Annotated in this window: 54 protein-coding genes, 1 rRNA gene and 1 riboswitch; of the genes, 49 read left to right on the top strand and 6 right to left on the bottom strand. The window is 63.8% G+C overall.

Going from position 1 to position 56,760, the window contains the following annotated elements; translation table 11 throughout:
* Window positions 1-72 precede the first annotated feature (72 nt).
* Window positions 73-189: ribosomal RNA gene (gene rrf, locus H582_RS0108970) — 5S ribosomal RNA — on the top strand.
* A 110-nt stretch (window positions 190-299) separates the two neighbouring features.
* On the opposite strand, the gene H582_RS0108965 is transcribed toward rrf, so the two are convergent.
* Window positions 300-842, bottom strand: coding sequence for a hypothetical protein (locus tag H582_RS0108965; RefSeq protein ID WP_028598284.1), 543 nt, complete (start codon window positions 840-842; stop codon window positions 300-302).
* Between the two features lie 162 nt (window positions 843-1,004).
* Here H582_RS0108965 and H582_RS0108960 point away from each other — a divergent pair, with 162 nt between their 5' ends.
* From H582_RS0108960 to rsmI, 10 genes are all read left to right on the top strand, one after another.
* Window positions 1,005-1,247: a sigma factor G inhibitor Gin gene (locus H582_RS0108960; RefSeq protein ID WP_307719987.1), complete on the top strand. Its 243-nt coding sequence runs from the start codon at window positions 1,005-1,007 to the stop codon at window positions 1,245-1,247.
* 102 nt (window positions 1,248-1,349) lie between these two features.
* Window positions 1,350-2,921, top strand: coding sequence for an aminotransferase class I/II-fold pyridoxal phosphate-dependent enzyme (locus tag H582_RS0108955; protein ID WP_043111127.1), 1,572 nt, complete (start codon window positions 1,350-1,352; stop codon window positions 2,919-2,921).
* Between the two features lie 77 nt (window positions 2,922-2,998).
* Window positions 2,999-3,637 carry a dTMP kinase gene (gene tmk / locus H582_RS0108950; RefSeq protein WP_028598281.1) on the top strand — a complete coding sequence of 213 codons (639 nt, stop codon included), beginning with the start codon at window positions 2,999-3,001 and terminating at the stop codon, window positions 3,635-3,637.
* Window positions 3,638-3,679: 42 nt separating this feature from the next.
* Window positions 3,680-4,009, top strand: coding sequence for a cyclic-di-AMP receptor (locus H582_RS0108945; protein ID WP_028598280.1), 330 nt, complete (start codon window positions 3,680-3,682; stop codon window positions 4,007-4,009).
* A gap of 15 nt (window positions 4,010-4,024) precedes the next feature.
* On the top strand, window positions 4,025-4,468 hold the full coding sequence (locus tag H582_RS0108940; protein WP_028598279.1) for a YaaR family protein: 444 nt from the start codon (window positions 4,025-4,027) through the stop codon (window positions 4,466-4,468).
* Between the two features lie 18 nt (window positions 4,469-4,486).
* The gene (holB, locus tag H582_RS0108935) at window positions 4,487-5,467 is read left to right on the top strand and encodes a DNA polymerase III subunit delta' (RefSeq protein ID WP_028598278.1); all 981 of its coding nucleotides are present in this window, start codon (window positions 4,487-4,489) and stop codon (window positions 5,465-5,467) included.
* A 3-nt stretch (window positions 5,468-5,470) separates the two neighbouring features.
* On the top strand, window positions 5,471-6,274 hold the full coding sequence (locus H582_RS0108930; protein ID WP_028598277.1) for a PSP1 domain-containing protein: 804 nt from the start codon (window positions 5,471-5,473) through the stop codon (window positions 6,272-6,274).
* A 55-nt stretch (window positions 6,275-6,329) separates the two neighbouring features.
* Entirely contained in the window at window positions 6,330-6,731 is a 402-nt protein-coding gene (locus tag H582_RS0108925; protein ID WP_028598276.1) for an initiation-control protein YabA, read from the top strand.
* 81 nt (window positions 6,732-6,812) lie between these two features.
* Window positions 6,813-7,598 carry a tRNA1(Val) (adenine(37)-N6)-methyltransferase gene (locus H582_RS0108920; protein ID WP_028598275.1) on the top strand — a complete coding sequence of 262 codons (786 nt, stop codon included), beginning with the start codon at window positions 6,813-6,815 and terminating at the stop codon, window positions 7,596-7,598.
* The gene (gene rsmI / locus H582_RS0108915; RefSeq protein ID WP_043111126.1) at window positions 7,564-8,433 is read left to right on the top strand and encodes a 16S rRNA (cytidine(1402)-2'-O)-methyltransferase; all 870 of its coding nucleotides are present in this window, start codon (window positions 7,564-7,566) and stop codon (window positions 8,431-8,433) included. Before H582_RS0108920 ends, rsmI begins: the two co-directional genes overlap by 35 nt.
* Window positions 8,434-8,541: 108 nt before the next feature.
* Here rsmI and H582_RS0108910 read toward each other — a convergent pair whose 3' ends face one another.
* The gene (locus tag H582_RS0108910) at window positions 8,542-8,796 is read right to left on the bottom strand and encodes an AbrB/MazE/SpoVT family DNA-binding domain-containing protein (protein ID WP_028598273.1); all 255 of its coding nucleotides are present in this window, start codon (window positions 8,794-8,796) and stop codon (window positions 8,542-8,544) included.
* A 274-nt stretch (window positions 8,797-9,070) separates the two neighbouring features.
* Between H582_RS0108910 and H582_RS0108905 the strand changes: the two genes are divergently transcribed.
* The 13 genes from H582_RS0108905 (at window position 9,071) to glmU (ending at window position 20,511) form a co-directional block, all read left to right on the top strand.
* Entirely contained in the window at window positions 9,071-10,387 is a 1,317-nt protein-coding gene (locus tag H582_RS0108905; protein ID WP_043111125.1) for an HD domain-containing protein, read from the top strand.
* 13 nt (window positions 10,388-10,400) lie between these two features.
* Window positions 10,401-11,174: a TatD family hydrolase gene (locus tag H582_RS0108900; RefSeq protein WP_028598271.1), complete on the top strand. Its 774-nt coding sequence runs from the start codon at window positions 10,401-10,403 to the stop codon at window positions 11,172-11,174.
* Window positions 11,175-11,354: 180 nt separating this feature from the next.
* Window positions 11,355-11,578, top strand: a riboswitch (cyclic di-AMP (ydaO/yuaA leader).
* Window positions 11,579-11,814: 236 nt separating this feature from the next.
* Window positions 11,815-12,969 carry a 3D domain-containing protein gene (locus H582_RS0108895; RefSeq protein ID WP_028598270.1) on the top strand — a complete coding sequence of 385 codons (1,155 nt, stop codon included), beginning with the start codon at window positions 11,815-11,817 and terminating at the stop codon, window positions 12,967-12,969.
* A 147-nt stretch (window positions 12,970-13,116) separates the two neighbouring features.
* Complete coding sequence (rnmV, locus tag H582_RS0108890; RefSeq protein ID WP_028598269.1) at window positions 13,117-13,665, top strand: ribonuclease M5; 549 nt, start codon at window positions 13,117-13,119, stop codon at window positions 13,663-13,665.
* Window positions 13,662-14,540, top strand: coding sequence for a 16S rRNA (adenine(1518)-N(6)/adenine(1519)-N(6))-dimethyltransferase RsmA (gene rsmA, locus H582_RS0108885; protein WP_028598268.1), 879 nt, complete (start codon window positions 13,662-13,664; stop codon window positions 14,538-14,540). Before rnmV ends, rsmA begins: the two co-directional genes overlap by 4 nt.
* 87 nt (window positions 14,541-14,627) lie before the next feature.
* Complete coding sequence (gene yabG, locus H582_RS0108880; protein ID WP_028598267.1) at window positions 14,628-15,518, top strand: sporulation peptidase YabG; 891 nt, start codon at window positions 14,628-14,630, stop codon at window positions 15,516-15,518.
* A gap of 136 nt (window positions 15,519-15,654) precedes the next feature.
* Entirely contained in the window at window positions 15,655-15,927 is a 273-nt protein-coding gene (veg, locus tag H582_RS0108875; RefSeq protein WP_028598266.1) for a biofilm formation stimulator Veg, read from the top strand.
* Window positions 15,928-16,096: 169 nt separating this feature from the next.
* Window positions 16,097-16,279: a small, acid-soluble spore protein, alpha/beta type gene (locus H582_RS0108870; RefSeq protein WP_028598265.1), complete on the top strand. Its 183-nt coding sequence runs from the start codon at window positions 16,097-16,099 to the stop codon at window positions 16,277-16,279.
* A 112-nt stretch (window positions 16,280-16,391) separates the two neighbouring features.
* Window positions 16,392-17,264: a 4-(cytidine 5'-diphospho)-2-C-methyl-D-erythritol kinase gene (ispE, locus tag H582_RS0108865; protein ID WP_028598264.1), complete on the top strand. Its 873-nt coding sequence runs from the start codon at window positions 16,392-16,394 to the stop codon at window positions 17,262-17,264.
* A gap of 65 nt (window positions 17,265-17,329) precedes the next feature.
* The gene (gene purR, locus H582_RS0108860) at window positions 17,330-18,160 is read left to right on the top strand and encodes a pur operon repressor (RefSeq protein ID WP_028598263.1); all 831 of its coding nucleotides are present in this window, start codon (window positions 17,330-17,332) and stop codon (window positions 18,158-18,160) included.
* Between the two features lie 13 nt (window positions 18,161-18,173).
* A complete protein-coding gene (locus tag H582_RS0108855) occupies window positions 18,174-18,563 on the top strand; it encodes a RidA family protein (RefSeq protein WP_028598262.1) in 390 nt (129 codons plus the stop codon).
* A gap of 129 nt (window positions 18,564-18,692) precedes the next feature.
* A complete protein-coding gene (gene spoVG, locus H582_RS0108850; RefSeq protein WP_020620824.1) occupies window positions 18,693-18,980 on the top strand; it encodes a septation regulator SpoVG in 288 nt (95 codons plus the stop codon).
* A 133-nt stretch (window positions 18,981-19,113) separates the two neighbouring features.
* Complete coding sequence (gene glmU / locus H582_RS0108845; protein WP_028598261.1) at window positions 19,114-20,511, top strand: bifunctional UDP-N-acetylglucosamine diphosphorylase/glucosamine-1-phosphate N-acetyltransferase GlmU; 1,398 nt, start codon at window positions 19,114-19,116, stop codon at window positions 20,509-20,511.
* Window positions 20,512-20,642: 131 nt separating this feature from the next.
* On the opposite strand, the gene H582_RS0108840 is transcribed toward glmU, so the two are convergent.
* Window positions 20,643-21,545 carry a helix-turn-helix domain-containing protein gene (locus tag H582_RS0108840; protein WP_028598260.1) on the bottom strand — a complete coding sequence of 301 codons (903 nt, stop codon included), beginning with the start codon at window positions 21,543-21,545 and terminating at the stop codon, window positions 20,643-20,645.
* A 219-nt stretch (window positions 21,546-21,764) separates the two neighbouring features.
* Here H582_RS0108840 and H582_RS0108835 point away from each other — a divergent pair, with 219 nt between their 5' ends.
* The 11 genes from H582_RS0108835 to spoVT all read left to right on the top strand — a co-directional run bounded on the left by H582_RS0108835 (window position 21,765) and on the right by spoVT (window position 34,851).
* Window positions 21,765-22,409 (top strand): 50S ribosomal protein L25, encoded by a 645-nt coding sequence (locus H582_RS0108835; RefSeq protein WP_028598259.1) that lies wholly within the window; start codon window positions 21,765-21,767, stop codon window positions 22,407-22,409.
* A gap of 179 nt (window positions 22,410-22,588) precedes the next feature.
* A complete protein-coding gene (pth, locus tag H582_RS0108830) occupies window positions 22,589-23,149 on the top strand; it encodes an aminoacyl-tRNA hydrolase (protein WP_028598258.1) in 561 nt (186 codons plus the stop codon).
* Between the two features lie 68 nt (window positions 23,150-23,217).
* On the top strand, window positions 23,218-23,451 hold the full coding sequence (locus tag H582_RS0108825; RefSeq protein WP_028598257.1) for an anti-sigma-F factor Fin family protein: 234 nt from the start codon (window positions 23,218-23,220) through the stop codon (window positions 23,449-23,451).
* A gap of 224 nt (window positions 23,452-23,675) precedes the next feature.
* Window positions 23,676-27,212, top strand: coding sequence for a transcription-repair coupling factor (mfd, locus tag H582_RS0108820; RefSeq protein ID WP_028598256.1), 3,537 nt, complete (start codon window positions 23,676-23,678; stop codon window positions 27,210-27,212).
* A gap of 142 nt (window positions 27,213-27,354) precedes the next feature.
* The gene (locus H582_RS0108815) at window positions 27,355-28,431 is read left to right on the top strand and encodes a peptidylprolyl isomerase (protein WP_028598255.1); all 1,077 of its coding nucleotides are present in this window, start codon (window positions 27,355-27,357) and stop codon (window positions 28,429-28,431) included.
* Between the two features lie 511 nt (window positions 28,432-28,942).
* On the top strand, window positions 28,943-30,232 hold the full coding sequence (gene urtA / locus H582_RS0108810) for an urea ABC transporter substrate-binding protein (RefSeq protein WP_240478977.1): 1,290 nt from the start codon (window positions 28,943-28,945) through the stop codon (window positions 30,230-30,232).
* 209 nt (window positions 30,233-30,441) lie between these two features.
* On the top strand, window positions 30,442-31,347 hold the full coding sequence (urtB, locus tag H582_RS0108805) for an urea ABC transporter permease subunit UrtB (protein WP_028598253.1): 906 nt from the start codon (window positions 30,442-30,444) through the stop codon (window positions 31,345-31,347).
* A 25-nt stretch (window positions 31,348-31,372) separates the two neighbouring features.
* The gene (gene urtC, locus H582_RS26695) at window positions 31,373-32,467 is read left to right on the top strand and encodes an urea ABC transporter permease subunit UrtC (protein WP_127464519.1); all 1,095 of its coding nucleotides are present in this window, start codon (window positions 31,373-31,375) and stop codon (window positions 32,465-32,467) included.
* Window positions 32,439-33,200, top strand: coding sequence for an urea ABC transporter ATP-binding protein UrtD (gene urtD / locus H582_RS0108795; RefSeq protein WP_028598252.1), 762 nt, complete (start codon window positions 32,439-32,441; stop codon window positions 33,198-33,200). The genes urtC and urtD overlap by 29 nt, the downstream gene beginning before the upstream one ends.
* Complete coding sequence (gene urtE / locus H582_RS0108790) at window positions 33,194-33,895, top strand: urea ABC transporter ATP-binding subunit UrtE (RefSeq protein ID WP_028598251.1); 702 nt, start codon at window positions 33,194-33,196, stop codon at window positions 33,893-33,895. Before urtD ends, urtE begins: the two co-directional genes overlap by 7 nt.
* A 413-nt stretch (window positions 33,896-34,308) precedes the next feature.
* Window positions 34,309-34,851 (top strand): stage V sporulation protein T, encoded by a 543-nt coding sequence (gene spoVT / locus H582_RS0108785; protein ID WP_028598250.1) that lies wholly within the window; start codon window positions 34,309-34,311, stop codon window positions 34,849-34,851.
* A 105-nt stretch (window positions 34,852-34,956) separates the two neighbouring features.
* Here spoVT and H582_RS0108780 read toward each other — a convergent pair whose 3' ends face one another.
* A complete protein-coding gene (locus H582_RS0108780) occupies window positions 34,957-36,378 on the bottom strand; it encodes a DUF4397 domain-containing protein (protein ID WP_028598249.1) in 1,422 nt (473 codons plus the stop codon).
* 127 nt (window positions 36,379-36,505) lie between these two features.
* Here H582_RS0108780 and H582_RS0108775 point away from each other — a divergent pair, with 127 nt between their 5' ends.
* The 11 genes from H582_RS0108775 to H582_RS0108725 all read left to right on the top strand — a co-directional run bounded on the left by H582_RS0108775 (window position 36,506) and on the right by H582_RS0108725 (window position 47,422).
* Window positions 36,506-38,308: an oligosaccharide flippase family protein gene (locus H582_RS0108775; RefSeq protein ID WP_028598248.1), complete on the top strand. Its 1,803-nt coding sequence runs from the start codon at window positions 36,506-36,508 to the stop codon at window positions 38,306-38,308.
* Between the two features lie 880 nt (window positions 38,309-39,188).
* A complete protein-coding gene (gene yabN / locus H582_RS26690; protein WP_084136935.1) occupies window positions 39,189-41,024 on the top strand; it encodes a bifunctional methyltransferase/pyrophosphohydrolase YabN in 1,836 nt (611 codons plus the stop codon).
* A 267-nt stretch (window positions 41,025-41,291) separates the two neighbouring features.
* Window positions 41,292-41,564 carry an HU family DNA-binding protein gene (locus tag H582_RS0108765; protein WP_028598247.1) on the top strand — a complete coding sequence of 91 codons (273 nt, stop codon included), beginning with the start codon at window positions 41,292-41,294 and terminating at the stop codon, window positions 41,562-41,564.
* The gene (locus H582_RS0108760; RefSeq protein ID WP_028598246.1) at window positions 41,565-41,846 is read left to right on the top strand and encodes an RNA-binding S4 domain-containing protein; all 282 of its coding nucleotides are present in this window, start codon (window positions 41,565-41,567) and stop codon (window positions 41,844-41,846) included.
* A 237-nt stretch (window positions 41,847-42,083) separates the two neighbouring features.
* A complete protein-coding gene (yabP, locus tag H582_RS0108755) occupies window positions 42,084-42,368 on the top strand; it encodes a sporulation protein YabP (RefSeq protein ID WP_028598245.1) in 285 nt (94 codons plus the stop codon).
* A complete protein-coding gene (gene yabQ / locus H582_RS0108750; protein WP_028598244.1) occupies window positions 42,365-42,973 on the top strand; it encodes a spore cortex biosynthesis protein YabQ in 609 nt (202 codons plus the stop codon). The genes yabP and yabQ overlap by 4 nt, the downstream gene beginning before the upstream one ends.
* Window positions 42,974-43,031: 58 nt before the next feature.
* On the top strand, window positions 43,032-43,325 hold the full coding sequence (locus H582_RS0108745; RefSeq protein WP_043111124.1) for an FtsB family cell division protein: 294 nt from the start codon (window positions 43,032-43,034) through the stop codon (window positions 43,323-43,325).
* Between the two features lie 158 nt (window positions 43,326-43,483).
* A complete protein-coding gene (locus H582_RS0108740) occupies window positions 43,484-44,035 on the top strand; it encodes a S1 domain-containing RNA-binding protein (protein ID WP_028598242.1) in 552 nt (183 codons plus the stop codon).
* A gap of 194 nt (window positions 44,036-44,229) precedes the next feature.
* Entirely contained in the window at window positions 44,230-44,802 is a 573-nt protein-coding gene (locus H582_RS29935; RefSeq protein WP_028598241.1) for a type IV pilus modification PilV family protein, read from the top strand.
* Window positions 44,786-45,331 carry a prepilin-type N-terminal cleavage/methylation domain-containing protein gene (locus H582_RS29930; protein WP_028598240.1) on the top strand — a complete coding sequence of 182 codons (546 nt, stop codon included), beginning with the start codon at window positions 44,786-44,788 and terminating at the stop codon, window positions 45,329-45,331. Before H582_RS29935 ends, H582_RS29930 begins: the two co-directional genes overlap by 17 nt.
* Before the next feature lie 12 nt (window positions 45,332-45,343).
* Entirely contained in the window at window positions 45,344-47,422 is a 2,079-nt protein-coding gene (locus tag H582_RS0108725; protein ID WP_028598239.1) for a hypothetical protein, read from the top strand.
* A gap of 102 nt (window positions 47,423-47,524) precedes the next feature.
* On the opposite strand, the gene H582_RS0108720 is transcribed toward H582_RS0108725, so the two are convergent.
* Window positions 47,525-51,772 carry an Ig-like domain-containing protein gene (locus tag H582_RS0108720; protein WP_028598238.1) on the bottom strand — a complete coding sequence of 1,416 codons (4,248 nt, stop codon included), beginning with the start codon at window positions 51,770-51,772 and terminating at the stop codon, window positions 47,525-47,527.
* Window positions 51,773-52,090: 318 nt separating this feature from the next.
* Here H582_RS0108720 and H582_RS0108715 point away from each other — a divergent pair, with 318 nt between their 5' ends.
* From H582_RS0108715 to H582_RS0108705, 3 genes are all read left to right on the top strand, one after another.
* Entirely contained in the window at window positions 52,091-53,755 is a 1,665-nt protein-coding gene (locus H582_RS0108715; RefSeq protein WP_028598237.1) for a GspE/PulE family protein, read from the top strand.
* Window positions 53,756-53,874: 119 nt separating this feature from the next.
* Window positions 53,875-54,924, top strand: coding sequence for a type IV pilus twitching motility protein PilT (locus tag H582_RS0108710; protein ID WP_028598236.1), 1,050 nt, complete (start codon window positions 53,875-53,877; stop codon window positions 54,922-54,924).
* 3 nt (window positions 54,925-54,927) lie between these two features.
* Window positions 54,928-56,136 (top strand): type II secretion system F family protein, encoded by a 1,209-nt coding sequence (locus H582_RS0108705; RefSeq protein ID WP_028598235.1) that lies wholly within the window; start codon window positions 54,928-54,930, stop codon window positions 56,134-56,136.
* Between the two features lie 326 nt (window positions 56,137-56,462).
* Here H582_RS0108705 and H582_RS0108700 read toward each other — a convergent pair.
* Window positions 56,463-56,760 (bottom strand): transposase (locus H582_RS0108700; protein WP_028598234.1); only part of this gene is annotated, 298 nt, incomplete at its 5' end.

Here is a 56,760-nt window from a genome sequence, read left to right as displayed (position 1 = left end):
CAGCCGGTCAGCACGGCATTTCGTTCGATCCAGTTTTCAGGGCGCAAGCCTACGCCTTGAGCAAGCAGGACGTTTGGTGGCGATGGCGGAAGGGAACCACGCGTACCCATCCCGAACACGACCGTTAAGCCTTCCAGCGCCGATGGTACTTGGACCGCAGGGTCCTGGGAGAGTAGGACGTCGCCAAGCACTTGCAACCACGAGCCGCCGCATCCGAAGATGCGGCGGCTTTTTGCATGGATCGAGCTTCATTCGATCTTCTTCAGGTTATAAAAAAGAAGACCAGGCATCGGCCTGATCTAACGATGATAGTAAGAGAAGAACGGCTCCTCGAAGGGGAGCTTGATGACGCCGTCCCTGTTCTCCTTATGGAGGCGGACGATGGCATAGACGAGCGGAGCCAGCAGCCATAGATGAAGCAGCAGATAAGCGGAGAGCAGCCATGGAGACAGCCACGGGTAGAAAGCTCCGATGGCGCAGGCTCCGATCCAAAGCTTGTGGAGCTGAAGCCGCTGGAAGACGGACAGTTCCATAGGCAGCACCGGCATATAGCCGGGAAAGGGAAGCTTCCATCTCCATTGCCAGCGGCGGGAAGTGGACTCCAGCGAATGCCTGCGCAGGAGAGCCATGCGGATAATGGCCGCATGCAAGGCGGGAATCAACATAAAGCCCGTCATCAGGCCGAGCAGCGACGGCCAAGGATCGGCGATAAGAAGCGCGAGCGCAAGGGTCGCGCCGGAGATGTAGTAGAACCGCTGAAAGCCTTGCTCGAAGGCTAGCTTGCGGACAAGCTTATATTGATAGATGGTCGCTTCCTTCTGCTCGGATAGAGGCTGGAACATGGAATCCTCCTTGGAATGAAGCCCGTCTGCTCGGAACGGCGCCAGCCGTGGACCGGATGCGCCAATCACCCTTGGCGAGGAGCGGCATATCTTATAGAAGCGCGGATGGGCCGATGTCATCTTCTTGCTTATTATAGCGAAGCGCAGGTATGAATTGCTAGAATGAAGGACATAATGCTACTATCATTGCAAGGAAAGAAAGGCGGATGGGTGATGCATGAGGAAGCCATGTGCAACTGCATCGTATGCGGCGAGCTGAAACCCCATGACCAAGGATTGCGAATCGTGACTGAATTCATATGCGGGAGCTGCGAGAGGGAAATGGTGCAAACCGATGTGCTGGATGAGAAATATCCTTTCTACGTTCATCAGATGAGACAGATCTGGATCCATAAAAATGCTTGAGCTTCCGCCATGAATGGCGGGAGCTTTTTTTTGGACGGGCGGACCGCTACAATGGAGGAAAAGATCCGTTGAGCGGGAAAGGAAGCCGTTTCATTGAAGAGAATGATGCCGATCGTAGACATGCTGCAGCGGCACGCCGCTGCCCGGCCCTTGTCTTTTCATGTCCCTGGCCACAAAGGAATCGCGAGATCGCTGGCGGCATCGGAACGCTGGAACGACGAGAGCGACGACGGAGCGCCATCGTTCCTAGCCGCCCTAGGCGGACTGCTGCCTATGGATGTGACGGAGCTGAGCGATACGGACGACCTGCATGATCCGTCCGGAGCCATCGAGCAGGGGCAGCAGCTTGCTGCCCGCCGCTTCGGAGCCGAGGAGACGGCGTTCCTCGTCGGAGGAAGCACGGCCGGCAATCTCGCTCTTCTGCTCGGCTGCACGGGGCCAGGGGACATCGTGCTGGTCCAGCGCAATGTCCATAAATCTGTCTTGAACGGCATCCGGCTGAGCGGCGCGGAAGCCGTCTTTCTGGAGCCGCGCATCGAGACGGCAAGCGGCCTGACGGAGCTGCCCGAGCTGGCAGCGGTCGAACAAGCGCTTCGCAGCTGGCCTCAGGCCAAGGCGCTTTTTCTCAGCACCCCGAGCTATTACGGCTGGTCGCGCGACCTGCATCCTTATGCGGAGCTCGTCCATCGGACCGGATGCTTGCTGCTCGTAGACGAGGCCCATGGCGCGCATTATGGCCTTCACCCGAGCTTGCCGTCAGGAGCGCTGCAGGCCGGAGCGGATGCCGTCGTCCAGTCGACGCACAAGACGCTTCACGCGATGACGATGGGGGCGATGCTGCACATGCAGGGAGAGAGGCTGGATCGACGGAAGGTGAAGGCGATGCTCGCCGCGCTGCAGAGCTCCTCTCCATCGTACCCGATTATGGCTTCGCTCGATCTCGCGCGCGGACTGCTCGATGAGCACGGGGAAGAGTGGTTCGCTCCCGGCCTGGAGGCTGCGGCGGCGATCCGCAGCGGCATTCGCCGAAGCGCGCGATGGGGGCTTGCGGAGGATCTTCTTGAGGACGGGGAGATTCGCACGGACCCGCTGCGACTGGTCGTTCATGACCGGCTGGGCGGAATCCAAGGCTTCGAGCTGCTGCGGCAGCTGGAGGAACGGGGCATCTGGGCGGAGATGGCCGACGAGTCCTATGTCGTGCTGCTCGTCGGCGCGCGTACCGGCATCGAGGAAGCGGAGCGGCTCCTGGCCGCTCTTGCGGAGCTGGAAGCGCTCGTAGACGAGGGATTGTCCGCGGTGGAAAGAGCCTTCGGCCGCGCAGAGGCGCGGGATGACGAATCGGATACGGATAGCGAACAGGCGCATGGCGCAGAAGCTGCCTCCGGAGATGATGCCGAGGCCGGCTCGAACGAGGCTGCCTTTCTTTTCTCCAAGCCGACCAGGCTGGAACGCTTCCCGCCGGAGGAAAGGGAAACCGAGCTGGTGCCGCTGCTGGAGGCAGCTGGCCGCATCAGCGCCGAGACGATCATTCCCTACCCGCCGGGAATACCGCTCGTGCTGGAGGGAGAGCCGCTTACGGATCGGGCAATCGCAAGCATGCAGCGGCTGAAAGAAGCGAGGTTTCAGGGTAAAAATGCGTCTGAACGAGGCTGGATCCGGGTAAGGCGACAATAAGCCTTTCGGCGGAGCCGCGCGGTTTCGCGCCCGATCTATGGTATGATAAAGGGAAACCAGATGCAGGGAGCATGAACGTGTCTAAAGGAATCTTCATTACAATAGAAGGCGGAGAAGGAGCGGGCAAGACGACGCTGATCCGCTCTCTCGCGGCGGAGCTGGAAGCAAGAGGACAGTCCGTGCTGACGACCCGCGAGCCCGGTGGAATTCCGATCGCCGAGAAGATCCGCGCGGTCATCCTCGACAAGTCCCATACGAGCATGGATGCCCGGACGGAAGCGCTGCTGTATGCGGCTGCCCGCAGGCAGCATCTCGTCGAAAAGGTCGTGCCCGCGCTCGAAGCGGGGCAATGGGTCATCTGCGACCGCTTCATCGACAGCAGCCTCGCGTACCAGGGCTACGCCCGAGGACTCGGCATCGAGGAAGTGCGCGGCATCAACCGCTATGCGATCGGCGAATGGATGCCCGACGTGACGCTGTGGCTCGACGTGCCGCCCGAGCTCGGGCTGGCGCGGATCGCCGCTTCGAGCGAGCGGGAGGTCAACCGGCTCGATCTGGAGGCGGAGTCGTTCCATCGCCGCGTCAGAGAAGGATATCGGCTGCTGCACGAGCAAGAGCCCCGGCGGATGTTCCGGCTGGACGCCTCGGCGGCGCCCGATGCCATTCGGGAAGAAGCGATGAGGGTCCTTTGGCCCCGGCAGCAGGATTCCATCTGAAGCATGTCGAATTTTAACGGAAACGTTACAGGAGGGATGAGGATGAAGCTCGTCATCGCCGTTGTACAGGACAAAGACAGCAACCGCCTTTCCAACGCCTTGGTAAGCGCAGGCTTCCGGGCGACCAAGCTCGCCAGCACAGGGGGCTTCCTCAAGGCCGGCAACACGACGTTCATGATCGGAATCGAGGATGAACGGGTGCACGAGGTGCTTCATTGCATCCGCTCCAACTGCAAGGTGCGCGATCAGCTCGTCACTCCGGTGTCGCCGATGGGCGGCACGACGGATTCGTATATTCCTTTTCCCGTCGAGGTCCAGGTGGGAGGCGCGGCGGTGTTCGTGCTTCCGGTCGAGCGCTTCGAACATTTCTGACAGGAGAGGGTTGGCATGAAAATCGATCCAGGGTACCGTCCTCTCGGCCAGGACCGCGTCTCGGGCAGCGGAGCCGGGCGCGCGGTGCAGCCGAAATCGTTCGCCGACGTCATGCACCAGCAGAACGGCAGCCGGACGCGGGAGGAGCTGCAGCAGAAGCTGCAGGACATCCAGGCGCAGGGAGACCGGCTCGCCCGCTCCATGACGGTGCGCGAGCTGCAGACGTACAAGGCGATGGTCAAGCAGTTCCTCGAGCTGACGGTGCGCCGCGGCGTCGGCATCAAGGACGTGCGCAGCATGGACCGCAGAGGCCGAATCAAGCGGCATAAGCTGCTCGACGAGGTCGACGAGAGCCTCCTCGCGATGGCGGAGGAGCTGCTGCAGACGGAGCAGGGGCGGATGCAGCTGCTGCAGAGCGTGGGCGATATCCGCGGCTTGCTCATCAACCTGCTTTTTTAAATAGAAAGGATTCGATCCGTGAAACTTTCCGATATCCCCGGCCAGGGCAAGGCCAAGCAGATTCTTCAGCATGCGCTGCGCACCGGCAAGGTGTCCCATGCCTATTTGTTCGCCGGGCCGAACGGCACCGGAAAGCTGCAGACGGCGCTTGCGTTCGCGCAGGCGCTTTTTTGCACTTCCCGCGGAGATGACGCCTGCGGAGAGTGCCTCGAATGCCGCAAGTTCGAGCACGGGAACCAGCCGGATCTGCATCGCATCGCGCCGGACGGCCAGTCGGTCAAGCTCGGCCAGATCCAGGAGCTGCAGCGGGAGATGGCCTATCGGACGGCCGATGCAGGCAGCCGCAAGGTATACCTCATCGAAAAGGCCGATGCCATGACGCCGCAGGCCGCCAACAGCCTGCTGAAGTTTTTGGAAGAGCCGGTCTCGCCGACGGTGGCGATCCTGCTGGCGACGCATCCCGGATCGGTGCTCCCGACGATCGCTTCCCGCAGCCAGCCCGTGCCTTTCCTTCCTTACTCCACGGAGGAGATGCTGGAGCAGCTCGTCGCCGAAGGAGAGCCTCCGCTGCTCGCGCGGGCGGCCGTCCATCTGGCCTCCGGCAAGGATGCCTCAAGGGCTTTGACGGCGCAAGTTGGGTTTGCAGAAATCCGAAATGTAGTGATACAATTAGGCAAGGAGAGCTTGTCTCGATTCACTGCGGCTCTGGTCACCGTCCAGCAGCGCCTGTCCAAGACGGACCTGGGTGCCGATCCGCAGCTGCTTTTGTCCTTATTGGTGTTATGGTACAGAGACATGATTCATTTTCAGGCCGGAAGGTCTGACAAGATGGTTTTCATAGATCAGGTGGATTGGATAAGCGCCCATGCCTTTACGAAGCCGGCGGCTTACTGGGTTTCGTGCATGGAGCATACGATGGGGGCAGCGGGGATGATCAAGGCGAACGTCGCTCCCCAGCTTGCCCTCGAGCAATTAATGGTACGTCTACAGGAGGGTTAATCCTTGTATAATGTCGTCGGTGTCCGCTTCAAAAAAGCGGGCAAGATCTATTACTTTGATCCCGTCGATCACCCCGTAGGCACGGACCATCATGTCATCGTGGAAACGGCCCGGGGTGTGGAATACGGCAAAGTCGTAGTCGGACAGAAACAAGTAGACGAATCAGACGTAGTTCTCCCGCTTAAAAAAGTCATTCGCATCGCCAGCGAGCAGGACGCCAAAGTCGTGGAAGAGAACCGTGGCGCCGCCCAGAACGCCTTCGCGACTTGCTTGGACAAGATCCGCGCGCACGGCCTCAAGATGAAGCTGGTCGATGTCGAATTTACGTTCGATCGCAACAAGATCATTTTTTACTTCACGGCCGAAGGCCGGATCGATTTCCGCGAGCTGGTCAAGGATCTGGCCAGCGTATTCCGGACCCGGATCGAGCTGAGGCAGATCGGAGTCCGCGACGAAGCCAAGATGCTGGGCGGCATCGGACCTTGCGGACGCGTGCTCTGCTGCTCGTCCTGGCTCGGCGACTTCGATCCGGTGTCCATCAAGATGGCCAAGGATCAGAGTCTCTCGCTCAATCCGACCAAGATTTCCGGATTATGCGGCAGGCTGATGTGCTGCTTGAAATTTGAGCATGATAACTACGAGAGCATCCGGGAAGAAATGCCTTCCGTCGGCAAGACGGTCGTCACCTCGCATGGAGAGGGACGCGTCACCGGCATCAATGCCTCGTCCAAGAAGGTGTTCGTCCAGCTCTTCGATCAAGGCGGACGGCCGAAGGAAATGCCGATCGACGAGGTTGTAGTCAAGTAAGGCCGGCGCCAGCCGGGCTTGAATGATTTGCAGCAAAGCTCTGGGGTGTGAGTTCTTGGACAAAAAAGATCTTTTCCTGCATTTGGAGGAGCTTGAAGCGACGGTTGGCGCCTTCCATCGAGAGCTGGGAGAGCTGAAGCTCAGCGTCAAGCAGCTGCTCGAAGCGAACCAGCAGCTGACGATCGAGAACCGCCAGCTGCGCAAGGTGCTCAAAAAAGAAACGAATCCGCACGGAGAACGGCGCAAGGCCGATCCGGCCGGAGCGGCGCAAGCCGTTACTGCGGCGGCGGCCGTCCTGACGGACGAAGCGGATAGGGAGGATGCGCCTGCAGTCGGAGAAGGGCATGACAATCTGGCCCGCCTTTATTACGAAGGATTCCACATCTGCAACGTGAACTACGGTCATCTCCGCACCGAGGGAGACTGCCTGTTCTGCCTCTCCTTCCTGAACAAATAACCCTTCCAGGACCCGCTTGCGGGTCCTGTTTGTCGTCATGGACCATTTATGATTTTATCCTGGAAGGAGAAGCTATGCATCATGGAGCTTGATTTGCTGCCCAGCGAAAGGCTGGATGATCTATTGACCCATCGGCTCCGCATCATCCAAAGCCGGGAGGTGTTCAGCTTCTCGATGGATGCGGTGCTGCTGGCCCGCTTCGCCGGCGTGCCGAAGCGCGGCCGAATCGTCGATCTGTGCACCGGCAACGGCGTCGTGCCGCTGCTGCTCTCGACCCGCTGCGAAGCCGGCATCGACGCGGTGGAGATCCAGCCGCGCCTGGCGGACATGGCCCGGCGAAGCGTCGCCCTCAACGGGCTCGAGGAGCGGATCCGGATCGTCGAAGGCGATCTGCGGCTGCTCGCCAAGCAGCTCGGCTACGGCAGCTATGACGCGGTGACGGTGAACCCGCCTTATCTGCCTCCAGCGAGCGGCGACCGCAATGAAAATCCGCATGTGGCGGCGGCCCGCCATGAGATGAACGGCACGCTCGAAGAGATCGTCGAGCAATGCGCGCGCCTGCTCCGCACCGGGGGGCGAGTCTCCATGGTCCATCGTCCGGGTCGCCTGATCGAGATCGTCTCGGCCATGACCCGTCACAAGCTGGAGCCGAAACGGATCCGTTTCGTCCATCCCCATGCCGGTTCGGAGGCCAACATGGTGCTGATCGAGGCTGTCCGCGGCGGACGCCCGTCCGTGCGCCTGCTTCCGCCGTTGATCGTGTATCAGGACGACGGGCAGTACAGCGACGAGATCATGGACATTTATTTTCATCAAGGAAGGGGGAAGCCGGATGCAGCTGCAGAAGAGCTTCGAACCGACGGATAAAGGAACGCTGTACCTGGTGGCGACGCCGATCGGCAATCTGGAGGACATGACGATGCGGGCGATCCGCATCCTGAAGGAAGCCGCGCTGATCGCGGCGGAGGATACGAGGCAGACGCGCAAGCTGCTCAGCCGCTTCGAGATCGACAACCGCATGGTCAGCTATCACGAGCACAACAAGGCGAGCAGCGGACCGGAGCTGCTGCGGCTGCTCGAGGAAGGGAGCTCGATTGCCCTTGTGAGCGATGCCGGCATGCCGGCGATTTCCGATCCGGGAGCGGATCTCGCGCGCGAGGCGGCCGCTCGGGGCATCCCGGTCGTGCCGGTGCCTGGAGCGAACGCCGCTTTGTCGGCGCTGATCATGTCGGGGCTGTCGACGGAGCGCTTCACCTTTGCGGGATTCCCGCCGCGGGACAAGAAGTCGCTGGAGAAATGGCTGGAGCCGCTGAAGGCGCTGCCGGGAACGCTGCTGCTGTACGAGTCGCCGCATCGCATCCGCAAGACGCTGCCTGCGCTGCTCGAGCGGCTCGGCGACCGGGAGGCGGCGATGATCCGCGAGCTGACCAAGCGCCATGAGGAAGCGGCGCGGGGAAGGCTGTCCGAGCTGATCGCCCATCTGGAGGAGCAGGAGCCGCTGGGCGAATACTGCCTCGTCATCGCCGAGGGGGAGGCGGAGAAAGTCGAGGCCGGCACGGAATGGTGGCATGCGCTGGAGCTCGAGCAGCATGTCGAGCATTATGAGCGTCTTGGCCAGGACCGCAAGGAGGCGATCAAGCAGGCGGCCGCCGACCGGGGCCTCTCCAAGCGCGACGTCTATAATGAAGTCATGCGTAAATAAAAAAAGACCTTCCTGAGCCGCGAGCGGTTCAGGAAGGCAAGTAAGGAGTATAAAAAGGTTAGAAATACCTTGGGTTAAGTTGCTAAAACCTAGTATACCTGATTTATTCTATTTTGTCACAGGGGAAGGCATTTCGGAAAGGCAAGAATTGCAGACGATCTTTCCTTTGAAGTAAGCGACGTTCTCCGCGTTTCCGCAGAAGATGCAGGCAGGCTCGTATTTCTTGAGCATGATGCGCTCTCCGTCCACGTAGATCTCCAGGGCGTCCTTCTCCCCGATTCCGAGGGTGCGGCGCAGTTCGATCGGGATGACGACGCGTCCGAGCTCATCGACTTTACGTACAATTCCGGTAGACTTCATCATAGGGCAACTTAACCCCTTTCGTAGGTTCATGTATCGTCATGTTTCGACAAAAAGCTACTTTTTATGATCCCTATCATACCAACCATTCCCAAAACAGTCAACCTGCCTTTTTGGCCGCGATTCGCGAAGAAATAAGGCATTGCAGGCGGTACAAGGGGTTCCAACTTAGGCTATCTTACTATAGACAAGTTTCAATTGGAAATATATTTGCGACATCATTCGACAAAAACCTGGGGTTTTTGTCGAAACTATGAACAGAAAGCAAGGTGGGGCAATGGCGAGGCTGGAAGAAGAAAAGGTGTTCAAGGATCCTGTCCATAAGTATATCTACGTGCAAGATCAGCTGATCTGGGATCTGATCGATACGCCGGAATTTCAGCGGCTGCGGAGGATCCGCCAGCTCGGCACGACCTACCTGACCTTTCACGGGGCGGAGCATAGCCGCTTCAGCCATTCGCTGGGCGTATATGAGATTACCCGCCGGATCATCTCGCAATTCGAGCGGAGCGAGTACCCGGATTGGCCGAGGGAAGAGAAGCTGCTCTGTCTGTGCGCGGCCCTGCTTCACGATCTGGGGCATGGACCGTTCTCCCACTCGATCGAGGAAGTGATGGAGTTCGACCATGAGGAATGGAGCTGCCATATAATAGAGGGAAAGACGGAAGTGAACCGGCTCCTGCGCACGGTGGAGGCCGATTTTCCGAGCAAGGTGGCCTCGGTCATCCGCAAGAACTACGAGAAGCCGATCGTCGTCAATCTCGTCTCGAGCCAGATGGACGCGGACCGGATGGATTACCTGCTCCGGGACGCCTATTTTACCGGAGCCAACTACGGCACGTTCGATCTGGACCGGATCCTGCGCGTGCTGAGGCCCCATCAGGGGCGGATCGTCGTCAAGGGGAGCGGGATGCACGCGGTGGAGGATTATCTCATGAGCCGGTATCAGATGTACTGGCAGGTGTACTTCCATCCGGTGACCCGCAGCTCGGAGATCATCCTCCGGAAAATCTTGCTTCGCGCCCAGGAGCTGTGCCGCTCGGGCTATCCGTTCGGGTGGATTCCGGATCCGATCGTCAAGCTGTTCCAAGGCCAGCTCGATGTTCCTTCCTACCTGAAGCTCGACGAGGCGCTCGTGCAGACGGCGTTCGTGGCATGGACGGAAGAGGAGGACAAGCTGCTGTCGCAGCTGTGCTCGCGGTTCCTTCATCGCAAATTGTACAAGTATATAACCTTCGAGAAAGAGCATGAATCAGAAGCGCAGCTGTGCTTCGAGGAAATGGCGGCGGCGGGAATGGATCCGGGCTATGAGCTTGAAATTGATTTCCCGTACGATCTTCCTTATCATGTGTATCGATCCGCGACCGAGGGCCTGACCGATGGAGGAAGGGGCAAGCCACCCATCCTGCTGCTCGAGCCGAGCGGAGCCGTAACGGAAATCTCGCTGCGCTCCGATGTCGTTCCCTCGATCACGGGCATGCACCGAGGCCATTACCGCCTGTATTATGATGAAGAAGCCGCCGGACGGATCCGGCATAAGCTGAAGCCGCGTACGGCGGCCCGTCTGGGCTTGGAGCAGAGCGGCGAAGCATGAAAGGAGTCGAACCATGAAAGGAATCATCGACACGCACACCCATATGGACTCACCGAAATTCGACAACGACCGCGCCGAAGCGATTCAGCGCGCGCGGGAAGCCGGCGTGGAGCTGCTGTTCAATGTCGGCTTCAACCGGGAAACGATCCCGACGACGCTGGAGCTTGCCGAATCTTATCCCTTCGTCTACGCCATCGTCGGCTGGCATCCGACCGACACGGCCGATCTGCGCGAGGGCGATCTGGCCTGGATCGAGTCGCTGATGAGCAATCCGAAGGTCGCCGCGCTCGGAGAAATCGGGCTCGATTATTACTGGGACACCTCGCCGAAGGAGGTCCAGCAGCAGGCGTTCCGCGACCAGATCGCGATCGCCAAGCGATGCCGCAAGCCGATCGTCATCCATAACCGCGACGCCCATGAGGATGTCGTCCGCATCCTCCGCGAGGAGAAAGCGGAGGAGGTCGGAGGCATCATGCACTGCTTCTCCGGCAGCTGGGAAACGGCGAAGCAGTGCCTCGACATGAACTTCTACATCTCCTTCGGCGGACCGGTCACGTTCAAAAATGCAAGGGTTCCCAAAGAGGTGCTCGCGCAAGTGCCGATGGACCGATTGCTGCTCGAAACGGACTCTCCTTACCTCGCTCCGCACCCCCATCGCGGCAAGCGGAACGAAACCTCTTTCGTCACGCTCGTGGCCGAAACGGCTGCGGAAATAAAAGGTAAATCTGTAGAAGAAATCGTTTCCATCACATCGGCAAATGCAAGAAAATGTTTCCAAATTTCTTAAAATGGCGTGATATCGGATGAAAAAAGACTTGTGGAGGAGAAAGATTGACCTTTCCTTGAATAAAACGTCCGTCATCGCCCGAAAACCCTCGATTTTGAATCTCAGAGGATTTTATCGTGTCTTTACAATCGCTTGAAGGAAACGGTATGATTCAACACAGAGCTTTGAGTGATGCAGGATTTTCATCATTCGCTTAATCTCCCCGAACGGGGGGAGCGGGGGAACCATCGCAGCAGAAGGGGACGCAAGCCGTACATACCGAAGGGATGACGCTTGACCGCCAGACAAGCTGTACTTTTCCAGGGGTAAATTCGCCGGGACCACGAGCAGGGTCCTTGAGCCGATAGGGCAGCTCTCTTGCCCGAACCCGTCAGCTAACCTCGTAAGCGCATATAAGAGAGATCAACCTCGTGCTCCACTTCCACCTGATCGTGACCACCCGGGAAGCCACGAAACAGATCCTCTGTCGACGGCTTCTTTTTGTTTGAATAATGAATTATACGTCGACATAGGGTTAACGGTGGAGGTGAGGCGAGGCTGCCAGCGGCGTGCTGCTCGGCACGTACAAAACCTAATAGTCGCGTCTTGAATTATCATGCGTAACACGAGGCGGCGGGGCTATGTAAGGAGGACCGAAGAAGTGGGCGCTATCCCTTTAAAGGAAACCCATGTACAACGATCATCCAGCAAGTCTTTCCAATGGCGATGGAAGCATGACAACCTGCGTTTGATTATCCTTAGCATAACGATCTCACTCGCAATGACTTTCATGTTTTTGGTGTTGCTGAAAGGGACGTCGGAAAAAAGCGTCTCTCTGGTGCTGAACGGGCAGGAGAAAATCGTAAGCACGAGCCATTCCTCGCTCCAGCAGCTGCTGGAGGAGCAGGCGATCGCGGTCGGACCGCATGACGAGCTGTCGATTCCGCTCGGCGCCGCGCTTCAGGAGGGCGACCGCATCGTGATCGACCAGGCGGTGCCGGTGACGATTCTTGCCGACGGCAAGGCCCTGCAGGTGAAGACCACCAAAAAGACCGTGGAAGCGGCGATCGGAGAATCCAATATTGCCGTACGGGAGCAGGATAAAGTATTCCCGAGCTCCGAAAGCAAGCTGAAAGCCAACATGACGATCCGCGTCATGAGAATCGACAAGCATCAGATTACGACCAAGCACGACATCCCGTTCACCGTCGTCCGCAAGCAGGACGCTACCCTGGAAAAGGGGCAGCTCAAGATGGTGAAGGCCGGCCAGAACGGCCAACTCGTCAAAACCTTCGAAAAGGTGTACCAGGACGGCAAACTGGTCACGAAGACTCTGCTCGCCAAATCCATGGAGAAACAAGCCGTCAGCAAGGTCGTGGCGGTGGGAACCAAGGAAAAGCCCAAACCGAAGCCAGCGGTCCTGACCGCGGCATCCTCATCTCCAGCCCTAGCTCAGACCAAATCCGGTCTCGATCTCAAAGCCAAGAAAGTTCTCACCAACGTTACCCTGACCGCGTATACCGCCGGATTCGCCTCCACGGGCAAATCCAAAGGCGACCCCGGTTACGGCGTCACCGCCTCCGGAGCGAAAGTGTCCGAAGGGCGCACCATTGCAGTCGACCCGGACGTCATCCCGCTGGGATGGTGGGTGTATATAGAAGGCATCGGCTTCCGCCGCGCCGAAGATACGGGCGGAGCGATCAACGGCAAGAAAATCGACGTGTTCTACGAAAGTGAATCCTACGTGAAAAAATTCGGCAAGAAGCGAGGCTATACGGTCTATGTCCTTGGACCGACCAAGCCGAAGCTGAGCTGATCTTTTGCGAGCGGGCCCGCTGTTTTTCAGCGGCCCGTTTTGGGCGTTTATAAGGAAATAGCGGGGAGTAAGGGACGGCGAAAGGGTCAAAGCTAGTTGTGATCTTTTACCCTGTCGCAAGCAAGCGGAACCAAAGGAGACAAGCCAGTGATCAAGGAAATCATCGTGGTCGAGGGCAAGGACGACACGACGGCGGTCAAGCGGGCCGTCGAGGCCGATACGATCGAGACGAACGGCTCGGCTGTCGGCGAGGAGGTGCTCCGCCGGATCGAGCTGGCGATGGAGCGGCGCGGCGTCATCATCTTCACCGACCCCGACCACGCCGGGGAACGCATCCGCAAGATCGTCTCTCAGCGCATTCCCGGCTGCAAGCATGCGTTCCTGCCTCAGGAGGACGCCCTTTACCGCGGAGACATCGGCGTCGAGAACGCTTCGCCGGAGGCGGTGCGGCGCGCGCTCGCATCCGTGCGTACGGAAGGCGCGGCCGGCGAGCCGGAAATCACCCATGCCGATCTGATGGAGGCGGGGCTGCTCGTCCATCCGGATGCCGCGCGGCGCCGGCTGCTCATGGGCAATCGGCTCGGCATCGGCTATTGCAACGGCAAGCAGTTCATGAAGCGCTGCGCAAGCTTCCGGATCAGCCGGAAGGAGTTCCGCGAGGCGCTGGAGCAGATGAAGGAGGAAATCGGATCATGACCGATGTAGCGACACCGAGAAGGACGAAGGAAATCATCGAGCGGCACGGATTCTCCTTCAAGAAGAGCCTGGGCCAGAACTTCCTGATCGACCCGAACATCCTGAACAAGATCGTGTCGGCCGCAGGGCTCGACAAGACGAAAGGCGCGCTCGAGATCGGTCCCGGCATCGGCGCCCTGACCGAGCAGCTCGCCCGCCAGGCGAAAGCGGTCGCCGCGGTCGAGATCGACCAGCGCCTCATCCCGATCCTGCAGGAGGTGCTCGGAGCGGAGGAGCATGTCTCGGTCGTGCATGCCGACGTGCTGGAGCTCGACCTGCAGCAGCTGTTCCGCGACAAGTTCGCGGAGACGAGCGCGGTCAGCGTCGTCGCCAACCTGCCCTATTACGTGACGACGCCGATTCTGATGAAGCTGCTCGAGCAGCGGCTGCCGCTGGAGAACATCGTCGTCATGATCCAGAAGGAGGTCGCCGAGCGGATGGCGGCGAAGCCGGGCACCAAAGCCTACGGCAGCCTCAGCGTGGCGGTGCAGTACTACGCGGTGCCGGAGCTGGTCTGCATCGTGCCGCATACGGTGTTCATCCCGCAGCCGAACGTCGACTCGGCGGTCATCAAGCTGGCGATGCGGGACAAGCCTGCGGTCGAGGTGGCCGACGAGGACTTCTTCTTCCGCACGGTGCAGGCGTGCTTCGCGCAGCGGCGCAAGACGATCCACAACAACCTGTCGTCCTGGCTCGGCAAAAACCGGCGCGAGGAGCTGACCCGCGTCCTGCAGGAGACGGGCATCGACCCGGTGCGCCGCGGCGAGACGCTCTCGCTGCCGGAGTATGCCGCGCTCGCGGCGGCCCTCGAGCGGGAAGGCCTGAAGCAAGCCTGACCTGATGATTTGAACCCCCCGGTTTCCGATCCGGCTGTCACCATTCGCCCTCATTGCCCATAGGCTGAGGCTAGAGGTGATGGCACAGTGGAAACTGGGGATTTTGTCGTTCGGCGATCCTATGGAGGAGACGTGCTTTTCCGGGTGGAGGCGGTTTATGGGGATACGGCCATACTTAAAGGATCGGATTACCGTCTGCTCGCGGACGCGCCGCTCGCCGACCTGGAGAAGGTAGCGAACCCGGAGGAGCTGGGCGTCACGAAATCGCTGAGAAGCAAGGTGAAGGCTTCGAACCGGCGCATGAGCGCGGAACTCATCGACCATGCCTTCGCCAGCGAGCTCGACTACCGACCGGAAGAGAAGCATGCGTATTTCGACCTGCCGGGCAAGGTGCTGCATCTCGATGGAGATGCGAACTACATGCGCAAGAGCATGCAGTTGTACAACCAGATGAACGTGCCTGCTCAAGGGCTGCACGTGGCGGAGAACCAGATGGCGGACCTGCTCTATCGTCTGCTCCCGCAGGTCAAGCCGGACATCGTCGTCATCACGGGCCATGACGGGCTGCTCAAGACGCCGGGCCGCAGCGAGCTGTACAGCATCGGCAGCTACAAGAACTCGCAGAACTTCGTCAACGCGGTGCACGTCGCCCGCGAATATGACAAGAACCGCGACAACCTCGTCGTCGTGGCCGGCGCCTGCCAGTCCTATTACGAGGCGCTGCTGCAGTCCGGAGCGAACTTCGCCAGCTCGCCCGGCCGCATCCTGATCCATGCGCTCGATCCGGTCTACATCGCGATCAAGGCGAGCTACACGTCGATCCGCGAATGCGTGAACCTGCCGGATGTCATCCACGGCACGATTTCGGGCATCGATGGCGTCGGCGGCATCGAGACGATGGGACGCTATCGGGTCGGCTTGCCGAAGCCGATCGAGGTCAAGCAGGTCAAGCCGAATCCTTATTATATGGGAGGGTGAAAGCCCGCTCTTGCGCCTTGAGAAAGTCGAAAAATATTCATTGACACTAAAGTTGGTACGATGATATAATTTTCGTTTATTTGACATTGCCATCCTTCTTGGGCTATAATGGACAAGGAAAGAGGTGGTAGTGCCAATGGCTAGAAATGCTTTGTCGGAAATCAAGCGCAGCATGGAAGCTCATATTGGAGCCAAGATCATGTTGCGGGCCAATGGAGGCCGGCGCAAGACGGTTGAACGTTCTGGTGTTTTGGAAGAAACCTACCCATCTGTTTTCATCGTGAAGCTTGACCAGGATCAGCACGCATTCAAGCGGGTATCCTACAGCTATGCGGATATTTTGACGGACTCGGTCGAGGTTACCGTCTGCAATGACGAAGGTCAGGTGCGGATCAACCCGCTGCATTGACGAATAGATCAGGTTTCACGGGGAAACCTTCGCGCGCGGCCGCTGCCAGCGCGTTTTTTTTTGGCTGTTTTTCCTCCGCATACTCGGCTGGGCGTTCCCTCATACTACGGAGGGCGATAGCGGCAAGAGCTTGCCGTCCGCACCTGAGAGCGAAAAGGAGGCATGCAGCATGAGCCGCAGAAGGCGCAGCACGATGTCGGAGCAGCTGAAGGTGGAGCTGGCCAAGGATCTGGGCTTCTACGATACGGTCCAGCAGGAAGGCTGGGGCGGCATCAAGGCGAAGGATGCCGGCAACATGGTGAAGCGGGCCATCCAAATGGCGGAGCAGGCCGCTTCGCGCCAGCAGCGATAGCAGGAACGAGGCGGATCCGGACGCGTCCAGCGGCGGGCCGCCTTTTCGCTTTTCTCCCGGTCGGATGCTATAATAGATGCAGTTTATCTAACGAACGGGTGGATCGGACGACATGAAAATCTACGAGAAGGCGCCGGCCAAGATCAATCTGCTGCTGGACGTCCTGCGCAAGCGCGAGGACGGCTTCCACGAGGTGGAGATGATCATGACGATGGTGGACCTTTCCGACCGGCTCGAGATGGAAGAGCTGCAGCGGGATGCCATCATCATTTCCAGCCAAGCCGGGTACATACCGCTGGACGAAAAGAACCTCGCCTTCCAGGCGGCCAGGCTGATCAAGGAGCGCTATGACGTCAAGAAGGGCGTCTACATCCATCTGGACAAGAAGATTCCCGTCGCGGCCGGCCTGGCCGGCGGGAGCAGCGATGCGGCGGCGGCGCTGCGCGGCCTGAACCGGCTGTGGCGGCTCGGCATTCCGGACGAGGAGCTCGCGGTCCTCGGGTCGGAGCTCGGCTCGGACGTGCCCTTTTGCGTGACGGGCGGGACGGCGCTGGCGACGGGCCGGGGAGAGAAGCTGGAGCCGATCGAGAATCCGCCGTCCTGCTGGGTCGTGCTGGCCAAGCCGCCGATCAACGTCTCGACAGCGGACGTATACGGCCGCTTCCGGGTGAGCGCGATCGACCGCCATCCGTCGGTGCCGCGCATGCTGGACGCGATCCGCGGAGGATCGTTCACCGGCGTCTGCGAGGAGCTCGGCAACGTGCTGGAGGACGTGACGCTGCGCCTGTACCCGGAGGTGCGGATGCTCAAGGAAAGCATGCTGCGGCTCGGCGCGGACGGCGTGCTCATGTCGGGCAGCGGGCCGACCGTATTCGGCCTCGTCTCCAAGGAGGCCAAGCTGGCGCGCATCTACAACGGGCTGCGCGGCTTCTGCAAGGAAGTGTACGTGGTAAGAATGCTCACATCTCCCGGAGTCCAATCTTGATTAAATCCGTATAAAGATGGTATATTGTCTTTACAATATTCGGATTTAGCCAGGGGGACCCCAAGGTGAAGAAGCTTAAGCGCAGCGCGCGATTGGTCGAGATGACCCAGTATTTGCTCAATCGTCCCCATACGTTGATTTCTCTGACCGCATTCGCGGATCGTTACCAGTCGGCCAAGTCCTCGATCAGCGAGGATCTGGCCATCATCAAGGAAGTATTCGAGGAAGAAGGCATCGGCCAGCTGCAGACGCTCGCCGGCGCGGCGGGCGGCGTCAAGTTCATCCCGCGGATGGCCGCCGAGGCGTCGCTGGACATCGTCCGGCGGGTATGCCGGGAGCTGGAGCAGCCGGAGCGGGTGCTTCCGGGCGGCTACCTGTACATGACGGACATGCTCGGCCAGCCGAATCTGCTGAACGACGTGGGCCGCATTTTTGCGACCGCTTTCGCCGATCGGCCGATCGACGTCATCATGACGGTGGAGACCAAGGGCATCCCGCTCGCCTACGCGACGGCCTCCTGCCTCAACCTGCCGGTCGTCATCGTGCGCCGCGACAACAAGGTGACCGAGGGCTCGGCCGTGAGCATCAATTACGTCTCCGGCTCCAACAAGCGCATCCAGACGATGTCGCTCGCCCGGCGCGCGCTCAAGGAGCAGTCGCGCGTGCTCATCATCGACGACTTCATGAAGGCCGGCGGCACCGTTCAGGGCATGATGGACCTGCTGCATGAATTCAATGCGACGGTCGCGGGCGTCGGCGTCTTCGTCGAGTCCGGCGAGGTCGGCACCGAGGACCGGCTGCTCGAGGACTATGTGTCGCTCGCCAAGCTGACGGCCGTCGACCTCAAGACGAAGCAGACGACGATCGTGCCGGGCAATTATTTCGATACCGAATAGGGGGCTGCTCTCCATGTCCAAGCTTGAACCGATCATCGCCGCCGGCGCTCCGGCCGCGATCGGACCGTATTCCCACGCCGTGAAGCTCGGCGGACTGCTGTTCACCTCCGGCCAGATCCCGCTGCTGCCGGACGGCACGCTGGTCGAGGGCGGCATCGAGGAGCAGGCGCGGCAGGTGTTCCGCAACCTGGAGGCCGTGCTGGCCGCAGGCGGCTCCTCGCTCGCGCAGGTCGTCAAGGCGACCGTCTTCCTCAAGGACATGAACCAGTTCGCGGCGGTCAACGAGGTGTACGCTTCCTTCTTCGGCGACCACAAGCCGGCCCGCTCGGCCGTGGAAGTGGCGCGTCTGCCGAAGGATGTCCTTGTCGAAATCGAGCTGATCGCATCGACAGATGTCGAATGATCCCGAACTTCGTTTATTTCCAAAATTTATTTTATAAAACGGCTCTGAATTGGCAGAATCAAGAAGGAATCGGTACGGATTTGTGGAATAATACACCAAGTCTTCGATAGGCAAAGGTGGTGAACACAAGTGCAGATTACTGATGTCAGACTCCGCCGCGTTAATTCCGAAGGTCGTATGAAGGCTATCGCATCCATCACCATCGATAATGAATTTGTCGTTCATGACATTCGCGTCATCGACGGGAACAATGGCATGTTTGTCGCGATGCCGAGCAAGCGTACGCCTGACGGGGAATTCCGGGATATCGCCCACCCCATCTCTTCCACCACCCGGGAGAAAATTCAAGCCGCTGTGCTCGCCGAGTATGAGCGAGCCGCAACGGAAGAGGAAGTTGCAATCGAAGAAGGCGCCTGATCCCATCGGGGCCGGAACAGTTCAGCATGGTTGGGGGGCCTTCGGGCTCCCTTTCTTTTTTGCGTGGGATGGGATATATATATAGGAATGCTAGTCAAACGAGAACAACGGAAATCAGGGAGGTCGGTCAGCTGTGAATCGGATGGCGGTCGTGCTTGCTGCAGGACAAGGCAAGCGCATGAAGTCGAAGCTGTACAAGGTGCTGCATCCCGTATGCGGGAAGCCGATGGTAGGGCATGTCGTCGATACGGTGGAAAAGGCGGCTTGTCAGGAAATCGTCGTCGTGACGGGACATGGAGCGGCCCAGGTGCAGAGCTACCTCGAGGGACGGGCTCGGTTCGCGCTGCAGGAGCAGCAGCTGGGCACCGGCCACGCCGTGCGCCAGGCCGAGACGCTGCTGGCCGGCAAGGAAGGCACGACGATCGTCATCTGCGGCGACACGCCGCTCGTCACGGCCGAGACGATCGAGGCGATGCTGGAGCTGCATGAGGCGAGCGGAGCGGCGGCGACGGTGCTGACGGCGGAATTCGCCGATCCGACCGGCTACGGCCGCGTCATCCGCGGCGACGAGGGCGCGGTGACGCGCATCGTGGAGCAGAAGGACTGCTCGCCGGCGGAAGCGGCGGTCAAGGAGATCAACACCGGCACGTACTGCTTCGACAACCGCAAGCTGTTCGAGGCGCTCGCCCGCGTCACCAACGACAACGCCCAGGGCGAATACTACCTGACCGACGTCGTCGGCATCTTCGTCTCCGGCGGCGAGACGGTACAGGCGTACTGCACGTCCGATCTGGCGGAGGCGATCGGGGTCAACGACCGGATCGCGCTCGGCGAGGCGGAGCGCCTCATGCAGGCCCGCATCGTGCGCCGCCACCAGGTGAACGGCGTGACGTTCATCGACACGACGGCGGCCTACATCGAGGACGGCGTAGAGATCGGCGCGGATACGGTCATCTATCCGGGAACGGTGCTGCGCGGTCGCACGGTCATCGGCGAGGACTGCGTCATCGGACCGCAAGCCGACATCAAGGACTCGACCCTCGCGAGCGGCGTCACGGTGCGCTACAGCACCGTCGACCAGTCGGAGGCGGGCGAGGGCAGCTCCATCGGTCCATATGCGAACCTGCGCCCGGGCTCCAAGCTCGGCAAGGCGTGCAAGATCGGCGATTTCGTCGAGCTCAAAAACGCGGTGCTCGGCGACGAGAGCAAGGTGTCGCATCTGAGCTATGTCGGCGACGCCGAGGTCGGCAGCGGCGTGAACATCGGCTGCGGCGCGATTACGGTCAACTACGACGGCTTCAACAAGTCCAAGACGATCATCGGCGACGACGCCTTCATCGGCAGCAACGTCAACCTGATCGCGCCGGTCACGATCGGCGACGGCGCGTACGTCGTCGCCGGCTCCACCGTCACGCATGACGTGCCGGGCGGAGACCTGGCCATCGCGCGCGAGCGCCAGGTCAACAAGCCGGGCTACGCGGACAAGATCCGCGCCCGCGCCAAGGCGAAAAAGGAGCGCGGCAAAAGCTGAGCGAAGGGCCCGCTCCAAAAGACACGAGGACAGAGCGATTCGTTCCTCCTGTCTTGTCAGGCCAAAAAGCCGTCCCGGCCGGGACGGCTTTTTTTGGTCGTCCGGGGGCGCTGGCCGCCGGACAGCCGGACTCAGTCCTCGAAGCGCAGGTTGACGGGACCGGCAGGCAGCTCCGGAACCGCCGGCTGGCCTGTCGTCGGCACGCTGGAGTCGACCTCCTCGAAACGCAGGCTGTCCAACCAGACGCGGCCCGGACCGTACAGCAGAAGTCCGAACGAGACGACCGCGCTCTCTTCGGGGACATCCAGCACGATCGAGTAGTGGTTCCAGTCGAGGTCGCCGGCCAGCGGACGATCGTTCATGTTGTCGAACTGCAGGACGTCCTCAGCCGCGTTGTCGACGCGCATCCAGAGGCCGCAGAAGCCGCTTGCTCCGCGTGTCCGGACAAATCCGGAGAGGCGCATGCGTTTGCCCCGGTACTCGTCCGCCCGGAATTGCTGCATAAGCGTGGCGAAGCCGCCGGGAGCTGTCTCGCCAAGCGATTCGAGATGGCCGGAGGCGCTGCCTTGATGGATGATCGAGCGGTCCAGTGAGATGCGGTATTGATGCGGATGGCTTCCGCTGAGGAACCAGCCTTTCAAGGGACTGCCGGCAAGGGCTTCGTTCGTCGACATGGAAGGATCAATCCTTTCGAGTGTAGAGTGGTGGTGGCGGAACAGACGGCGGTAGCGGCCTGGAGGCAGTCCGTACAGACGCTTGAAAGCCCGAGTGAACGCCTCCTGGCTCTCGAAGCCGCAGGAAAGAGCGAGGTCAAGGATGCCGAGCTCCTCCTCCAGCAGCCTGCGCGATGCCAGCGCCAGCCGGCGCATGCGCAAGTATCCGCCGATGCTGTGGCCGGTCTGCTCGCGGAAAAGACGGTGGAAATGATAGGCCGAAAATCCGGCTTCGGCGGCGATGTCCTTGAGCCCCAGCGGCTCGTGCAGCCGGGCTTCGATGTAGCGGATCGCCTTTTGGATGCTCTGCTGCTGCGTCATCGTTTTGCCTCCTCTGATTCCAGCATAGCCGGAGCGGAGCGGAATGGTTTGACCGTTTTTGCGGACTTCGGTTGCTTACGTCCGGGGGCGCCGGCGGATGCGCGGAAGCTCTTCTTTCCACCGCCTCCGTGTTTAAAGCTCGCCGCGCATGGGTATAGTTAGGGAAAGCTGGACATCTTGTCCACAGGTGCAAGGGACCTAAAGAGGAGGAAGACAATCATGGCGATTACCATGCAAGCCGAAGCCCGCAGCAACGCGTCGAAGGGAAGCCTTCGCAAGCTCCGCCAGGAGGGCCGGGTTCCGGCAGTCGTGTACGGCAAAAAGCTCGAATCTTCGTCGGTTATTTCCCTGGAGGAGAAGGCAGTGCTTCATCTGCTTCGCTCCCAGCCCAATGCCATCATCGAGCTCTCGATTCCGGAGGCCGGCAAGCAGCCGGTCATGATTACGGACGTGCAGCGCGACGCGCTCTCACGCAGGCTGATCCACGTCGATCTGCATCAGATCAATATGAACGAGGAGATCAAGGCTTCGGTTCGCGTCGATCTGACCGGCGACTCCACAGGCGTCCGCGAAGGCGGCGTGCTGTCGGTGACGCTGCACGAGGTCGAGGTGCAATGCCTCCCGAACGATATTCCGGAGTCGCTTGAAGCGGACATCTCCGGCCTCGGGGTCGGCGAGAACCTGTCCGCAGGCGAGCTGAAGCTGCCGGACAAGGTGCAGCTCGTCACCGATCCGGAGCAGATCATCGCCGGCGTGCTGGCGCCGCAGAAGGAAGTTTCCGAGGACGAGGCCGAGGAATCGGCGAAGGAAGACGAGAAGGCGGCGGCCCGTTCCGAGGATGCGAACGCGGTCGACGAAGAATAGAGCTTGGCCGCACGGCGCGCCCCGCACGGGGCGCGCTTTTTTGTGCGGACGGAAAGGGCGGCAGCGGCCTGCCGGACCGGCCGTTCCTGCCGGAGAGGCTCGGCGGTCCGCAGTGGGCGAAGCGGCCGCGGATATGGTACAGTGGTTCGTAGACGACGAACAGAAAGGTGCAGCGACAAATGAAATGGATCGTAGGGCTCGGCAATCCCGGGCCGCAATACGCGGATACCCGCCACAACATCGGCTTCAAGGTGGTCGACGCGCTTGCCGAGCGATGGGACATCAAGGTGACGCAGGCCAAGTGCCGCGCGCTGATCGGCGACGGCCGCGTCGGGAGCGAGAAGGTGTGGCTCGTCAAGCCGATGACGTACATGAACCTGTCCGGCGAGTCGATGAAGGCGTTCATGAAGTATTTCGACGCGAAGCTCGAGGATGTCATCGTCGTCTACGACGACATGGACACGGAGACGGGCAAGATCCGGCTGCGCTATCAGGGCGGCCCGGGCGGCCATAACGGCATCAAGTCGATCATCCAGCATATGGGCACGCAGAGCTTCAACCGCATCCGCATGGGCGTCTCGCGGCCGACGAACGGCATGGTCATCGCCGACTACGTGCTCTCCAACTTTCCCAAAAGCGAGCGCGAGGCGGTGCTGGCGATGACCGAACGGGCCTGCGACGCGGCGGAGCATGCGCTGGTCCACCCGTTCGACGACACGATGGGCAAGTTCAACGGCTAGCGGACTGCGTTAAAAGAGCCAGAAAGTGGGCATACTGGAGCCAAACCCTTGGACAGGAGGCCCCTTTCATGGCGATTCATTACGAGTGCCGGCATTGCCGGACGCCGCTTGGCACGATCTCCAGCCTGCACGGCATTCCGGAGAACCGGCTCGGCCTGCATTTCTTGACCCTCGAGGAACGCAGCGATATAATAGCGTATAATCCGCAAGGCGACATGGTCGTCAAGCTCGTCTGCGACTATTGCAGCGAGGCGGCGCTGCGGCATCCGGAGCTGCTTCTCGTATCCAGCCCGCTGCAGTAGCGGATTCGATTCCCTTCGACAACAAGTACACAAGTACGACAACATAGGCAAGAGCCTTGGCGGGTAGCTGAGGCTTCTTTGCGTGCTGCTGCCCGTTGTCGCCCCAAGGCCCCTCGCGGATCAGGAGGCCTTTGTTGCCGTCTCCGGCTCCGGATGCTCTCCGGCAGGAGCGGCGTCCGGGGGATCGGCGGGAAGCGGGCTCAAGCGAAAGAGAGGTGCTCCATTTGAAAGCGTTAATCGAGGCATTCGCCGCCGACCGCGACTACCAGTCCGTCTTCGCCGGCTTCCGCAAGGGCATGAAGGAGCAGATGGTCTCGGGCCTGGCCGGCTCGTCCCGCCAGGTGCTCATGGCGGCGCTCCAACGGGATCTGGATCAGCCGATGCTGGTCGTCACCCACAATATGTTCTCCGCGCAGAAGATCGTGGAGGATCTGCAGGAGCTGAGCGGCGGCGAGGACGTGCTGCTCTATCCGGCGAACGAGCTGGTCGCGGCCGAGTCGGCCGTCTCCAGCCCGGAGATGCTCGCCCAGCGCATGGAGGCGCTGATCCGCCTGTCCCGCGGCTTCCGCGGGATCGTTGTTGCGCCTTTTTCCGGGGTGCGCCGCTTCCTGCCGCTGCGGGACGTGATGGCGGAGGCCAAGATCGACCTGCAGGTCGGGGCCGAGCTGCCGATGGAGGCGTTTCTGCAGCGGATGAACGCGCTCGGCTACGTGCGCGCCGACCGCGTCGAAAACAGGGGCGAGCTGAGCGTGCGCGGCGGCATCGTCGACTTCTACCCGCTGACGGCCGAATCGGCCGTGCGCGTCGAGTGGTTCGACGACGAGATCGATTCGATCCGCACGTTCGATCCCGAGGGGCAGCGCTCCAACGCCAAGCTGGAAGCGTATACGGTGACGCCGTGCCAGGAGCTGATCGCGGACGGGCGGCGCTTCGCCGCGGCCGCGCAGCATGCCTCCGAGCTGCTGGAGCAGCAGCTCGAGCGGATGACCGACCGCACCGCCAAGGACCGGCTGCGCTCCGAGCTCGGCGCGGAGCTGGAGCGGCTGCGGCAGCAGATCTATTTCCCCGAACTTTATAAATACATCGCCCTGCTCTACCCGGAGCGCCAGACGCTCTATGACTACATGCCGAAGGACACGCTGCTCGTCCTCGACGAGCCGACGCGCCTCATCGAGACGGCCCGCCAGCTCGAGCGCGACGAGGCGGAGTGGCAGGCGCATCTGCTCGGCACGGGCAAGTCGCTGCCGAGCTTCAAGCTCGCGCGCGAGAGCGACGACGTGCTGCATCACCGTCCGTTCCCGACGCTGCTGCTGTCGCTGTTCCTGCGCCAGGTGCCGCATTCGCAGCCGCAGAACATCCTGAACTTCATGTGCCGCGGCATGCAGAACTTCCACGGCCAGATGAACGTGCTGGGGGCGGAGATGGAGCGCTGGAAGAAGGCGGGAGCCCAGGTGCTCATGCTGGCCGGCAGCGGCGAGCGGATGGACCGGCTGCGCCGCGTGCTCGGCGACTATGACATCGAGCCGCCGCAGCTGCTCGAGGGCAGCCTCGGCAGCGGCTTCGAGCTGCCCGGCTCGCATCTGGTCGTCATCACCGAGGGCGAGCTGTTCACGCAGAAGCAGCGCAAGACGCGCCGCGTCGACAAGAACATGGACAACGCCGAGCGCATCAAGAGCTACACCGAGCTCAAGGTCGGCGACTACGTCGTCCACCAGAACCACGGCATCGGCAAGTACATGGGCATCGGCACGCTGGAGATCGGCGGCATCCACAAGGACTACATGCATATCCTGTACGCCGGCGGCGACAAGCTGTCCGTGCCGATCGACCAGATCGACCTCATCCAGAAGTACGTCGGGTCGGAGGAGAAGGAGCCCAAGGTCTACAAGCTCGGCGGCAACGAGTGGACGCGCGTCAAGAACAAGGTGCGCAGCTCCGTCAAGGACATCGCCGACGACCTCGTCAAGCTGTACGCCCAGCGCCAGGAGGCCAAGGGCTTCGGCTTCGGGCCGGACACCGCGTACCAGAACGAGTTCGAGGCGATGTTCCCGTACGACGAGACGCCGGACCAGCTGCGGGCGATCCGCGAGATCAAGAAGGACATGGAGACCCAGCGTCCGATGGACCGGCTGCTCTGCGGCGACGTCGGCTACGGCAAGACGGAGGTCGCCGTGCGGGCGGCGTTCAAGGCGGCGATCGAGGGCAAGCAGGTCGCGATCCTCGTGCCGACGACGATCCTCGCCCAGCAGCACTACGAGACGTTCCGCGAGCGCTTCGCCGACTTCCCGTTCAAGGTGCAGGTGCTGAGCCGCTTCCGCTCGCGCAAGGAGCAGACCGAGACGATGAAGGGGCTCAAGAGCGGCGCCGTCGACGTCGTCATCGGCACGCACCGGCTGCTCAGCCAGGACATCGTGTTCAAGGACCTCGGCCTGCTCATCGTCGACGAGGAGCAGCGCTTCGGCGTCTCCCACAAGGAGAAGCTCAAGCGGCTCAAGACGAACGTCGACGTGCTGACGCTGACGGCGACGCCGATCCCGCGCACGCTCCATATGTCGATGCTCGGCGTGCGCGACCTCTCGGTCATCGAGACGCCGCCGGAAAACCGGTTCCCCGTGCAGACGTACGTCGTGGAGTACAACACCGCGCTCGTGCGCGAGGCGATCGAGCGCGAGCTGGCGCGCGGCGGCCAGGTGTACTACCTGTACAACCGCGTGCAGGGCATCTACCAGATGGCCGAGCTGCTCGGCTCGCTCGTGCCGGAGGCCAAGGTTGCGGTCGGCCACGGCCAGATGTCCGAGCAGGAGCTGGAGAAGACGATCCTCGACTTCCTCGACGGCGAATCCGACGTGCTCGTGAGCACGAGCATCATCGAGACGGGCGTGGACATCCCGAACGTCAACACGCTGATCGTGCATGACGCGGACAAGATGGGCCTCTCCCAGCTGTACCAGCTGCGCGGGCGCGTCGGCCGGTCCAACCGGATCGCCTACGCCTACTTCACCTACCAGCGCGACAAAGTGCTGACCGAGGTCGCAGAGAAGCGGCTGCAGTCGATCAAGGAGTTCACCGAGCTCGGCTCCGGCTTCAAGATCGCCATGCGGGACCTGGCCATCCGCGGCGCGGGCAATCTGCTCGGCGCGGAGCAGCACGGCTTCATCGCCTCGGTCGGATTCGACCTGTACTCGCAGATGCTGGCCGACGAGATCGCGCGGCGCAAGAAGGAGATGTACGGCGAGGAGGAAGCGGAGGAGAAGCCGGTCAACACCGTCATCGACCTCAGCCTCGACGCCTATCTGCCGTCGGACTACATCTACGACAGCATCCAGAAGATCGAGATCTACAAAAAAGTGGCGGCGCTCTCCTCGCTGGAGGAGACGGACGATCTGTTCGACGAGCTGACCGACCGCTTCGGCGACCTGCCGGACGCGGTCGCGACGCTGCTCGACGTCGGCCGGCTCAAGGTGTACGGCGCCCGCTACGGCATCGCGTCGATCAGCGCGAACAAAAACGACGAGTGGACGCTCAAATTCAGCGAGGCCGCTTCCCGCAGCGCCGAAACGCGCACGATCGACGGGCTGTGCCTCGAGTTCGAAAACCGCTTCCGCCGCATCGGCGGAGGCGGCAAGGGCGAGCCGATGGAGCTGACGCTGCGCGGCAAGGGCCTCGGCAGCGCCGAGCGGCTTGAGCTGACGCTGCGCCTGCTGCGCCGCTGGGGCGAAGCGCTGCTCCCGGCCGGAGCGGCGCAGGCGGCGGGCAAGTAGCCGCCGCAGGACAGAGGAGCCGGAGCCGGGCCCGAAGCCGGGCTCCGGCTTTTTCGCGGCGTCTTTAAGGCGACGTTAATGCGCGGCTGGTCCACATCTGGTAAACTGGACCCATGCCTGAACGAACCGAGAGGAGACCATTATGAAGATTTCCATCAAGCGCCCGGCCGCGAGCCGCATGCTTCTGCTTGCGCTGGCGGCGGTGCTGGCGTTCACTTTAGCCGCGTGCGGCAAAAAAGAGGACGGCTCCGCGGGCGGAGACGACAGCAAGACGATCGCCGAGTACAAGGGCGGGACGGTGAGCGAGAAGGACTTCACGACATTCACGAGCGTGCTGCGCGTCGTGAATCCGCAAGTAGCCGCCTACCTCGACATGGCCGCCTACAAAAACATGATCCTCGACCAGTACATCGGCTACCAGCTCGTGTACAAGGACGCTTCCAAGGAAGTGAAGGACAAGGCCGCCGCGGAGGCGGACGAGCAGTACAAGCAGATCGAGGAAGCCTACACGAAAGAAACGCTCGAAACGAACATGAAGGACAACAACATTACCGCGCAGGACATCAAGGACTTCATCAGGCTGTCGATCGGCGTGTCCGACGCGATGGCCGCCAAGGTGACCGATGCCGACGCGCAAAAATACTATGACGAGAACAAGGAAGGGCTGACCAAGGTCACGCTCCGCCACGTCCTCGTCGGCTTCACCGATCCGGAAGGCAAGGAGCGCAGCAAGGAAGACGCTCTCGCCCGCGCCAAGGAAGCCAAAGCGAAGCTGGAGGCGGACGGGGCCGATTGGAACGCTCTCGCCAAGGAATACTCCGAGGATCCGGGCTCGGCCGAGAATGGCGGCCAGTACGCCGACCAGGCGGCCGGCGGCTGGGTGGAGAACTTCAAGAAGGCGGCGATCGCCCAGGAGATCGGCGTCGTCGGCGAGCCGGTCGAGACCGAGTACGGCTACCACGTCATCCAGGTCGAGAAGCGCGAGCTGCCGACGTTCGAGGCGTCCAAGGAAGAGATCAAGCAGACGCTCGCCCAGACGCAGCTGAACGACTACATGCAGAACGAGGTTCCGGGACTCATCACCAAAAAAGAAGAGTTCAAGGATCCGGAGCCGAGCCCGGCCGCCAGCGGCGGAGCGGGAGAAAACGCCGAAGCGCCGTCGAACGATGCCGGCGCGGAAAATGCCGCGCCCGATGCGGCGAGCAATACCGGCAGCTAAGCGGATGGATGGCGGACGGCGCGCTATGCGTCTGGCCCGCCGGCGATCCGGCAATCGCGCGCAAAACCTGCTCCATGCAAGCTAGAAGCGTCTTTTCGCGGCCCCTGGCCCCGAAAAGACGCTTTTTTCATGGTGCAGCCGGTGGCGCCGGCCGCGCAACAATTGCCGCAGCATCGAGCAGGTTTAGGCCGTCGCGTTGATTGAAACCCCCAGGTTCATGACGCTCGCGAGCAAAAGGATGATTCGTTTTTGTTTATGCGTCAGATAATCTGACGTTAATGAGGCGGTTAAACACGTTTGATAATCAAACCGATGCTTTCAAGGCAGGTTCGATTCGTTTTTCGTCCGGATTTGGAATCGAATTGTCGAAAACAAGGCCTAAAGTCCTCATTTCCATATTTTTATGTTAGATATATTGACATCGAATTTGTCCTCCGCCTATACTACAATCACGAACGATAGAACGAAGCCCATACATAACGTTCGGATTCGCGAAGGGGAGTGGAGAGAGATGAGACAGACGGGAACGAAGATCAAGAAGAGGCATATGGGGAAGGGCTTGCTGGCGGCGGTATCGCTGGCGCTCGTGCTGGGCGGCTGCGGCCAGAATGAACCGGCTGCGGGAAGCGCGTCTCCGGCAGCTTCTCCGGCGGCTGGCGCTTCATCGGGGGAAAGCGGCGATGGGATCAAGGTCGGCATCCTCCACTCGCTCAGCGGCACGATGGCGATCAGCGAGGTATCGGTCAAGGACGCCGAGATGATGGCGATCGACGAGATCAACGCCAAAGGCGGCGTGCTTGGCAAAAAGCTGATTCCGGTCGTCGAGGACGGAGCCTCCGACTGGCCGACCTTTGCGGAGAAGGCGCGCAAGCTGCTGTCCGAGGACAAGGTCGCGACCGTATTCGGCGGCTGGACGTCGGCCAGCCGCAAGGCGATGCTGCCGGTGTTCGAGGAGCTGAACGGGCTGCTCTGGTATCCGGTCCAATACGAAGGACTGGAGTCCTCGCCGAACATTTTCTATACCGGAGCGACGACGAACCAGCAGATCGTGCCGGCCGTCAGCTGGCTGCTGGAGAACCGCGGCAAGAAGATGTACCTGCTCGGCTCCGACTACGTGTTCCCGCGCACGGCCAACAAGATCATCAAGGCGCAGCTCGCGGCGGAAGGCGGAGAGCTGGCCGGCGAGGAGTACACGCCGCTCGGCCATACCGACTATACGACGATCATCAGCAAGATCAAGGCCGCCAAGCCGGACATCGTGTTCAACACGCTGAACGGCGACAGCAACGTCGCGTTCTTCAAGCAGCTCAAGGACGCCGGCATCAGCGCCGCCGACCTGACGACGCTGTCGGTCTCGGTCGCCGAAGAGGAGATCCGCGGCATCGGCGCGGATGTGCTGGAGGGGCATCTGGCCGCCTGGAACTACTACCAGACGACGGATACGCCGGAGAACAAGACGTTCGTCGAAGCCTACAAGGCCAAATACGGCGCGGACCGCGTGACGGCCGACCCGATCGAGGCCGGCTATGATGCGGTGTACCTGTGGGCGGCCGCGGTCGAAAAGGCCGGCTCCACCGACGTGGCGGCCGTGAAGGAAGCGGCCAAGGAGCTGGAGTGGGACGCTCCGGAGGGCAAGGTCAAGATCGACGGCGAGACGCAGCATCTGTACAAGACGGTGCGCATCGGCGAGGTGCAGGCGGACGGCCAGTTCAAGGAAGTGTGGAGCTCCGGCGAGCCGGTCAAGCCGGACCCTTACCTCAAGACATACGCCTGGGCTTCGGGCCTGAGCTCCGGCAGCTAGCCGCAGCCGGGTTGGCAGCTAGCCGCAGCCGGGTTGGCAGCTAGCCGCAGCCGGGTTGGCAGCTAGCCGCCACCGGGCTGGCGGCTAAGCATCGCCGCCGGCCGAGCCGCATCGATTTCATCCTGCACCCAAGCGTCGGGGCCAGCCGCGCCGCCGTCCCGAGAGGGCGGCGGTCCTGCTGGCCCCGGCGCGAGAGAGGAGAGCCGCGCATGGACGTATTTTGGCTGCAATTGTTCAACGGCATCAGCGTCAGCTCCATCCTGCTGCTGATCGCGCTCGGCCTGGCGGTCACGTTCGGCCAGATGAACGTCATCAACATGGCCCACGGAGAACTGATCATGGTCGGCGCCTACGCGACCTACATGACGCAGAAGCTGTTCCAATCCTATTTGCCCGCTTCCTGGTTCAGCCAGTATTTCCTGCTGTCGATCGCGGCCAGCTTCGCAGCCGCATTCCTGATCGGCCTGCTGCTGGAAAAGACGCTCATCCGCTTCCTGTACGGCCGCCCGCTCGACAGCCTGCTGGCGACCTGGGGCGTCGGCCTCGTGCTGCAGCAGCTCGCCCGCTCCATCTTCGGCGCGCCGAACGTCGGCGTCAAAAGCCCGTCATGGCTGGAGGGCGGCCTATCCGTCACGCAAGGGCTCGTGCTGCCGTACAAGCGGCTGTTCATCCTCGCGCTTGTCGCCGTCTGCCTGCTGGCGATGTTCCTGTACATCTACCGCACGACGGCGGGACGGCGCATGCGGGCCGTCATGCAGAACCGCGACATGGCGGCCTGCCTCGGCATCTCGACGCGGCGCGTCGACAGCCTGACGTTCGCGATCGGCTCCGGCCTCGCGGGCATCGCCGGCTGCGCGCTGACGCTGATCGGTCCGATCGGGCCGACGATCGGCACCTATTACATTGTCGACGCCTTCATGGTCGTCGTGCTCGGCGGCGTCGGCAAGCTGGTCGGCACCGTGTTCGGCGCGCTCGGCATCGGCATGACGAACACGCTGTTCGAATACTGGACGACCGCATCGCTGGGCAAGGTGCTCGTATTCCTGTGCATCGTGGCTTTCCTGCAATGGAAGCCGAAGGGATTCGTCGCCATGCGCACCCGGTCGCTGGACTAAGGAGGCGATAGACATGACGCAGTGGATGATCAAGACGGGCGCCTCCCGGTACGGGCTGGCGATGTGGTATTTCCTGGCCGCCGCGCTGCTGCTGGCCGCGCCGCTGTTCACGAGCGACTTCCGCCTGAACCTGCTGGCCAAGTTCCTGGCGTTCGCGATTGCCGCGGTCGGCCTCGACCTGCTGTGGGGCTATACCGGCATCCTGAGCCTCGGACATGGCGTGTTCTTCGGCCTCGGCGGCTACGCGATGGCGATGCACCTGAAGCTGCAGGCGAGCGGGGGACGGCTGCCGGACTTCATGGACTGGAGCGGCCTCACCAAGCTGCCGTGGTTCTGGATGCCGTTCCAGAGCTTCGGAGGAGCGGTATTGCTCGGTATGGCCATACCGGCTGCGGTGGCGCTGTTCCTCGGCTTCTTCACGTTCCGCAACCGCATCCGGGGGGTCTACTTCACGATTTTGACGCAGGCGCTCGTCATCATCAGCGTCACGCTGATCACCGGGCAGCAGGCGTTTACGGGCGGCACCAACGGCATTACCGGGTATGGCCAGATCCTCGGCCATTCGCTGGCCGCGCCGGAGACGAAGCTGGCGCTCTACTATGTGACGGCCGGCGTCCTGCTGGCGACGTTCGTGCTGGCGCGGATCGTCGTCAAGAGCCGCTTCGGCAAGGTGCTGCGCGCCATCCGGGACGGCGAGAACCGCGTCCGCTTCCTCGGGTACGATCCGTCCCGCTACCAGATGGGGGTGTTCGTCCTGTCGGCGACGCTGTCCGGCATCGCGGGCATGCTGTTCGTGCTGCATGTCGGCATCATCTCGCCGTCGATGATGGGCATCGTGCCGTCGATCGAGATGGTGCTGTGGGTCGCCATCGGCGGCCGCGGCACGCTGATCGGAGCCGCTCTCGGCGCGCTGCTGCTGAACGGAGCCAAGAGCGCGTTCAGCGAATCGTATCCCGACATCTGGCTGTTCTTCATGGGCGCGCTGTTCATCGTCACGACCGTCTTCCTGCCGCGCGGCATCGCCGGGCTGGCGGTAGACGGCTGGCGCAAGGCAAGGCGGATCGTCCGCAGGCGGAAGGAGGTGCCCGAGCATGAGCGGAAAGGCTATTCTGCAGTGTAAGGACGTGACGGTGTCGTTCGACGGCTTCAAGGCGGTGCAGGGCATGAACCTCTCGCTCGAGGCGAGCGGCCTGCGGTTCCTGATCGGACCGAACGGCGCGGGCAAGACGACGCTGCTCGACGCCATCTGCGGCAAGGTGAAGCCGTCCGGCGGCAGCATCCTCTACCGGGACGGGATCGACCTCGCCCGGCGCAAGGAGCACCAGATCGCCGAGCTCGGCATCGGCCGCAAGTTCCAGGCGCCGTCGATCTTTCCAACGCTGACGGTCGAGGAGAACCTGGAGCTGGCGATGAAGCAGAAGCGCGGCATCCTGGCGACGCTGCGGGCGAAGCTCGCCGCGGCCGAGCGGGAGCGGCTCGCCGCTCAGCTCGAGACGGTCGGCCTCGCCGGCAGGCAGCGGGCTCGCGCCGGCAGCCTGTCGCATGGCGAGAAGCAATGGCTCGAGATCGGCATGCTGCTGCTGCAGGAGCCGTCGCTGCTGCTGCTCGACGAGCCGGCGGCGGGCATGACCGACCGCGAGACGGAGAAGACCGGCGAGCTGCTGCAGGAGATCGCCAAGGACCGCGCGGTCGTCGTCGTCGAGCATGACATGGAGTTCGTACGGAATTTCGCCAGCCTCGTGACCGTGATGCATGAAGGGCGGCTGCTCATGGAGGGCACGATGGACCAGGTGCAGGCCGACGACCGGGTCGCCGAGGTGTACTTGGGCAAAAGGAGGGAAGCGGCATGCTGACGGTGGAGAAGCTGGAATCCGGCTACGGCGAGAGCGCCGTGCTGCGCGGCGTGACGCTCCAGGTGCGTCCCGGTCAGGTCGTCTGCCTGCTCGGCCGCAACGGCACGGGCAAGTCGACGTTCGTCAAGAGCGTCATGGGCGTGCTCAAGGCGCGCGGCGGCACGGTCAGCTACGGCGGCCGCGACCTGACGCGCAAGGCGCCCGGCGAGCGGGCGCGCAGCGGCATCGGCTACGTGCCGCAGGGCCGCGAGATTTTCGGACAGCTGTCCGTGCGCGAAAACATCCTGATCGGCCTGGAGGCCGCGCGCGGCAAGCGCCGCGGCGACGACATCCCGCCGGCGGCAGTCGAGCGCTTCCCCGTGCTGCCGACGATGTACGGCCGCCGCGGCGGCGACCTGAGCGGGGGGCAGCAGCAGCAGCTGGCGTTCGCGCGCGTACTGGCGGCGGAGCCGGAGCTGCTGCTGCTCGACGAGCCGTGCGAGGGCATCCAGCCGTCGATCGTCGACGACATCCGCGACGTGATCCGTTCGATCAAGTCCGACGGACGGACGGCGATCCTGCTCGTGGAGCAAAGCCTCGAGTTCGTGCGGAGCGTCGCCGATTACGTCTATATCCTCGAAAAAGGCGCCATCGCCTGGCAAGGGGAGCTCGAGGCGCTGGACGACGAGACGGTACGCCGGTACTTGACGGTGTAGGAACGGGATGATCGGGCAGGAAAGAAGAGGCTGCGGACGTTTCCTTTGTCCCGGCAAGGCAAGCCAGGATCGCGCGCATCAGCGGAAGCCGCGCGGTCTTGGCTTGTTCGCGTCCCGCATCCAAGGGAGGCCTGTCCTCAAGCGGTACCGGCACCCCCATCCGCCGTTGTGGGTGCATTTCCCAGCCTGTGCAGGGAGGGCGGAAACCCGCGCCGTAAAAGGCGAAAATCGCCTTTCCGGCCTCTGCCGGCGCGGGCTGGCGCGGTGCATAAGAAACTGGGAGCGGATGAATACTATGGTCAGATTCGAAGGTGAACGCCTGAACGATCCAATCCCAACTCACGAAATAAATCAGTCGGAGCTAGGCATCCAGTGGACTTACCATTCTTCGAGGAAAGTGGGGCAACATGACAATGAAAGCAACTGGAATTGTGCGTCGAATCGACGATCTCGGCCGCGTCGTCATCCCGAAAGAAATCCGCCGTACGCTTCGCATCCGCGAGGGAGATCCGCTTGAAATCTTCGTCGATCGCGACGGCGAGGTCATCCTCAAGAAGTATTCCCCAATCGGCGAGCTCGGAGACTTCGCAAAGGAATATGCCGAATCGCTGAGCGAGAGCACCGGCCACATCACGCTCATCTCCGACCGAGATACGGTCATCGCCGTCGCCGGCGCCTCCAAGAAGGATTATATGGACAAGCCGGTCGGCCAGCTGCTGGAGCAGGCGATGGACAGCCGCAAGACCGCCACCGAAACCGCCAGCGGCGAGCATGAGATCATCAAGAACGCTCCGGAAACCTACACCTCCTTTGTCGCGGCTCCGATCATCGCCGGCGGCGATCCGATCGGCACGGTCGTGCTGGCAAGCAAGGAAGATTCGACCAAGATGGCGCAGATGGAAATCAAGATGGCCGAGACGGCCGCGGGCTTCCTCGCCAAGCAGATGGAGCAGTAGGCGGAATACCGCCGTTCAGGCAAGCTTCCTTTTCGGTGGAATTCCGAGCGGAAGCTTGTTTGCCGTCGAACGGGACGCGGCAGAGTCCGCGCGGTCCGCGTCAGCTCAGCCGTCCTCGAAGGCCGCCAGCTGCGGCGGCTCGCCGGCCAGCAGCAGCGTGAGCGCTGTCGCTCCTGGCAGCGGCAGCGGGGGCGCGGCATGAAGCAGGCGCAGCGAGCCCGCCTCGGTCAGCTCAAGCTCCGGCTCGGACGGAGCCAGCGTGATGTAGGACGAAGCGCTTCCCGGCGCGACCTTGCGGAACAGCGTGCCGCCGTCGCGGACCATCAGGTCGACGGGGCCGGTGCGGGCGAGATGGAGCAGGCGCAGCTTGACGCAGTCGTCGCGAAGCTCTTGGCCGTCGAAAAAAACGAGCAGCCGCAGTCCGTCTCCCTCCGGATCAGGGCAAGCCGCCGCCGTATAGCTCCGGCCCGCCTCGAGCGACAGCTCGAAGACGTCGCCGCCGTCTGCCGGCTGGGGCTGCGCGGAAGCGGCGGGAGACAGCCCGACGCTCAGCGGACCGGCAGGCACATCCGCGTAGGAGGAGGCGGAGAGATAGCCTGCCTGCGCAAAGGCTTCGCCGGCCTGCAACGCCAGCGTCGGCTGTCCGGGAGCGGCGTGGATCAGCCGCAGCCGCGCGTAGGAGCTCGGCCGGGGCAGCGCCTGCGTCGAAGCGGATTCGGCCGCGGGCGGGCGGATGCCCGGGCCGGCGAATTCCGCGAAGGAGCCGGAATCGTCAGCCGCGTCCGGCGGGTCGGGAGCGGACGATGCCGGCTGCGGAGCCGGCGAAGCGGGCGCGGCGGCCGGAGGAGGCGCGGTCCAGCCCGCTGCTGGCGGGGCGGCGCCGGCGCTGGAGGCCGGCGCTGGCATGCCCGGCCAACCGGGATGGCCGGCCGCGGCCCCCGATCCGGGCGCCAAGCTCCAGCCGTACGGCTCCGGAATGGCCGGCTGCTGCGAGAGGGGCGGTCCATAGCCGCCGGGCAGCGGCGGCGCGAGCCCCGGCAGACCGCTGCCGGACAACGGCTGCCAAGGCGAGGTCGGCAAAGGGCCGCCATAGCCCGGCCAGGGCGACGGAGCTCCGGAGGCGTAGGACGGCCAGGCCGACCCTGGCGGAGCGGCCGCCGCGGAATAGGCGTCCGGCGGCGGGTACGCCGCCTGCGCGGGATAGGGCGGGAAATCGGCCGGCGCGGCATAAGCGCCGGCCGGGTACGCCGCCGCTGGCGCCGCATAGGGCGGCAAGCCGCCCGACATGCCGGAGAACGCCGCCTCCGGCGGCCAGCCCGGCGCGGCGGCGCCGAGGCCAGGGAGCGGCTCTCCGAACGGATTGCCGTAGAGCCGGACGAGCCCGGCGAGCCGCTTCACGGCTTCCCGGTAGAGGCCTTCGTAGGAGCCCGCCGCGGCGGGCTCGGAGTCGCGGTGATAGTCGGCCAGCATGCGGTAAAGGCTGGCTTTTTGCCATTCCGTCCAGACGGGATGCCGTTCCATTTCCATTGGCTGCTGCCTCCTTGCGGAATCATGCCGAAAAACGTCCTTTCCCAGCCTATGCGCCCGAAGCATGGCTCATACGGACGCCCGCCGCTATAATGAGGAGAACGAACGAGTCGAAAGGAACGGGACGATGGACGACAAGGAGCAACAGGCGGGGCGGGGCCGCGGGGCGCTCGGGGGCGCGGCGCTGCTGGCCGGCGCGGCCCTGCTCTCCAAGCTGATCGGGACGCTGCAGAAAATTCCGCTGCAGAACGTCGCCGGAGACCGCGTGTTCGGCATCTACAACGCGGTTTATCCGTTCTACCAGCTTATTCTCGTGCTGGCGACCGCCGGCCTGCCGGTGGCGGTCTCGATCCGCACGGCGGCGCTGCTCGAGCAGGGCGATCGGCTCGGCGCGCGGCGCGCGGCCGCGGCCGGAGTGACGCTGCTATCGCTGCTTGGGGCGGCCGGCTTCGCCGCGCTGTGGCTGCTTGCCGATCGCCTCGCCGCGCTCGTCGGCGACCCGGCTGCGGAGCTGTCGATCCGCGCGGTGGCGTCGGCGCTCTGGTTTGCCCCGGCGCTGGCCGCGCTGCGGGGCTATACGCAGGGGCTTGGCGACATGCGGCCGACCGCCTGGTCGCAGCTCGTCGAGCAGGTCGTGCGCGTCGCCGCCATGCTGCTGCTGCTGCGCATCGGCTGGTCGGCCGGCTGGGGCGACGACCGGCTCGCCGCCGGCGCGATGTGGGGGTCGTTTTTCGGCGGCGCGGCGGGACTGGCGCTGCTGGCCGTGTTCCTGCGGCGCGGGGCGTCGGCGACAGGCGCTGCAACGGGAGCTTCGCCTCCTCTGGATGCGGATAGCGTTCGTGGAGTGGGCCGGCTGACTGGCTTCGGGCGGCGATCCGACTCGGACGCGGCTCCGGTGCGGACGGCGAGCGAGGAAGGGGGCAGAGAGCCGGCGTTACGGGCCTCTCGGGTCTTTGGGCTCTCGCGGCTGCGTCCGCTCGCCCGCGAGATGGGCGCTCTCGGTGCGCTCGCGCTGCCGGCGGCGCTCGGAGCGATCGTCGCGCCGGTGCTGGGGGCGATCGACGCGTTCACCGTGCCGCGGCTGCTGCGAGGCGGCATGGACGCGGCCGAGGCGATGGCGGCCTTCGGCCTGTACAGCCGGGGCCAGCCGCTCATCCAGCTCGTGGCGATGGTCGCCGGCGCGGCCGCCGGAGCGCTCGTGCCGCAGCTCGTGCGGCATCGTCGCTCGGATCCGGCGCAGGCGGCGGCGCTCGTCCGGCTGTGGCTGCGCTCGTCGGCGCTCGTCGGCGCGGCGTCCGCGCTCGGACTCGCGCTGCTGGCGCGTCCGCTCAACGTGATGTTCTACGCCGACGCGCAGGCTACCGGCACGCTTGCGCTCGTCGGCAGCACGGCGCTCGCCGCCGCCGTCAGCGCGGTCGCCGCGCCGCTGCTGCAGGGCCTCGGCGCGCTGCGCCTGCCGGCCGCGCTGCTGGGGCTCGCCGCGCTCGCCAAGGCCGCGCTCAACGCCGCGCTCGTGCCGCCGCTCGGCATCGCCGGCGCGGCCGCCGCCGGCATCGCCGCCACGGCGCTCGCCGCCGGCCTCGGCGCGCTCGCGGCGGCGCGCACCGCGGCAGCGCTCGCTCCGGCGCCGCCCGCCGCGCGCCGCGCGGCCGCGCGGCTGCGCCGCCTCGCCGCCTGCGCGCTCGCGCTCGCGGCGCTTGCCGCGGCGGCGCTTGCCGGCGCGCGCCTCGCCGAGCTCGCCGCCGGCGCGGCCTCGCTGGCGCCGCGCGCCTCCGCCGCCGCGCAGACGCTTGGCGGCGTGCTGCTCGGCGCCGCCGTCTACGGCGCCGCGCTGCTGCTGCTCGGCGCCGTAAGCGCCGCCGAGCTGCGCCTGCTGCCGGGCGGCGAGCGGATGGCCGCCCGCCTGCGCCGCTGGCGGCTGATGCCGTAAGGCGGACCCATGCGGGCATCCGCCGAGCTCGACACCCCCGCGAGGGAGCCGAGAGTGCCTTGACCCGCCGAACACGGCACCTCCGCCCCCGCGAGGGAGTCGAGAGTGCCTTAGCCCGCCGAACTCGACGCCTCCGCCCCCGCGAGGGAGCCGAAAGTGCCTTGACCCGCGGATCTCGACGCCCCCGGCCCCGCGAGGGAGTCGAGAGTGCCTTGACCCGCCGATCTCGGCGCCTCCGCCCCCGCGAGAGAGTCGAGAGTGCCTTGATTCGCCGATCTCGACGCCCCCGGCCCCGGCGAGGGAGCCGAGAGTGCCTTGAGCCGCCGAACGCGGCGCCCCCGGCCCCGCGAGGGAGTCGAGAGTGCCTTGAACTGCCGATCTCGGCGCTTCCGCCCCCGCGAGGGAGCCGAAAGTGCCTTGAGCCGCCGAGCTTGGCGCCCCCGTCACCGCGAGGGAGCCGAAAGTGCCTTGAACTGCCGATCTCGCCGCTTTCGCCCCCGTGAGGGAGCCGAGAGTGCCTTGACCCGCCGATCTCGGCGCCTCCGCCCCCGCGAGAGAGTCGAGAGTGCCTTGATTCGCCGATCTCGACGCCCCCGGCCCCGGCGAGGGAGCCGAGAGTGCCTTGAGCCGCCGAACGCGGTGCCACCTCCCTCGCGAGGGAGTCGAAAGTGCCTTGACCCGCCGAACGCGGCGCCTCCGCCCCTGCGCCGGCTCGTCCCGCCTTATTTCTTACATATATTCCCTTAATGAGAACGATGCCGCTTGATTCCTGGCTTCAAGCCAAGTAAAGTCTTAAAGGAGGCGGCCCCGGAAGGGTTTCCGGGGCTTATGCCGCAGGGCGCGAGCAAGGGCCGCGCCTGCCACAGGGAGGAACCGCGCCATGACATCCGATTCGAGCCTCAACCGCTCCGGCGGAGCCGTGCCGTCGATCGCGGTAGCCGGCCTCGGCACCGGCGACCCGGACCAGCTGACGCTGGGCATCTGGCGGCGGCTGCAAGCCGCGGACGCGATCTATGTCCGCACCGCGAAGCATCCGATGATGGACATGCTGCGCGAGACCGGCGTGCCGATCCATTCCTTCGACCGGCTGTACGAGCAGTCGGAGTCGTTCCCCGAGGTGTACGACGCGATCGCGGACGAGCTGATCCGACTGGCCAAGGGCTCGGCGCCGCCTGACGCCGCTGCCGTGCCGTCTGACGCCGCTGCCGTACCGCCGAACGCCGTTGCCGTGGCGCCGAACGCCGCTGCCGTGGCGCCGAACGCCGCCGCTGCGCCGCCTGAGGCCGCTACCGTGCCGCCGAACGCCGCTGCGCCGCCTGACGCCGCTGCCGTGCCGTCTGACGCCGCTGCCGTGCCGTCTGACGCCGCTGCCGTACCGCCGAACGCCGTTGCCGTGGCGCCTAACGCCGCTGCCGTACCGCCGGACGCCGCCGCCGTACCGCCTAACGCCGCCGTTACACTTTCGGCTGCCGCCGGCCTGGGCCGAGCCGTGCTTTACGCCGTGCCCGGCCATCCGATGGTGGCCGAGCGCACCGTGCAGCTGCTGCGGGAGCGCTGCCCCCGCGAAGGCGTCGAGCTGACCGTGCTCGGGGGCGAGAGCTTCCTCGACATCGCCTTCACGCGGCTCGGCTTCGACCCGATCGAGGGCTTCCAGCTGCTCGACGCGGCCGGACTGCAGCCGCATCTGCTGCAGCCTCAGCTGCATACGCTGATCGGCCAGGTGTACGACGGCTTCACCGCCTCGGACGTCAAGCTGACGCTCATGGAGCGCTATCCCGAGGAGCATCCGGTGACGATCGGGCACGCGCTCGGCGTCGCCGGGGAGGAGCGCATCGTCACGGTGCCGCTCTACGAGCTTGACCGGGGACAGGACTACGGCAACCTCAGCCTCGTCTACGTGCCCGCCAGCAACGACGAGCGGCTGCGCAGCCGCAGCTTCGACCGGCTGCACGAGATCGTCTCCATCCTGCGCAGTCCGGACGGCTGCCCGTGGGACCGCGAGCAGACGCATCAGTCGATCCGCAAAAACTTCATCGAGGAGCTGTACGAGGCGCTCGAGGCGATCGACGCGGACGATCCGGACGGCATGCGCGAGGAGTTCGGCGACGTCATCCTGCAAGTGATGCTGCACAGCCAGATGGAGGAGGAGACGGGCGCCTTCACCGTCTACGACGTCATCCAGGAGCTGAACGAGAAGCTGATCTTCCGCCATCCGCATGTGTTCGGCGCGGACGGCGCATCCGATGCGGGCGAGGCGCTCGCCAGCTGGGAGCGGATGAAGGCGGAGGAGAAGCGCATCAAGGGCCGCGACGCGGACCGCAGCTCCGTGCTCGACGGCGTGCCCAAGGATCTGCCGGCGCTGCTGGCCGCTTACAAGCTCCAGAAGAAGGCGTCCAAGGTCGGCTTCGACTGGAACGAGCTGGAGCCGATGCTGGCCAAGATCGAGGAGGAGCTGCGCGAGGTGCGCGAGGCGGCCGGGCTTGGCGACGCCGAGGCGAGCGCCGGAGAGGTCGGCGACCTGCTGTTCGCCGTCGTCAACGCCGCGCGTTTCCTGGGCGCCGACCCGGAGGAGGCGCTGGCGCGGACGAACGCCAAGTTCAAGAGGCGCTTTCTCTACGTCGAGGAGCAGCTTCGTATAAACGGCAAATCTTTTGACCAGACTGATCTACTAGAGATGGACCGCTGGTGGGAGGAAGCCAAGAAGAGAGGGTTATAGATTCGCCCGCTTGGAATTCGGCCTCCTTTGCGCCATCGTTCGCCCGTTCTCGACGGAATTCTGCAAAAAAAATTCCGAATGCAGCAGGATTTTTTCATCGGGGGCACGAATTACGTATCCCTCGAAAAAAAGCGGCGCCGCCGGCTTCCGTCCGGGACGCTTCCCGCGCGCTGCGGCCGAGCCTTCTTGTTTCGACCCTGATGCTGCCGAGAGGCAGCGCACATGCACTTCAACCGAATCCATTACTTATTCCGGGAGGAAACAATCATGAACAAGAACGACCTGATCAACAGCATCGCAACGAAAAGCGGCCTGACCAAGCGCGACGTCGAGTCCGTCCTGAACGGCTTCCTCGGCGAAGTCACCGAAGCGCTCGCTTCCGGCGACAAGGTTCAACTGATCGGCTTCGGCACGTTCGAGACCCGCACCCGCTCCGGCCGTACGGGCCGCAACCCGCAAACGGGCCAAGAAATCACGATTCCGGAATCCAAGGTTCCTGCATTCAAAGCCGGCAACAAGCTGAAAGAAGCCATCAAGTAATTGAGGCTCGATAAATTCCTTAAGGTCTCCCGGCTCATCAAGCGGCGCACCGTCGCCAAGGATGTGTCGGAGCAGGGCCGCGTATGGATCAACGGCCGCGAGGCCAAGCCGAGCAGCTCCGTCAAAGCCGGCGACGAGCTGCGCATCCAGTACGGGCAAAAGTACATCACCGTGCGCGTCGAGCGCACGGCGGAGACGACCCGCAAGGATGAAGCGGCTACGCTCTATACGCTGCTCAAGGAAGAAGCGCGCGAGCGCGAGGACGACGGCCTGGGCTTCTAGCCCGGCGCCGCAGCTTCCAGCCATTGCCTTTTGAAGACCCCTTGCGAGGGGTCTTTTTTCATTGTCCCTGCCCTCGGGGCCGATCCGTAGAAGGGGCATGACGCCTGATCTTAAAAAAAATTTCGCGGCCTGTTTGGCCCGCCGGAGCCGCGGGTAATGAAGCTTACCCCCCACTCCTATAGGTTCTAAACCTCGTCCCCTCCTAATAAGCATAGGCTTATAAGGAGGGGACGAGGCATGAGTGAACCGATGAAAGGGCAGAAGCGGCAGGAAGTGAAGATGCTGAACCGCAAGCTGCTGGAGATAACGGGCGTGTTGAACGTCGAGAGCTTCGACAACGAGGAGTTCCTGCTGGAGACCGAGCTCGGATTTCTGGCCATCCGCGGCCAGAATTTGCATATGAAGCATCTCAGCCTGGAGCAGGGCCTGGTCGCCATCGAGGGTCTGATCCATACGCTCGCCTATCTGGACGGCACGCAGCAGGCCAAGTCCAAGAGCCTGTTCGGGAAGATCTTCAAGTGACGCTGGAGACCCAAGGCCTCACGATGGCGCTGATGCTGCTGTCGGGCGTGCTCATGGGCACGGCGTTCGACGGCTACCGCGTCGTGTCCCGCGAGCTGCGCTTCCCCCGCTGGATGCTGCCGCCGCTGGACGTCGCCTATTGGATGATCGCGGCGCTGGCCGTATTCCGGGTGCTGTACGCCAGCAACGACGGCGAGGTGCGGGCGTACGTCTATCTCGGGCTCGGCATCGGGCTTTGCCTTCATTATCTGCTGTTCAGCGGACTGGTGGTCGGGCTCACCAAATGGATGATCGCGGCGGCGAAGGCGGTCATCGGCTGGCTTGTCCGTCTGACGGACATGCTGGTCATTCGTCCCTTGATAGGGATCTACCGCTTAGTTCGCGTTTTGACAGGTTTTTTGATCGCCTTTTCTTTGTTCCTTTTCCGCATTGTGCTACAATTGGTTCGTCCTGCAGGAATTCTGATCCTCTGGATGCTGGGTCCGCTGCTGCGTCCGATCGGCAGGCAGCTGGGGCAGCTCATGGTCCGCTGGGAATGGAAGGAAAAGGCGGCCCGAGTGTCGAATGGATTCAAGCAGGCTTGGAAGCGGCTTTTCCGCAGGTGATTGGATTCGCTCCGGTCCTACAAGCCGAACCCTTGGAAGAGACGGGAGGATTCACGTGATGGAAAGTCCGAAAACGACGGGCGCGCGCAGAAGATTCAAGCTGTGGCTGGTGGCGATGACGGTTATTCTAGCGTGGGCAGGATATGCCCTGTTCTCTCAAACGCAGCGCCAGGCGGAGACCGCGGAACGGCTGTCGCTCGCCAAGGACCGATTGGAGCAACTGCATCAGCAAACCGATGAGCTGCAGGCCAAGATCAAGCAGCTCAACGATCCGGAATATATTTCCCAGCTCGCGAGCAAGCAGCAGGGATGGGTCAAGCCTGGCGAGGAGCTGCTTACAGCCCCGGAATGACGGGCTCTCGGCGGGGACAGACCGGGACATCCGTCTGTTGACCTTGCTTTTGGCCTTACGGTATAATTGAGACCAAGCGTGCCCTCTAATGCAGGGAAGTGCATGGTAGCGGCAGTTAACATGCTTCGCACAACTTTTAGGGAGGAACATTTTATTTTATGGCAATAGAAGTGGGCGCCAAACTACAGGGAAAAGTGACAGGCATTACACATTTTGGGGCATTCGTCGATCTGTCGGGGGGTGTCACCGGCCTCGTGCACATTTCCGAGATTGCCGACAATTATGTGAAGGACGTCAAGGATCATCTGAAGCTGGAGGATGTCGTGACCGTCAAGGTCATCAACATCGATCCGAGCGGCAAGATCGGTCTGTCCATCAAGCAGGCGATCGACCGTCCAGAAGGGAGCGCGCCTCCTGCGCGCGAGCGCTTCAACCGTGAAGGCGGCGGCGGCAGCTTCGGCGGCGGACGCGGTCCTGGCGGTCCCGGCGGCGGCGCTCCTCGCGGCCCCGGCGGCTTCGGCGGCGGACGCCCTGGCGGCGGTGGCGGCGGCCGGCCGTTCAACAAGGGCGGCGGCGGTCGTCCAGCGTTCGGCAAGCCCTCTTTCGAGGATAAGATGTCCCGTTTCCTAAAAGACAGCGAAGAACGGATTTCGTCCCTGAAGAAGAACACGGAAGGCAAGCGCGGCGGCCGCGGCGCCAAACGCGTATAGGTTTCGACAGGACGACGCAGAGAGCAGCATCCCTAACCGGATGCTGCTCTTTTTGCTGTTCGTCCAGAACATATCCGCAAGGCGATAAAAAAAGGCCTTAGGACCTCCTTTCCTAAGACCTTCGGCCTAATGAACGAGCCTTTCCCGGTCGATATTCAAGGGATGCGGGTTATCCGGGAATCGGGAGGTATGGCATGCTTCGGCGAGTGAACGAGGAACAGGGCTTCACCCTGCTGGAAATCATGGCCTCGATCGTCATCCTGTCGGTCGTGGCGCTGACGCTCAGCGGCTTTTTCGTCCAAGCCATGAGCTACAGCAAGCAGAATCAGAGCAAGACGATCGCCGTCCATCTGGCGCGCAACGCGCTGGCTTCCATCCAAAAGGAGCCTTTCGCTCCATTGCGCGACTATCTGGCCGTGCCGGACGCAGGCGGCAGCTACGCCGTGCTGGACGGCTCCCGCTGCGAGTCGGACTGCGCCGACTACGCGGAGCTGGTGCGCGACCCGGCCGTGCTGCTCCATGTGCTGCGTCCGGAAGTGAATGAAGTCGCCTATGTCGTGCGCATCTCTTATCAGCCGGAGCTGACGCCGTATTTGGACATCGGTCCCGATGCGGAGGACGAGGGCCGATCCGCGGCGGCCGGCGGCGGCGCGGAGGCTTTGTCCGCCTATCTGCTGCCGGTCCAGGTGGAGGTCGCCGCCGAGACGGGCGGCCGCAGCGATTCGGTGCGAGTGGAGGGATATCTGACTGATGAAACGATTCGTTGAACGGCTGCGCCGCAGCGAGGACGGCTACACGCTCATCGAGCTCATCGCCGCGCTCAGCCTGCTGTCGCTCGTGCTTGGCGTCATCTACGCCACGATTTCCTTCGGCACGGACGCCTACGGACGCGTGCAGGCGCAGAACGGGCTGCGCGAGGATGCGGATTCGGCGATGAGCGCCGTCATGGCGCGGCTGTACGCGTTCGGCGCCGAGCGGATCGGACAGGCGGAGGCAGCCGCGGGCAGCGGCATCGTCATGCAGGCGGCCGCGGACGGGAGCGGCCAGGCGCGATCCGAGCAGGTGGCGATCCGCCGCGATGCCGAGGGCAAGGGCCGCTTGTATATCGGGGACACGCCCTTGGAGCTCGGCTCGGAGCTGGCGACGGAGGGCGAGGGCCGCTCGGCGATCGAGCTGCGCTGTCCGGACGGCGGCGGGGAGTGCTCGAGCGGTCTGCTGGAAATTCGGCTCCGCCTGCTGCGGGAAGCGGGCGGGCGGGTGTACTCGCTCGATCTGGCAAGCAAATTCGGCTTTTAGGAGGCTTCGGCCATGAAGGAGGACAAAGGCTCCTCGCTGCTGCTCGTCGTATTCCTCATCCTGCTGCTGTCGCTGCTCGGCGTCGCCGTGCTCGGAGCGAGCCTCGGGGGCGCGATGCGGACCGAGCGCAGCGAGGAGAACGTGCAGAGCGTGCATCTCGCCCAAAAGGGGCTCGACGAGGCGATCGCCGCCATCTATGACCGGTTCAACGGCCGCTTCATCGACCCGGAATCGCTCGGCTCGCAGCTGGCCGGCTTCACGGATGCGTTCAACGAGCAGCTGGCTCAGGGAGGAAGCGGCGGCAGCCGGCTCGATGCGGCGCGTCCGTTCTATCAGGTCGTCAGCGTCCGCTGCGCGGACGACGGCGAATGCCTCTCGCGGGGCAGCGCCGGCAGCGCGGCTTACCAATACTCGCTCGTCGTGACCGCGGAGGCCGAGGTGGACGGGGCGAAGCGCCGGCTTCAGCAGGAGGTCATGCTCGACACGTACCCGGATTTCCTCAAGTACGCCTTCGGCTCCGAAGGCGTCGTGACGATCGGGGGCGCTCCTTATTTTCGCGGCAATCTGTACGCCGGAGAGGCGCTGCAGCTGAGCGACACGGCCGACTACGTCTATGCCGGGAAGCGGCGGACGCAGGTTTCCCAGTTCCTCTTTCTCGACCCGATGCTCGGGGCGGACGGCCGGCCGCTGGACGACAGCGGCTGGATCATCGCCGGCGACGGCGGCAGGCTGCATTATGGCTACGGCGTCTCGTATCCCGATGGCGTAGACCGCTACATGGCGGTGTACGACCGGAGCCTGGCCGGAGCGGACGGCGTGGACCGGGACAAGACGCATGGCCTCGGCCAGCGCATCCGCGTCGAGCCTCCGCAAAAGTTCGTCTCGATCGATGTCCGTTCGAGCTTCCTGGACAAGGTGCGGGATTCGCTCGGCGAGGGGGCGGGCAAGCAGGATCGGACCGTCATCGAAAACGTCTACGCGTCGGGCGGTGCTGCAGCGCTGGTCGACCTGCTGGAATCCAGCTACGCCTCCCGCTACGAGCGGCTGGGCGCGCAGCCGGCTCTGACGGCGGAGGAGCCGGCGGTGCCGGACATCCTGCTCGGACCGGAGCCTTCCGATCCGGGCGGGAGCCCGGCGGACCCGGCGGCGCCTGGCGCGGGTCCGGATCCTGAGGCTTACGAGCAGGCTCGGCTCGAGTATGAGCAGGCCGTCACCGAGTATGAGCTCGCCGTGGCCGAGCACGAACGGCAGCTGGCCGAATTCCGCGCAGGGCTGACCTCGATCGGCGCTCCCGGCTTGGCCGGATCGGCTGTCGTGACGGGGCCGCTCGTGCTCGACGCCAGCGTTCCGGCGATCGACTTTGCCTCCAAGGGCAAGCATAACTGGCTGATCGTGGACGGCGATCTGGAGCTGCGCGGTCCGGCCATCGGCGCCGATGAAGCCGCCGATCCAGGAGCGGAGCCCGGCGGGAGCGGCTCTGGCGGCGGAGAAGACGGCGCGGATGGCGCTTCGGGCAAAGGCGCAAGCCCGCTGCGGCTGCGCGGCAACGTGCTCGTCACCGGCAGCATGACGCTGTCCGGTCAAGTCGATGTCGACGCCACCGTCTACGTGCTCGGCCGGACGGACATCCGCGACGGGGCGATCCGCGGGCTGCAGCCGGGCGGCGCGGCCCCGCGCAAGGAGCTCGTGCTGATCGGCGGAGGGCCGATCGACTTGTACCGGGTGAGCTCGTTCCAGCCCGTCGGAGCCGGATTCGGCAGCGGAGCCGAGGCGGACGGACAGGTGCTGGACGCGTTCCTTTACACGGAGAGCTCGGCCAGCCTGTACGGCGTCGGCAGCGCCTTCTGGATGCGCGGCGGCTTCTTCGCCAAGGGCGATCTGACGCTGAACGCCGTGCTCGGGTCCACGGTCGAGGACGAGGCGCGGCAGCGGCTGAGCTTTCAGGAGCAGAGCAGCCTCGGCAAGGAAAAGGCCCGCTTCATCATCGACTACAACAGCTCGGTGTTCGCCAGCCAGGAAGCGGCGCTGCCGCGGGTGAGCAAGGTCCGCTTGACGACCGGCCCGCTGCGGCTCCTGCCGCAGGACGGCTGAACGGATCGGGCGGCCGAGGGCCGGCCCGCTCCTGGCAAATGAAAAAAACGGGACCAAGCGGAGAAAATCTCCGCTTGGTCCCGTTTTTTCATTTGCCATCCTTCAATAGCGATCGCCGAGGCGTTCGCCGGACGGCGCCTTCACCGTCACTGCAATCGTCCGCTGCAGCGAGCCGCCCGGCAGTCCGTTCGCCCGCCAGACAGCGCTGATGACGGCGGAGCCCGGCTTTTTGGCGGTCAGCCGGCCGCTTGCGTCGACCGAAACGACGGCCGGGGAGCTGCTGCCCCAGCGCAGGGCGCCTAGGATCTCGCTTGCGAGCGAGGACGGCTGCGCCTGCAGGCCGCTCGTCCGCAGCGGCAGCTGCGCGCCCTGCTCGAGCGTTAGGGCGGCAGGCAGGGAGAAGTCCCCGATCAGAACGGACTTGGAGACGCTGGAGCGATAGCCGGAGCCCAGCTCGATCGAGCCGGTCACGGTCGCGCTGCCGGGGCTGACCGCGGACAGCAGCGCCTTGGCGGGGTTGCCGGCGATCGGCGCCAGCGTCGCCCGATCGGCCGGAGCGCCGCCGAGGCTCCAGATCAGAGCGGACAGGCTGCCGCTATAGGCCGGGCTCCAGCTCGCGGATACCGTCAGCTGCTGGCCCGCCGCAAGCCTCTCCGGCAGCGCGGACAGCGCCAGCTCCGGCGCGAACACGCCCAGCTCCCGCTCTACCGTGAAGGAATAGCCCGTCGCCATCGTCACGATGGCCGCTGCCTTCGCCTTGCCGCTGCTTCCCGCGGGCTTCGAGGCGGTCAGCGTGCGGCTGTTCGCGGCATCGCCCTGGAGCGTGCCGGAGCCGCTGACGGTCCAGCTGACCGTATGCTCGGGGATGTCGGCCGCGGCGACGCCGTCCCAGCGGAGCGACAGCTGCGTCTGCTCGCCCGGCAGCAGCTCGCTCTTGCCGGCGGCAAGAGCCGGCTTGGCGATGATGCGCACCGGCTGGGCCGCCTTGGCCAGCTCGATCGGCGTCTCGCCGGCCTGCAGCGGCTGAGTGACTTTGAGCGCTACATGGCCGCTCCCTGTCAGGGACGGATCCATGCGAACGCTCTGATAGCCGCTGTCGGCGGGCAGGCTCTTCGATGGGCCTGCGGACGGCTCCCAGCTCCAGGCGTAGGTCAGAGCCCGGCCTGGGGCATCGGTGCCGACCGGCCGCCTGGCGCCCCAGTTACGGGTCCATGACGCCGCGCTGTCGCCGGCGACGACGACGGCCGGACCGCTCACTTGCAGGTCGGGGGCGACGATGTCCAGCTTCAGCTCAGGCTCAGGAGATTCGTACGTTCGGGAGACGAGCTCGCCTTTGTCGTTCAGCCCTTGCACGGTCAGCCGGGCTCGGAGCGTGTACGTTCCGGGACTGGAGGGATAAAAGCCCGACGTCCACTCCCAGACGCCCGGCGTGCGCTGCCTTTCTCGAATGCTTTCCGCACCCGCCTGTTGCGGGCTGACGGACCATTCGACCTGCGCGCCGCTCGGCACCACGTCGCTCGTCACCTTGGTGAGCACCGACTTCAGTCCGATCCGGCTGCCCAGCGTGTAGACGGAGCCTCCGTCCGCAGTGCTCAGCGACAAGCCCGGCTGGATGACATTCACCTTCGTGCTGGCGCTGAGGCCGGTCAGCTCGTCCGTCACTTGGACGACAGAGGACTGGCCGATTTTCAAGCCTTTCACCATGATGCCGCCGATGACGCTCTCCTCGATGGATACATGGGCCGGCTGGCTCGTCGTCCATTTCAAGCCGATGACCGACGCTTCCGCGGGCTCCATCGTCAGCAGCAGCTTGTAGCTCTGGCCGAACGCGATGTCGACCTCCGCCGGCAGCGACAGCGCGGTCGGCTTGACGATCGCCTCGAGCGTGAGGGCGTTGAAGCGGAGCGACGTGCCTGCGATCTGGCCGAGATTGCGGTACGTCAGCGTCGCCTGGTCGAGCGGCAGCCTGCCGATCGCGGCGGCTTTGGCCGTGATCGAGAACGGAACCGGCTCCGCCGCGTAGCGCGTGCCGTCTCCGGACGGATCGGCGGCGTAGCGGATGTCGGGCAGCGTGCCCGTCACCGTGTAGCCGCTTGCGAGCGTGCCGCTCTTCTGGAATCCGGGCGGCAGCGAGACCGGCTCGAGATTCGGCGGCAGCTTTTCCTGGAACGCCGGAGCGGCGATGACGAGATCCGACTGGCCTTTGGCCGCCGTCACCGGCTGCGGCCGGACGACGTAGCTCAGCGTAAAGTCCTTGCCCTTTTCGACATAGGCTTCCTTGAACGTGCCGGTCACGGAGCGGTCGACCTGAAGGCCGGCCGTCACGGGCCGCACGACGACGCGCACCGACTCGGTCGAGAAGGCGCCTTGCCGGTCGGTCGCGGTGATGCGTACCGTCAGCTCTCCGCCCTGCGGCAGCGGATTCGGATACGACTCGGATACGAGCGTGCCCGAGAGCAGCGAGGCGTTCTCGGACATCGTGCGGACGACCGGCTTGCCGTCCGTGCCCGTGTACAGGAACTCCACCTTGGCGCTGATCCGGCGGTCCTTGTAGTCGGGATCCTCCGCGGTGAAGCTGACCGGGATCTGCTGGTAGTGCGGGATGTAGTTGCCTGCTTGGGCCGAGTAGGCGGCGGGAGCGTGGACGGCCAGCTCCGGCTTATGGTTGGAGCCCATGAAGGCGCGGTACATCGTGTTGACGAACAGGCGCTGCTCCCAATCGGGGAACGTGCCGCTGTCGCCCTGGTGGCCGGTGCCGGAGTAGGTGACGTTGCCTTTGGAATAGGTGTAGTAATGATTCCAGCTGTCGCTGTTGTCCCGCGTGCCGCCGGTGATGTTGTACCACGGCACGAGCGTCGGATCCTCCAGATCGAGCATGAAGTACTGGTCATGCGTCGTCGCGACGGACGGCGTGCCGGCATCCAGGTTGAACGGGAACTTCGTCAGCAGGCCGTCGTTGACTTTGGCGACGGTCGAGGATGTTTTGGGCGCTCCCAGCCCGATGTTCGTGTGGAGGCCGGTCTGTCCGGTGACGGGCTTGAAGTTCCGCGTCCAGACGTTGTCGGTCGTGCCGTCGGAGATGAACACGGTATCGTGAGTGAACAGGACGCTTTGCCCGGTCTCGATGAAGTCTTTGACGGCCTTGGCGGCCGTCTCGCTGATCGGGGCGCTGCCGTTGTACGAGTCCTTGAAGCCGAAGATCAGCATGTCGTACTTGCCGCCGATGGAGTCGTACCCGTACGGGCCGCCCTTGGTGTTGAACGCCTGGATCGTGGCCGTCTTCAGCGCGATCCGGTAGTCCTCGGTGCTCAGGTAGCTCTGCTTCAGCACCGTGTCCTTCGTCAAGTCGCTGTTGGCGTTGCCCGGCAGCACCTGGAGGACGCTGATTTCCGTCTGGCGGTCGCGGAAGCGGACGGCGCCGGAGGCGTAGCTTTTCAGCCCGGTCTCGAGCTCGACCAGCTCCAGCTTCCAATAGTACAGCCCGGAGTAGCCTCGCGGCATGCGGTACCGCAGCTCGCCGGACGGCCCGGAGGCGTCGGAAGTCGCCACGACCTGCTCCGCCTGGAAGCGCAGCGACGCGTCCAGGTTGAGGTACAGGTTCGCGCGCAGGCGGGATTCGGCCGGCTGTTCGTAGCGGAAGACGAGCGTGTCGCCCGCGCGGTAGAAATGGGACGGATTCGTCACATAGTCGGTCGGCGCCTCCGTCACGTTCAGCTCCGGTCTCAGCGAGAGCAGGCGCGCGTACTTGTTCTGCTTCAAGGTGGAGGCGATCGCGCTCAGCCCCTGCTTGTCGAGGAACAGCACGTTTTCCCGCTGCTTGCCGCTCTCCTGGTAGATGGAAAATCTTTTTTTCAGCACGCCTGACTCTCCGTTCGGGAGGGCCGGCTGATACAGCAGGCCGTCGGACGTCGCTTTGTCGCTGTAGAGAAGCACGAGCAGGCCGCGGTTGACGTAGCCGTCGATCAGCTCCTGCGCCTTGAGGTTCGTGATGTCGTTGAGCTTCTTGGACGTGTCATGCGCCGCATTGCGTGCGTCGGACGTGGACAGATAGGACATCGACTCGGGATTGTACTTGCCCTTGCCGATGTAGACGGCGTCGTACAGGCCGTCGATGTCGACGCGGGAGGCGACAAACGTCTTCATCTTCATCGTCGTGATCTCGTAGTCGGCGGAGCCGAGCAGCGGCTTCAGATCGGACGTGCCGGCGTCCGTCAGTTCGAGCAGCCGGATCTTGGCGGCGGATGCCGCCGACGCCGAAGGAACGGATGGCGGCCAGAGCGACAGCAGCGATGCCAGCAGCAGCAGGATCGCCAAAGGGGCGCAGAGCGCGGAGCGGAGACGGGCGGCCATGGGGAGCATCTACCTCCAGAATGGAATGGTGGAATACGGAAAAAGGTCATAGTTCATATAGACTAATTTTGGATAGTTTGATTATAATCGATTCGACATCGAAAAAACACATATTGGAAGTTAAAGACCTGGTTTTATTCACATATTGAAATAAAAAGACGATATTTATTGATTAAACGATAATATCTATGCGATTTATGAAAAATCGTTCATTTATTTTTCGAGTTGAGACTAAAGACCTAAACTTATCGATATTTCCTTTCGATAATTAGGAGGACAAGCCGCGACGGCGGGGAGAGAGGAAGGCGGGGAAGCGGGATGAACAGGGTGAGGAAAAGGCTCGGCGACCTGCTGGTCGAGAGCGGCGTCATTACGGAGACGGAGCTCCAGGAGGCGCTGCGCGAGCAGGGACGGACGAAACAGAAGCTGGGCGATCTGCTCATCGCCCAAGGCTACATGACCGAGCAGCAGCTCATCGAGGTGCTGGAATTCCAGCTGGGAATTCCGCATGTGAGCCTGTTCAAGTACCAGATCGATCCTTCCATCGCCCAGATCATCCCGGAGAGCCTGGCGCGCCGCTATCAAGTCATCCCGCTTCATAAAGAGGGCGGCAAGCTGATGGTGGCGATGGCCGATCCGCTCGACTACTTCGCGATCGAGGAGCTGCGGATGAGCACCGGCTTCCGGATCGAGCCGGCGATCTCCACCAAAGAGGAGCTGCAGCGCGCCATCGCCCGCTTCTACGGCCTGCAGGACTCCATGAGCCAGATCTTGGGCGAGCTGCCGACGCAGGACGAGATCGGCGAGATGGAGATCACCGACGAGGACTCGCCGGTCGTGCGGCTGGTGAACGGCATGATCCAGCAGGCGGTGCAGCTGCAGGTGTCCGACATCCATGTCGATCCGGGCGAGACGCAGGTGCTCATCCGGTACCGGATCGACGGCGAGCTGCGCACGGAGCGGGTCATTCCCAAGGCGATGCAGGGCTACATTACGGCGCGTCTCAAGATCATGGCCAAGCTCAACATCGCCGAGCGGCGGCTGCCGCAGGACGGCCGGATCAAGATGCAGGTCGACTTCCGCACGGTGGACATCCGGATCTCCTCGCTGCCGACGATCCATGGCGAGAAGCTGGTGCTGCGGATCCTCGATCTGAGCGTCGGCGTCAAAGGCATCGAGCAGCTCGGCTTCAGCCCGGACAACTACCGGCTGTTCAAAGGAATGGTCGAGTCGCCTTACGGCATCGTGCTCCTCACCGGGCCGACCGGCAGCGGCAAGACGACGACGCTGTACTCGGCGCTGCAGCATCTCAACCGCGACAGCGAGAACATCATCACCGTCGAGGATCCGGTGGAATACCAGCTGGAAGGCATCAACCAGGTGCATGTGAACCCGGCGATCGGGCTGACGTTCGCCGCCGGGCTGCGCTCGATCCTGCGCCAGGACCCGAACATCGTCATGGTCGGCGAGATCCGCGACTCGGAGACGGCGGAGATCGCCATCCGGGCGTCGCTGACCGGCCATCTCGTGCTGTCGACGCTGCATACGAACGACGCGGTCAGCACGGTGACCCGGTTCCGCGACATGGGCATCGCCAGCTATCTGATCGCCAGCTCCCTCGTCGGCGTCGTCGCGCAGCGGCTCGTCCGGCGAATCTGCCCGGACTGCCGCCAGGCGCATGAGCCGACCGAGCAGGAGCGGATCCTGCTGCGCAGCTACGGCATCGAGACGGACCGCTTGTACCGCGGCGCCGGCTGCGGCAGCTGCAGCAAGACCGGCTACCGCGGCCGGATCGCGATCCACGAGGTGCTGGCCGTGACGGACGAGCTGCGCCGGATGATCGGCGACGACGCCTCGGTGCTCGAGCTGCGGGCAGCCGCGGAGCGGGCCGGCCTGGCCGGCCTGCTGCAGGACGGCATGGACAAGGTGCTGCAGGGACAGACGACCGTGCAGGAAGTGATGCGCGAGGCGGCGCTGCGCTGAGGATGGACCATGGAGCGTCCGAGGCGGGCAGCAGGGCGCCGGCGCGCCAGGCTCGGCCGGCCTCGCGCGGGGAACCGCATCAGGCTGCGCCTGCAAGGGCAAAAGGAGGCTGGACCGATATGAACGAACCGCAGGGACTGCTGCGGGAGCTGCTGCGCGAGGCCCGCGAGCGGGGCGCCTCGGATCTGCATCTGGCGGCCGGAGCGCCGCCGCTGCTGCGAATCGACGGGGCGCTGGCGCCAGCCGTCTCGCTGGCGGCGCCGCTCGGGCGCGAGCAAGCGGAGGCGCTGCTGCTGCCGCTGCTCGGCAGCCGCAGGGAGCGCTTCGACGCGGAGGGCGAGGCCGATCTCGCCTGCGAGACGGACGGCAGCCGCTACCGGCTGAACGTATTCCGCCGTCTCGGCGGCCTCGGGCTCGCGGCGCGCGTGCTGCCGGACGGGACGCCGACGCTGGAGGAGCTCGGCCTGTCGCGCATGCTGACGGACTGGGCGCAGCGGCGGCAAGGGCTGCTGCTCGTCACCGGCCCGACCGGCAGCGGCAAGTCGTCCACGCTGGCGGCGCTCGTCGGGCACTTGAGCCGGACGCGCAGCCTGCACATCGTCACGCTGGAGGATCCGATCGAGCATGTGTACCCGCAGGAGCGCTCGCTGATCGACCAGCGGGAGATCGGCCGCGATACGGCGAGCTTCGCCAGCGGCCTGCGGGCCGCGCTGCGGCAGGCGCCGGACGTCATCCTCGTCGGCGAGATGCGCGACGCGGAGACGATGGCGGCCGCCTTGACGGCGGCGGAGACGGGGCATCTCGTGCTGTCCACGCTCCATACGGCGGACGCGCCGCAGGCGGTCGACCGGATCGTGGATGCTTTCGGAGCGGACAGGCAAGGCCAGATCCGGGCGCAGCTCGCCTCGCTGCTGATCGGCGTGCACGCCCAGCGGCTGCTGCGCCGGGCGGGAGGACGCGGGCGCGTCTGCGCCGCGGAGATCCTCGTCAACACGCCGGCCGTCGCCAATCTGATCCGGACCGAGAAGGTCCATCAGCTGCGCGGCGTCATGCAGACGGGCCGGCAGCAGGGGATGGCCACGCTGGAGAGCAGCGTGCAGGAGCTGCTGCGCCAGGGCGCGGCCGATCCGGCCGACGCGAGGGCTTACCTGCAGGAGAGAGGGGAGTAGCGCGTGGCGCAGTTTCACTATCATGTCAAAAGCTCCGCCGGCAAGCAGCTGAAGGGCATGCTGACGGCGATGGACAAGTCGTCGGCGGTCGAGGAGCTGCGGCGCCGCGGGCTCGTCGTCCTGGCGCTGGAGGAGCATCGCAGCTCGCTGCTGCAGATGGACATCTACATCGGCAATCCCGTCAAGCCGGCCCACTTCATCGTCTACTGCCGGCAGTTCGCCACGCTCGTCCGGGCCGGCGTGCCGATCGTGCAGGCGACCGACATCCTCTCCCAGCAGACAGAGAGCAAGCCGCTGCGCAAGGCGCTGCGCGACGTCCATGCCTCGCTGCTTCGCGGCAGCAGCTTCTCGCAGGCGGCGATGGAGCATCGGCGCATCTTCCCCGTCATGTTTACGAGCATGATCCGGGCGGGCGAGGAGTCGGGCGACCTGGAGGGGACGCTCGAGCGGCTGGCGACGTTTTTCGAGAAGGGGCATGTGACGCGGGAGAAGATCAAGTCGGCGCTCACCTATCCGGTCATCGTCGGGCTGCTCGCCGTCGCGGCCGTCATCTACCTGCTCAAGGCGATCGTGCCGCAGTTCGTCAGCATGTTCGAGTCGATGAACGCGGAGCTGCCGGCGATCACCAAGGTCGTCATGGCGCTCAGCGCCAGCATCGAGAACGAATGGTACCTGTGGCTCGGAGCGGCGGTGCTGCTGCTGGCGCTGCTGCTCGGGTTCAAGCGGACGCAGCGCGGAGCGTATGCGCTCGACTACGTGAAGCTGAAGCTGCCGGTGTTCGGCAAGCTGCAGCAAAAGGGCGCGATCGCCCAGGTGTCGCGCACGCTGTCTTCGCTGTATGCGAGCGCCGTGCCGATGCTGCAGTCGCTGCAGATCGTCGAGGAGGCGGTCGGCAACCGCGTCATCGCCCGCTACTTGCGGCTGAGCGCCGACTCGCTGCGGCGGGGCAATCCGCTGTCGGAGCCGCTCAAGCAGTCGTGGGTATTCCCGCCGCTCGTCACGCAGATGATCGCGGTCGGCGAGGAGACGGGCGCGCTCGACGAGATGCTGGCCAAGGTCGCGGACTTCTACGAGATGGACGTCGACAACACCGTCGACCGGCTGAAGTCGCTCATCGAGCCGCTGCTCATCGTCTTCCTCGCCGGCGTCGTCGGCCTCATCGTCGCGGCGATCATGCTGCCGATGTTCAGCCTGTACGGGCAGATGGGGTAGGCGGCTTTTGAGGCGCGACGGCGCGGCGGTTGCGCGGAAAACTTAGTTGGAGGCGCGCCGGCGTGGCAGCTACGCGGAAAAACCGAGTAACTGGTTAGTTGGAAGTGCGACGGCGAGGCAGTTGCGCGGAAAAACCGAGTAACGGGGTAGTTGGAAGGCCGTCGGAGCGGCAGTTACGCGGAAAAACCGAGTAACTCGGTGGTGGGAAGCGCGTCGGAGTGGCGGTTGCGCGGAAAAATCGAGTAACTCGGTGGTAGGAGGCGCGTCGGAGGGTCAAGTCCATAATTGTGTGTAAAAACACTTCTCGGTAGAAAATGGAATCGGGTTTAAAGGCTGTCCGTCGCTTCCGTCATGGTGGTGCTGGTTTCCTGCTCCTCCGAGCCGGCGCCCTGAGTGGCTTTCTGCTTCTTCCACGCCTTGAAGTCCGTCATGTCCATGTACGGCTTCTTCGTCATCCAGTACTCGTTCTCTTCCATGAGCATGGCTCCGATGAGACGGATGACGGAAGCGCGATTGGGAAAGATGCGGATGACCGTCTCGCGCCTGCGGATCTCCCCGTTCAGGCGTTCCATGCCGTTGGAGGTGCGCAGCCGCACGCGGTAGGCCTCCGGGAAGGCCAGCACC

The organism is Paenibacillus pasadenensis DSM 19293 (assembly GCF_000422485.1).
GTDB classification, from domain to species: Bacteria; Bacillota; Bacilli; order Paenibacillales; family Paenibacillaceae; genus Paenibacillus_O; species Paenibacillus_O pasadenensis.
The sequence above is the reverse complement of the archived record's forward strand: the minus strand, read 5'-3'. Positions and strand labels throughout refer to the sequence as shown.

What these genes read in the sequence shown, in the direction of transcription:
- H582_RS0108965 (WP_028598284.1), bottom strand. Translation starts at nt 842, where the DNA reads ATGTTCCAGCCTCTATCCGAGCAGAAGGAAGCGACCATCTATCAATAT.
- H582_RS0108960 (WP_307719987.1), top strand. Translation starts at nt 1,005, where the DNA reads ATGAAGGACATAATGCTACTATCATTGCAAGGAAAGAAAGGCGGATGG.
- H582_RS0108955 (WP_043111127.1), top strand. Translation starts at nt 1,350, where the DNA reads ATGATGCCGATCGTAGACATGCTGCAGCGGCACGCCGCTGCCCGGCCC.
- H582_RS0108945 (WP_028598280.1), top strand. Translation starts at nt 3,680, where the DNA reads ATGAAGCTCGTCATCGCCGTTGTACAGGACAAAGACAGCAACCGCCTT.
- H582_RS0108940 (WP_028598279.1), top strand. Translation starts at nt 4,025, where the DNA reads ATGAAAATCGATCCAGGGTACCGTCCTCTCGGCCAGGACCGCGTCTCG.
- H582_RS0108920 (WP_028598275.1), top strand. Translation starts at nt 6,813, where the DNA reads ATGGAGCTTGATTTGCTGCCCAGCGAAAGGCTGGATGATCTATTGACC.
- rsmI (WP_043111126.1), top strand. Translation starts at nt 7,564, where the DNA reads ATGCAGCTGCAGAAGAGCTTCGAACCGACGGATAAAGGAACGCTGTAC.
- H582_RS0108910 (WP_028598273.1), bottom strand. Translation starts at nt 8,796, where the DNA reads ATGATGAAGTCTACCGGAATTGTACGTAAAGTCGATGAGCTCGGACGC.
- H582_RS0108905 (WP_043111125.1), top strand. Translation starts at nt 9,071, where the DNA reads ATGGCGAGGCTGGAAGAAGAAAAGGTGTTCAAGGATCCTGTCCATAAG.
- H582_RS0108900 (WP_028598271.1), top strand. Translation starts at nt 10,401, where the DNA reads ATGAAAGGAATCATCGACACGCACACCCATATGGACTCACCGAAATTC.
- rsmA (WP_028598268.1), top strand. Translation starts at nt 13,662, where the DNA reads ATGACCGATGTAGCGACACCGAGAAGGACGAAGGAAATCATCGAGCGG.
- veg (WP_028598266.1), top strand. Translation starts at nt 15,655, where the DNA reads ATGGCTAGAAATGCTTTGTCGGAAATCAAGCGCAGCATGGAAGCTCAT.
- H582_RS0108870 (WP_028598265.1), top strand. Translation starts at nt 16,097, where the DNA reads ATGAGCCGCAGAAGGCGCAGCACGATGTCGGAGCAGCTGAAGGTGGAG.
- ispE (WP_028598264.1), top strand. Translation starts at nt 16,392, where the DNA reads ATGAAAATCTACGAGAAGGCGCCGGCCAAGATCAATCTGCTGCTGGAC.
- H582_RS0108855 (WP_028598262.1), top strand. Translation starts at nt 18,174, where the DNA reads ATGTCCAAGCTTGAACCGATCATCGCCGCCGGCGCTCCGGCCGCGATC.
- H582_RS0108840 (WP_028598260.1), bottom strand. Translation starts at nt 21,545, where the DNA reads ATGACGCAGCAGCAGAGCATCCAAAAGGCGATCCGCTACATCGAAGCC.
- H582_RS0108835 (WP_028598259.1), top strand. Translation starts at nt 21,765, where the DNA reads ATGGCGATTACCATGCAAGCCGAAGCCCGCAGCAACGCGTCGAAGGGA.
- pth (WP_028598258.1), top strand. Translation starts at nt 22,589, where the DNA reads ATGAAATGGATCGTAGGGCTCGGCAATCCCGGGCCGCAATACGCGGAT.
- H582_RS0108825 (WP_028598257.1), top strand. Translation starts at nt 23,218, where the DNA reads ATGGCGATTCATTACGAGTGCCGGCATTGCCGGACGCCGCTTGGCACG.
- H582_RS0108815 (WP_028598255.1), top strand. Translation starts at nt 27,355, where the DNA reads ATGAAGATTTCCATCAAGCGCCCGGCCGCGAGCCGCATGCTTCTGCTT.
- urtA (WP_240478977.1), top strand. Translation starts at nt 28,943, where the DNA reads ATGAGACAGACGGGAACGAAGATCAAGAAGAGGCATATGGGGAAGGGC.
- urtB (WP_028598253.1), top strand. Translation starts at nt 30,442, where the DNA reads ATGGACGTATTTTGGCTGCAATTGTTCAACGGCATCAGCGTCAGCTCC.
- urtC (WP_127464519.1), top strand. Translation starts at nt 31,373, where the DNA reads ATGATCAAGACGGGCGCCTCCCGGTACGGGCTGGCGATGTGGTATTTC.
- urtD (WP_028598252.1), top strand. Translation starts at nt 32,439, where the DNA reads ATGAGCGGAAAGGCTATTCTGCAGTGTAAGGACGTGACGGTGTCGTTC.
- urtE (WP_028598251.1), top strand. Translation starts at nt 33,194, where the DNA reads ATGCTGACGGTGGAGAAGCTGGAATCCGGCTACGGCGAGAGCGCCGTG.
- spoVT (WP_028598250.1), top strand. Translation starts at nt 34,309, where the DNA reads ATGAAAGCAACTGGAATTGTGCGTCGAATCGACGATCTCGGCCGCGTC.
- H582_RS0108780 (WP_028598249.1), bottom strand. Translation starts at nt 36,378, where the DNA reads ATGGAAATGGAACGGCATCCCGTCTGGACGGAATGGCAAAAAGCCAGC.
- H582_RS0108775 (WP_028598248.1), top strand. Translation starts at nt 36,506, where the DNA reads ATGGACGACAAGGAGCAACAGGCGGGGCGGGGCCGCGGGGCGCTCGGG.
- yabN (WP_084136935.1), top strand. Translation starts at nt 39,189, where the DNA reads ATGACATCCGATTCGAGCCTCAACCGCTCCGGCGGAGCCGTGCCGTCG.
- H582_RS0108765 (WP_028598247.1), top strand. Translation starts at nt 41,292, where the DNA reads ATGAACAAGAACGACCTGATCAACAGCATCGCAACGAAAAGCGGCCTG.
- yabP (WP_028598245.1), top strand. Translation starts at nt 42,084, where the DNA reads ATGAGTGAACCGATGAAAGGGCAGAAGCGGCAGGAAGTGAAGATGCTG.
- H582_RS0108745 (WP_043111124.1), top strand. Translation starts at nt 43,032, where the DNA reads ATGGAAAGTCCGAAAACGACGGGCGCGCGCAGAAGATTCAAGCTGTGG.
- H582_RS0108740 (WP_028598242.1), top strand. Translation starts at nt 43,484, where the DNA reads ATGGCAATAGAAGTGGGCGCCAAACTACAGGGAAAAGTGACAGGCATT.
- H582_RS29935 (WP_028598241.1), top strand. Translation starts at nt 44,230, where the DNA reads ATGCTTCGGCGAGTGAACGAGGAACAGGGCTTCACCCTGCTGGAAATC.
- H582_RS29930 (WP_028598240.1), top strand. Translation starts at nt 44,786, where the DNA reads ATGAAACGATTCGTTGAACGGCTGCGCCGCAGCGAGGACGGCTACACG.
- H582_RS0108725 (WP_028598239.1), top strand. Translation starts at nt 45,344, where the DNA reads ATGAAGGAGGACAAAGGCTCCTCGCTGCTGCTCGTCGTATTCCTCATC.
- H582_RS0108720 (WP_028598238.1), bottom strand. Translation starts at nt 51,772, where the DNA reads ATGGCCGCCCGTCTCCGCTCCGCGCTCTGCGCCCCTTTGGCGATCCTG.
- H582_RS0108715 (WP_028598237.1), top strand. Translation starts at nt 52,091, where the DNA reads ATGAACAGGGTGAGGAAAAGGCTCGGCGACCTGCTGGTCGAGAGCGGC.
- H582_RS0108710 (WP_028598236.1), top strand. Translation starts at nt 53,875, where the DNA reads ATGAACGAACCGCAGGGACTGCTGCGGGAGCTGCTGCGCGAGGCCCGC.